This is a genomic window from Luteimonas salinilitoris (assembly GCF_041300785.1).
Lineage (GTDB): Bacteria > Pseudomonadota > Gammaproteobacteria > Xanthomonadales > Xanthomonadaceae > Luteimonas > Luteimonas salinilitoris.
The window spans coordinates 571569-628189 of the sequence record NZ_JBFWIB010000002.1 but is presented as its reverse complement, the minus strand read 5'-3'; the positions used below and the strand labels follow the sequence as shown (position 1 = coordinate 628189).

Here is a 56621-nt window from a genome sequence, read left to right as displayed (position 1 = left end):
GGTGATCCCCGGCTGGACCGAGGGCGTCGCCTTGATGCCGATCGGCGCCAAGTACCGTTTCTGGATTCCGGGCGAGCTCGCCTACGGCGACAAGGGTACGCCGGGCGGGCCGATCGGCCCGAACGCGGCCCTGGTCTTCGACGTCGAACTGCTGGATATCCTCTGATCCGGCGACGTTTCCATCACTGCGTCCGCATCTGCTGCGGGCGCGCCGCCGGCCCTGCCGGCCTTCCCCCATTATCCCCAAGGAGTACCCCATGACCATTTTCCCGCGCGCCACCCTGCCGGCGCTGCTCGCCGTCGCCTTCGCGGCAACGCTGGCCGCCTGCAAACCGCTGGACAAGGAGACCGGCGAGCGGCTCGACGGCGAGGACGCCGCGCAGACGTCCGCCGATGGCGACCCGTCCGCATCTGATCTCGACATTCCGGGGCTGGAGAGCGAGAAGGAGCAGGTCGGTTACGCGATCGGCCTCGAACTGGGGAACACGCTGGTGCCGGTGAAGGAGGAGGTCGACCTCGACGCCATGCTCGAGGGCGTGCGCGACACGCTCGAAGGCAACGAACCCAGGGTCGACCAGCAGCAGCTGGCGCAGATCATGCAGGACCTGGGCCAGCGCATGCAGGCGCGCCAGCAGGCCGAGGCCGAAAGGCTGGCCGCCGAGGGCGAGGCGTTCCTGGCCGAGAACGCCAAGAAGCCGGGCGTGCAGACCACCGAGTCCGGCCTGCAGTACGAAGTGCTGGAGAAGGGCGACGGCGCCCCGCCGAAGCCGGGCGACCGGGTCAGCGTGCACTACGAGGGCAAGCTGCTCGACGGCACCACCTTCGACAGTTCGCTGGAGCGCGGCGAGCCGGCGACGTTCGCGCTCGACCAGGTGGTGCCGGGCTGGCAGGAGGGCCTGCAGCTGATGTCGCCGGGCAGCCGCTACCGCCTGTGGATTCCGAGCGAGCTCGGCTACGGCGAGCAGGGCACGCCGGGCGGCCCGATCGGCCCCAACGCCACCCTGGCGTTCGAGGTCGAGCTGCTCGAAGTGATGCCGGCCGCCGCCGAATAAGACAGCAAGGAGCATCGTCATGCACGTGAGCATCTTCGGAACCGGCTACGTCGGCCTGGTCACCGGCGCCTGCCTGGCCGAGGTCGGCAACGACGTGGTCTGCGTCGATATCGACAGCGACAAGATCGACGCCCTCAACCACGGCCGGGTACCGATCTACGAGCCGGGACTGACACCGATCGTGGCCAGCAACCGCGAGGCCGGGCGCCTGCACTTCACCACCGACGCAGCCGAGGCGGTGGCGCGCGCCGAGATCATCTTCATCGCGGTCGGCACGCCCCCCGACGAGGACGGCAGCGCCGACCTGCAGTACGTGCTCGCGGTGGCCGATACGATCGGCCGCCACCTGCAACGACCGGCGGTGATCGTCGACAAGTCCACGGTGCCGGTGGGCACCGCCGACCGCGTACGCGCGGCCATCGCTTCGGCGCTGGCCGAACGCGGAGTGCAGATCGCGTTCGAGGTGGTCGCCAATCCGGAGTTCCTGAAGGAGGGTGCGGCGGTCGAGGACTGCATGCGCCCGGACCGCATCGTCATCGGCGCCTCCAGCGACGACGCCGTCGAGCGGCTGCGGCGGTTGTATGCGCCGTTCAACCGCAGCCACGACCGCATCGTGACCATGGACGTGCGCTCCGCCGAGCTGACCAAGTACGCCGCGAACGCCATGTTGGCGACCAAGATCAGCTTCATGAACGAGATCGCCAACATCGCCGAGAAGGTCGGTGCCGATGTCGAGTCGGTCCGCCAGGGCATCGGCTCGGATCCGCGCATCGGCCGGCATTTCATCTACCCGGGCGCGGGCTACGGCGGCTCCTGTTTTCCGAAGGACGTACAGGCGCTGGCGCGAACCGCGCTGCATCATGGCCACACGCCCGTCCTGCTGCAGGCCGTGGAGGCGGTCAACGAGCGCCAGAAGAGCCATCTGTTCGACCTGCTCGTGCAACACTACTGCGGTATCGACACGCTGCGTGGCAAGACCTTCGCGGTCTGGGGCCTGGCCTTCAAGCCCGATACCGACGACATGCGCGAGGCTCCGAGCAGGCGCCTGCTGCAGCAGCTGCAGGACGCCGGCGCGCGGGTCCGCGCCTACGACCCGGAAGCGATGGACGAGATGCGGCGGGTGTTCGGCGAACGCGACGACCTGCTGCTGTGCGACAGCGCGGAGCATGCGCTGCAGGGGGCCGATGCGCTGGTGCTGGTGACCGAATGGAAGCAGTTCCGCAGCCCCGACTTCGCCGCGCTGCGCGATGTTCTCGCCGACGCCGCGATCTTCGACGGCCGCAACGTGTACGCGCCGGAGATGGTCGAGGAGGCCGGGCTGGCCTACTATGGCATCGGCCGCGGGCGTTCCGTGCTCGCGGGCTGACCGATGGACGAGACCCTCGAACAGCGCATCGTCGAACTCGAGACCCGCCTGGCCTTCCAGGAGCAGGCGCTGGCCGAGCTCGGCGACGCGTTGGCCGCGCTGCGCATGGAAACGGCGCGCAATACCGAAGTCGTCCGTCGCGGACTGGAAGAGCTGAAACAGGCGCGGGGTACCTTCTACGCCGACCCGGCGGACGAGCCGCCACCGCCGCATTACTGATATTGACGACCGACATGAGCGATTCCCTTCGCGACCAGTTGCTCGGGCTCGGTTTCAAGAGCGCGCCGGCGCCGGAGCGCAAATCCAAGCCGACGCCGAACCCGAACGCCAGGCCCGGGCGGCCCGGCGGGCGCAAGCCCGAAGCCGCCGCGCCGCAGCGTCAGGACAAGCGCGGCGGCGGCCATCGCTCCGGACGCACGCGCGAGGACATCGATCTCGCCAAGGCCTATGCGATCCGCGCGCAACGGGAAAAGGACGAGCGGATCGAGGCCGAGCGCCGCAGGCAGGAGGAGGCGCGGCAACGGCGCGAGGCGCGCGCGAAGCTGGCGCAGCTGCTGCAGGGCAGGGCGCTCAATGCCGACGATGCGGAGATCGCCCGGCACTTCGAGTACGGCGGCAAGATCAAGCGCATCTACGTCACCGCCGCGCAGCTGAAGGCGCTCAATGCCGGTGAACTGGGCGTGGTGCAGCTCAACGGCCGTTATCTGCTGGTGGCCGCGTCGGTGCTGGCCGAGGCCGAGGCGGTGTTCGGGCCGGCCGTGGCATTGAAGGTCGATCCCGATGCGCCGGCCGGGGACGACCCGTACGCGGATCCGAAGTACCAGGTGCCCGACGATCTGGTGTGGTGAGGCGTTGAAAACCCCGGTGCGTGCGTCGTGGGCTGCGTAGAGCCGAGCTTGCTCGGCTGTTCGCGGGCGCCGGAGCCGGGAGCGGCGGAGCAAGCTCCGCTCTACGGGGCGGCCGCAGCGTAGGTCCGCCGTTCTTGATTATTCATTCCGGATCGTAATCGAGGTTGGACGCGAGCCAGCGTTCGGCCTGTGCCCGCGTCACGCCCTTGCGCTTCGCGTAGTCCTCCACCTGTTCCTTCGACACCCGGCCGACCACGAAGTACTGGCTGCCCGGGTGGCTGAAGTAGTAGCCGGAGATCGCGGCCGTCGGCAGCATCGCGAAGCTCTCGGTCAGGGTCATGCCGGCATTGCCGCCGGCGTCGAGCAGCGAGAACAGGGTGGCCTTCTCGCTGTGTTCCGGACAGGCCGGGTAGCCGGGCGCGGGGCGGATGCCGCGATACTTCTCGGCGATCAGGGCGTCGTTGTCGAGGCCTTCGTCCGGCGCATAGCCCCAGAACTCGGTGCGCACGCGCAGGTGCAGGCGCTCGGCCAGGGCCTCGGCCAGGCGATCGGCCAATGCCTTGAGCAGGATCGCGTTGTAGTCGTCGTGGTCTGCCTCGAAGCGGGCGACGTGGGCGTCGATGCCGATGCCGGCGGTGACCGCGAACGCGCCGATCCAGTCCTGCCGGCCCGATGCCTTCGGCGCGATGAAGTCGGCCAGGCAGAAGTCGGGGCGCTCGGGCGGCTTGTCGACCTGCTGGCGCAGGAAGTGCAGGGTGATCGGATCACCTTCGCCCGGGTCGAGCACGACGTCGTCGCCGCGGCTGTGCGCCGGCCACAGGCCGAATACCGCCTTCGCGGTCAGCCATTTCTCGGCGACGATCCGCTTCAGCATCGCGCGCGCGTCGCGGTACAGGTCGCTGGCGTGTTCGCCGACCACCTCGTCGGTGAGGATCGCGGGATACCTGCCGGCGAGTTCCCAGGCCTGGAAGAAGGGCGTCCAGTCGATGCAGTCGACCAGCTCGTCGAGCGGGTAGTCCTCGAGCACGGTGACGCCGGGCGTATTCGGCCGCGGCGGTGCGTAATCGTCCCAGCCGCCGTCGAACTTCTGCGCGCGCGCCTTCGACAGCGAGACCAGGCGCTTGGCGTCGCCGCGGTTGAGGTGGCGCTCGCGGATCTTGGCGTAGTCGGCGTCGTTGGCGGCGACGAACTTCTGCCGCAGCTCGACGCTGATCAGCGACTGCACCACGCCGACCGCGCGCGAGGCGTCCTTGACCCAGACCGTGGGCGCGGCGTAGTGCGGGGCGATCCGCAGCGCGGTGTGGGCGCGCGAGGTGGTGGCGCCGCCGATCAGCAGCGGGGTCTCGAAGCCCTGCCGCTTCATCTCGCGCGCGACGTGGCTCATCTCCTCCAGCGACGGCGTGATCAGGCCGGACAGGCCGATGATGTCGGCGCCGATCTCGCGCGCCTTGTCGAGGATCGCCTGCGCCGGCACCATCACCCCGAGGTCGGTGACCTCGAAGTTGTTGCAGGCCAGCACCACGCCGACGATGTTCTTGCCGATGTCGTGCACGTCGCCCTTCACCGTGGCCATCAGCACGCGCCCGTTGGGCTTGCCGGCGTTGCCGCTGCGTTCCTTCTCGGCCTCGATGTAGGGCAGCAGGTGGGCGACCGCCTTCTTCATCACCCGCGCCGACTTGACCACCTGCGGCAGGAACATCTTGCCGGCGCCGAACAGGTCGCCGACCACGCCCATGCCGGCCATCAGCGGGCCCTCGATGACCTCGAGCGGCTTGTCGAACTGCTGTCTGGCTTCCTCGGTATCGTTGACGACGTACTGGTCGATGCCGTGCACCAGGGCGTGCTTCAGCCGCTCCGCGACCGCGGCGTCGCGCCAGGCCAGGTTCTCGACCCTGGCTTCGCCCTTCTGCCCGCGGTAGCGTTCGGCGATCTCGAGCATGCGTTCGGTCGCGTCGGCGCGGCGGTTGAGCACCACGTCCTCGACCCGTTCGCGTAGCTCCGGGTCGAGGTCGTCGATGATCGGCAGGGCGCCGGCGTTGACGATGCCCATGTCCATGCCGGCCTCGATCGCATGAAACAGGAATACCGCGTGGATCGCCTGGCGCACGGTTTCGTTGCCGCGGAACGAGAACGACACGTTGGAGACGCCGCCCGAGACGTGGCAGTGCGGCAGCGTGCGCTTGATTTCGCGCGTGGCCTCGATGAAGTCGACCGCATAGTTGTCGTGCTCGGGAATGCCGGTGGCGATGGCGAAGACGTTGGGGTCGAAGATGATGTCCTCGGGCGGGAAGCCGACGGTCTCGGTCAGCAGCCGGTAGGCGCGAGTGCAGATTTCGACCTTGCGCTCGCGGGTGTCGGCCTGGCCCTGCTCGTCGAAGGCCATCACCACCACGGCCGCACCGTAGCGTCGTACCTTGCGTGCCTGTTGCAGGAACGTCTCCTCGCCTTCCTTGAGCGAGATCGAGTTGACCACGCCCTTGCCCTGCAGGCACTTCAGCCCGGCCTCGATCACCGACCACTTCGACGAATCGACCATGAACGGGATGCGGGCGATGTCCGGCTCGGCCGCGATCAGGTTGAGGTAGCGGGTCATGGCCCGCTCCGAGTCGATCAGGCCCTCGTCCATGTTGATGTCGAGGATCTGGGCGCCGCTCTCGACCTGCTGCCGCGCGACCTCGACCGCCTCCGGGTAGCGATCCTCCTTGACCAGCTTGCGGAAGCGCGCGCTGCCGGTGACGTTGGTGCGCTCGCCGATGTTGACGAACAGCAGGTCCGGGGTGAGGACCAGCGGCTCGAGGCCGGACAGGCGGGTGTGGCGGGACTGGGTCATCGGTTGGCCGGGAAGAAGGGGGTAGGCCGCGGATTGGCGCGGATGAACGCGGATAAAGCGATCCGGGAGAAATGCTCGCCATCCTGGTATGGGCAAAAACCGGTGCGTTCATTGCTTCGTTGCAGGCATGCCGGCCTGGATCCCGGCATGCGCCGGGATGACGGCGCTGCCCACTTGCGCGTTTGATCCGCGTTCATCCGCGTCGATCCGTGGCTGAAAAGCTTCACGCCGCCGCCTCCAGGTGTGCGGGCAGGCGGCGCGGCGGCAGGTCGGCGACGGCGGTGGCGATCGCGCGGATGTGGTCGGGCGTGGTACCGCAGCAGCCGCCGACGATGTTGAGCAGGCCCGACTGCGCGAATTCGCGCAGGGTTTCGGCCATGTCCTCGGGGGTTTCGTCGTACTCGCCGAACGCGTTCGGCAGTCCCGCGTTCGGGTGCGCGCTGACGTGGCACTCGGCCAGGTCCGACAGCGCCTCGACGTGCGGTCGCAGCTCCTTCGCGCCCAGCGCGCAGTTCAGGCCGATCGACAGCGGCCGTGCGTGCCGCAGCGAATACCAGAACGCCTCGGCGGTCTGCCCGGAGAGGGTGCGGCCGGAGGCGTCGGTGATGGTACCGGAGATCATCACCGGCAGGCGCGCGCCGAGCCCGTCGAACGTCGCCTCGATGGCGAACAGCGCCGCCTTGGCGTTGAGCGTGTCGAACACGGTCTCGACCATCAGCGCGTCGGCGCCGCCCTCGGCCAGGCCCTCGGCGGCCTCGCAATAGATCGCCACCAGTTCGTCGAAATCCACCGCGCGGAAACCGGGGTCGTTGACGTCGGGACTGATCGAGGCGGTGCGGCTGGTCGGGCCGAGCACGCCGACGGCGAAGCGGGGACGTTCCGGCGTGCCCGCCTGCACCGCCGCACAGGCCTCGCGCGCCAGCCGCGCGCCTTCGCGGTTGAGTTCGCGCACCAGGTGCTGCAGGTGGTAGTCGGCGAGCGAGATCGCGGTGGAATTGAAGGTGTTGGTCTCGACCAGGTCGGCGCCGGCCTCGAGGTAGGCGGCGTGGATGTCGCGGATCAGCTCCGGCCGGGTGAGGCTGAGCAGGTCGTTGTTGCCCTTCTGGTCATGCCCGGCAGCGCCGCATTCGGCGCCGTGCGCGTGGCCGTCGTCGCGCCCGAGCCGGTCGTAGCCGTCGGCGAAGCGCTCGCCGCGGTAGTCTACCTCCTGCAGGTCGTGGCGCTGGATCATCGTGCCCATGGCGCCGTCGAGCACCAGGATTCGTCGATCGAGCTGCCGCAGCAGCGATTCGGCGCGGGACGGGTCGAGCCAGGGCAGCGTGTTCATTGCGAGACCTCATTACTTCGGGAGCAGGGCTGTTTTTGGCCACGGCGAAACAATCATTTCGATACCGGCTTGTCCGCGATCAGCGACACCACCTCGAAATGCGGCGGCCGCTTTTCCCGGGTCACGGTTTCCTGGTTGCGCACCGTCAGCCCGGCTTTTTCGACGAAGCGGCGCAGGTCGCGCTCGCCGAAGCCGAGATTGACGTGGCCGTAGGCCGCGACCACGGCGCGATGTTCATGGCGGGCGAGACTGCTCAGCAGCAGGCGTCCGCCGGGGCGCAGCACGCGTGCCGCTTCGGCCACCGCCTGCGCCGGGCGGGCGGCGTAGGTCAGCGCGTGCATCAGCACCACCAGGTCGAACTCGGCGTCGGCATACGGCAGCGCATGCATGTCGCCCTCGTGCACCTCGACGTTGCGGTGCCGGCGCAGGCGCTCGGTGGCGGCGTTGACCACGCGCCGGCTGGTGTCGACGCAGACGTAGCGGTGCGCGTGCGGAGCCACCAGCTCGGCCAGTACGCCGTCGCCGGAGGCGATGTCGAGCACGTCGCCCGCCTCCAGCAGCGGCAGCGCCGAGCGCGCCAGCGCTTCCCAGGTGCGCCCGGGCGAGTAGTGGCGTTCCATGTCGCCGGCCACCGAGTCGGCCCAGTTCTGGTCGGCCGCGCGCATCGCCAGCACCCCGGGCAGGCGCTCGCCGTCCTGGCGCAGCAGGGCGTCGTCGCTGCCGTCGCGCAGGGTGCGCCAGAGCTGCTGCAGGGCCGGGTCCAGCGGTGCGTCGTCGAAGCGGTAGTACGCCGACACGCCGGCGCGGCGGTCGCGCACCAGCCCGGCCTCCTTGAGCCGTGCCAGGTGGGTCGAGACCCGCGGCTGCGCCAGGCGGGTGACCGCGGACAGTTCGGCGACAGTCAGCTCCTCGCGCTCGAGCAGCGCCAGCAGGCGCACCCGGGTGGCATCGGCCAGCACCTTGAGCCGGGTCGACCAGCTTTCCAGATCCACAAATATCTTCCTATCGCGATATAGAGATGATTTTGGGACCGGGCCGGAGAGAGGTCAAGGAGGCAGGGAGCGGTGCCGGGACCAGGAAGAGCCGGCCGCGCCCGCTCGTCATCCCAGCGAAAGCTGGGATCCATGTTGACTTGCCTTCCCGAAACTCGCGGCCAAACGGCAAATCAAATTGGATCCCAGCTTTCGCTGGGATGACGGGGCGGAAGCTCGAGTCCCGAGTCCCGAGTCCCGAGTCCCGAGTCCCGTTACAATTCCATCCCGACCTTCCCGCCGGAGCGCGCAAGTGGATTTTGGCTTCACCGAAGAGCAGTTGATGATCCAGGACGTGGCGCGGCGCATCGCGCAGGAGAAGATCGCACCCAGCGCTGAAGGGTTCGACCGCTCCGGGGAGTTCCCGCTGGAGAACATCCGGCTGCTGGGCGAGAACGGGTTGATGGGGATCGAGGTGCCGGCCGAATACGGCGGCGCCGGGATGGATCCGGTGGCCTACGTGCTGGCGATGGTCGAGATCGCCGCCGGCGACGCCGCGCATTCGACCATCATGTCGGTCAACAACTCGCTGTTCTGCAACGGCATTCTCACCCACGGCAGCGAGGCGCAGAAGCAGACCTACGTGCGCGCGATCGCCGAGGGCGCGGAGATCGGCGCGTTCGCGCTCACCGAGCCGCAGTCCGGCTCCGACGCCACCTCCATGCGCTGCCGCGCGGTGAAGCGCGACGACGGCAGCTTCGTCATCAACGGCAAGAAGAGCTGGATCACCTCCGGCCCGGTGGCGAAGTACTTCGTGCTGTTCGCCATGACCGATCCGGACAAGGGCGCCCGCGGCATCACCGCCTTCCTGGTCGACGGCGAGCGCGAGGGGCTGCACCGCGGCAAGACCGAGCCGAAGCTCGGCATCCGCGCCTCGGCCACCTGCGAGATCGAGTTCCAGGACTACGTGGCCAGTCCCGAGGAGGTGCTCGGCGACGAGGGCCACGGCTTCAAGATCGCGATGGGCGTGCTCGACGCCGGCCGCATCGGCATCGCCTCGCAGGCGATCGGCATCGGCCGCGCCGCCTACGAGGCGACGCTGGCGTACGTGCGCGAGCGCAAGGCCTTCGGCCAGCCGATCGGCGCGTTCCAGATGACCCAGGCCAAGATCGCCGACATGAAGTGCAAGCTCGACGCTTCGCTGCTGCTCACCCTGCGCGCCGCCTGGCTGAAGGGCCAGGGCCGGAAGTTCACCACCGAGGCCTCGGTGGCCAAGCTGACCGCCTCGGAAGCGGCGATGTGGATCGCCCACCAGGCGGTGCAGATCCACGCCGGCATGGGCTACTCCAAGGAGATGCCGATCGAGCGCTACTTCCGCGACGCCAAGATCACTGAGATCTACGAGGGCACCAGCGAGATCCAGCGCCTGGTCATCGCCCGCCACGAAACCGGACTGCGCTGACGCAGCGCCGGAACATCCTCCCGGACCGCCGTCGCCATGCTGCAGGCCATCGCCGGACGACGTTGACGCCCACCACCGGCCCGCGCGCGAGCGCGGGCCTCATTCCATCCGAAACCCGTCGCCATGAGCACACCACGCAAAGCCGACCCACGTCCCAGGTCCGCGAAGTCCGGCAAGAGGCCGGCGGCACCGCCTCGCGCGCAGGCGCGCAGCGCGCTGCTCGACCCGATCTTCGCCGCCATCCGCAACCGCGCCGGCAAGGGCCGCCAGGACGACGCCAGCGCATTCGCCGGCGCCTTCTACCGGCGCATGACCGCCGACGAGCTGCCGTTGCACAGCCCCGACGGCTGGGCCGCGCTGGCCAACGATTTCCTCGATTTCGCCCGGACCCGCAAGCCGGGCAGGGCCAACGTGCGCCTGTTCAACCCCAATCTCGCCGAACACGGCTGGGAGTCGCCGCATACGGTGCTGCAGGTCGTCAACGACGACATGCCGTTCCTGGTCGATTCGGTGACGATGGCCCTGGCCGAGCAGGGCATCGGCGTGCACGTGCTCGGCCACCCGATCATCGCGATCCGGCGCGACCGCGCCGGCCGGCTGGTCTCGGTCGGCGAGGGCGACGCCGAATCGCTGATACACCTGGAGATCGACCGCCAGGCCGCCGACGGCATCGAGCGTGTCGAGCGTGCGGTCAAGGCCGTCCTGCGCGACGTGCGCCTGATCGTCGAGGACTGGCCGACGATGCGCGAGAAGATGCTGCAGGTCGCGGCCGACCTTGCCACCCGCGAGCTGCCGGTGTCCGACGGCGAACGCCGCGAAGCGCAGGAGTTCCTGCGTTGGGCGGCGAGCGACCACTTCACCTTCCTCGGCTACCGCGAGTACAAGGTCAAGAAGCAGCGCGGGGAGGAGGTGCTGTGCGCGGTCGAGAACAGCGGACTCGGACTGCTGCGCGGCAAGGACGCCGGCAAGGCGCGCGCGCTGAGCACGCTGGCGGCGACCACGGCGTCGAAGGGCGGCGCGATCGACCCGTTGATCCTGACCAAGACCAATTCGCGCGCGTCGGTGCACCGCCCCGGCTACATGGACTACATCGGCGTGCTCAGCTTCGACCGCCACGGCAAGCCGATCGCCGAGCAGCGGTTCATCGGCCTCTACACCTCCAGCGCGTACAACCGCAGGCCCTGGGAGATCCCGCTGGTGCGCGACCGCTTCGAGCACGTGATGAGCCAGTCGGGGCTGCGCCAGACCGGGCACAGCGGCAAGGCGCTCAAGCACATCCTGGAGACGCTGCCGCGCGACGAGCTGTTCCAGTCCAGCGCCGAGGAACTGCACGGCCTCGGTACCGGCATCCTGCACCTGCAGGAGCGCATCCGCAGCCGCTTGTTCCTGCGGTGCGACCGCTACGGGCGCTTCTATTCGATCCTGGCCTACATTCCGCGCGACCGCTTCAACACCGACGTGCGGCTGCGCATCGAGGGGATGCTCAAGGAGGCCCTGCAGGCCGACCGCGTCGACACCAGCGTCCAGCTTGGCGAGTCGCCCCTGGCGCAGCTGCATCTGATCGTGCGTCCGCGCTCGGGCGTGACCGACGGGGTCGACGAAGGCGAACTGGACGCGGCGCTGGCGGTGATCGTGCGCAACTGGCAGGACGACCTGCGCGACGAACTGGTCGAACGCCACGGCGAGGCCGAGGGCCTGATGCTGGCCAACCGCTACGGACGCGCGCTGACCGCCAACTACATCGAGCAGGCGACGCCGGCGATCGCCGCCGGCGATGTCGCCCACCTGGCCGCGCTGAGCACGCCGGACGACCTGCGCCTGTGCCTGTACTGCGCACCGCGCCGGAACCAGGGCGAGGGCCCGCTACGGCTCAAGCTGTTCCGCCAGCGGCGCGACATCCCGCTCTCGGACGTGCTGCCGATGATGGAGAACATGGGCCTGCGGGTGATCTCCGAGCATCCCTACCGGATCGAGGTCGACGGCGAGGCGCTCTACATCCAGGACTTCGAGGTCGAGGCCGCCGCGGCCAGGCCCGACATCGAGCAGGTGAGCGACGACTTCGAGGACGCGTTCGCGCAGCTGTGGCGCGGCGGCGCCGAGAACGACGGCTTCAATCGCCTGATTCTGGGGGCGGGCCTGACCTGGCGCCAGGTCTCGATGCTGCGCGCCTACTGCAAGTATCTGCTGCAGACCGCGGCGCCGTTCTCGCAGAGCTACGTCGAGGAAACGCTGACGCGCTATCCGCTGCTGGCGCGGCTGCTGGTGGAGCTGTTCGAGGCGCGCTTCAGCCCGGAGACCGGACGCGAGAGCAGCGAGGAGATCGGGCAGGGCGCGGCGCGTCTGGAGGCGCAGTTCGAGACGCTCGCCGGTGGCGGGACTTCGGTGCTGGCGGCGCTGCGGCCGGTGGTCGAGGCGCGCGGCGGCGACCGCGAGCAGCAGTACCAGGTCACCCGCGAGGCGCTGAAGACGCTGCTCGACGGCGTCGCCAGCCTCGACGAGGACCGCATCCTGCGCAGCTTCATCGGCGCGATCGACGCCACCCTGCGCACCAGCTTCTACCAGCGCGGCGAGGACGGCGACGGCAAGGACTACGTGGCCTACAAGTTCGACAGCGCGCGTGTCCCGGACCTGCCGAAGCCGCGCCCGTACCGCGAGATCTTCGTCTACGGTCCGCACGTGGAAGGCGTGCACCTGCGCTTCGGTCCGGTGGCCCGCGGCGGCCTGCGCTGGTCCGACCGGCGCGAGGACTTCCGCACCGAGGTGCTGGGACTGGTCAAGGCGCAGATGGTGAAGAACACGGTGATCGTGCCGGTCGGCGCGAAGGGCGGCTTCTTCGTCAAGCGCCCGCCGGCCGGCGGCGACCGCGACGCGGTGCTGGCCGAGGGCATCGCCTGCTACCGGCGCTTCATCAACGGCCTGCTCGACATCACCGATAACATTACTATTGGCGGCAGGATCGTGGCGCCGGCGGACGTGGTCCGGCACGACGGCGACGATGCGTACCTGGTCGTGGCCGCCGACAAGGGCACCGCGACCTTCTCCGACATCGCCAACGGCATCGCCGCCGAGCACGGCTTCTGGCTCGGCGACGCGTTCGCGTCCGGCGGTTCTGTCGGCTACGACCACAAGGGCATGGGCATCACCGCCAAGGGCGCCTGGGAGTCGGTGAAGCGGCACTTCCGCGCGCTCGGCCGCGACTGCCAGCGCGAGGACTTCACCGTGGTCGGCATCGGCGACATGTCCGGCGACGTGTTCGGCAACGGCATGCTGCTGTCCAGGCACGTCCGCCTGGTGGCGGCGTTCGACCATCGCCACATCTTCGTCGATCCGGATCCGGACGCGGCCACGAGCTACCGCGAGCGCGAGCGCCTGTTCGCGCTGCCGCGTTCGAGCTGGGAGGACTACGACCGCGACCTGATCGGCGCAGGCGGCGGGGTATGGCCGCGCAGCGCCAAGTCGATCCGGCTCTCGCCGCAGGCGCGCGCCGCGCTCGACATCGACGGGGACGTCGCCGCGATGAGCCCGAACGAACTCATGAACGCGATCCTCAAGGCGCCGGTGGACCTGCTGTGGAACGGCGGCATCGGCACCTACGTCAAGGCCTCGGGCGAGAGCCACGCCGACGTCGGCGACCGCGCCAACAACGCGCTGCGCGTCGACGGCGGAGAACTGCGCTGCAAGGTCGTGGGCGAGGGCGGCAACCTCGGCCTGACCCAGCGCGGGCGCATCGAGGCTGCGATGAACGGGGTGCTGCTCAACACCGACTTCATCGACAACTCGGCCGGCGTCGACACCTCCGACCACGAGGTCAACATCAAGATCCTGCTCAACGCCCAGGTGCAGGCGAAGAAGCTGACCATGGCCGCGCGCAACAAGCTGCTCGCCGACATGACCGGCGAGGTCGAGGGCCTGGTGCTGTTCGACAACGTCCGCCAGAACCAGGCGCTGAGCCTGATGGAGCGGATGAGCGTGTCGCGGCTCGGCTCCAAGCAGCACTTCATCCGCACCCTGGAGGCGCAGGGGCTGCTGGACCGGCAGATCGAATACCTGCCGTCGGACGCCGAGATCTCGGCGCGCAAGGCGCGCGGGCAGGGCCTGACCCGACCGGAGCTGTCGGTGCTGCTGTCGTACGCGAAACTGGTCGCCTACCAGCAGATGCTCGACTCCGACATCCCCGAGGACCCGTACCTGTCCAAGGAGCTGCAGCGGTACTTCCCGGCGCCGCTGCAGAAGAAATACGCCGCGGCGATGGAAAAGCACCGCCTGAAGCGCGAGATCATCGCCACCGCGGTCACCAACACCACCATCAACCGCATGGGCGCGACGTTCCTGATGCGGATGCAGGAGGACACCGGGCGCACCCCGGCCGAGGTGGCCAAGGCCTATACCATCAGCCGCGAGACGCTCAACGCGCGTGCGCTGTGGACGCAGCTCGATGCGCTCGACGGCAAGGTGCCGGAAGCGGCGCAGATCGACGCGCTGCAGGAGATCTGGCACCTGCAGCGCTCGTTCGTGCGCTGGCTGCTGAACCGGCCGGGCGAGATCCCCGGTATCACCCGCGCGGTGGAGCGCTACAGCGACGCCTTCAACGAGATCCGCAGCGCCGAGGGGATCCTGCCCGATTCGCAGCGCCCGGGGTTCGAGGACGCGCGCGCGCAGTGGCGCGAGCGCGGCATGTCGGCGGACCTGGCCGAGGACCTCGCCGAATTGCCGTACCTGGGCCCGGTGTTCGACATCATCGAGCTGGCGCGGGCGCGGCGTCTCAAGCCGGTCGACGTGGCGCGGGTGCACTTCCGCGTCGGCGACGCGCTGCACCTGCCGTGGCTGTTCGCACAGATCGAGGCGCTGGAAGTGCAGGGCCGCTGGCACGCGGTCGCGCGCGGCGTGCTGCGCGACGACCTGGCCGCGCAGCAGACGCTGCTGGCCGGACAGGCGCTGTCGATGCCGGGCCAGGACGCTGACGAGAAGGTGCGCGGCTGGATCGGCCGCGACGATCCGGCGTTGCGTTTCACCCTGGCGATGCTCGACGAGATGTTCGCGCAGAAGGCGATCGACTACCCGACCGCCTCGGTGGCGGTGAGCCGGCTGGCGCAGCTGGCAGCGGGCGGCTGAGGTCGGTCGTATCCGTAGAGCGGAGCTTGCTCCGCTACGAAGGCTCCGGAGCCCGGACCTGTAGAGCCGAGCTTGCTCGGCTGCGCAGGCTCCGGAGCCTGGAGCAGCGGAGCAAGCTCCGCTCTACGTGGCGGGAGCGTCTTCATCGCATCGTCCCGTGTGCGCTATCCTGCGGCCATGAGTTCCGGCCAGCCTCCGCGCATCGCCTTTCTCGCCAGCGCCACGGACGATGCGCGCGGGGCGCTCGAGTCGCTTGTCGCCGAGCACGGCCAGCATGAGCCGGAGGAGGCCGACGTGCTGTGCGCGCTCGGCGGCGACGGCTTCATGCTGCAGACGCTGCACCGGCACGGCGCGCTCGGCAAGCCGGTCTACGGCATGAAGCTCGGCAGCGTCGGCTTCCTGATGAACCACTATCGCCAGGAAGGGCTGCTGGAGCGGCTGCAGGTGGTCGAGCCGGCGGTGCTGCGGCCGCTGGAGATGATCGCGCAGACCGAATCGGGTGCGAGCGTCGGCTCGCTGGCCTACAACGAGGTCTCGCTGCTGCGGCAGACCCGCCAGGCCGCGCACCTGAGCATCGACCTCAACGGCAAGCCGCGCCTGGACGAGCTGATCTGCGACGGCGTGCTGGTCGCGACCCCCGCCGGCAGCACGGCGTACAACTTCTCCGCGCACGGGCCGATCATGCCGCTGGGCGCCAGCGTGATCGCGCTCACGCCGATCGCCGCATTCCGGCCGCGACGCTGGCGTGGGGCGTTGCTCAAGGCGCAGACGGAGGTGCGCTTCCGCGTGCTCGATCCCTACAAGCGCCCGGTCAGCGCCACCGCCGACTCGCACGAGGTGCGCGACGTGATCGAGGTGACCATCCGCGAATCGCAGGACCGGATCGTGACCCTGCTGTTCGATCCCGAGCACAACCTCGAGGAACGCATCCTCAGCGAGCAGTTCGTGGTCTGAGGCGCATCTAAAACCGGGGTCTGAGTCTGAGGGTTCCCCTGTTTTCCTGCAATCAATTCAACGGCTTGGCTACTTCCCCCCTTTGAAAAAGGAGGGTTGGGGGGATTTGCTGGGCCCGGCTAAGTCAAGGCCAAAGCAAATCGCTTCGCGATTCCCGGCCCCCGCGCAGCGCGCGAGGGCACTCAAGCCGCCGCAAGCCTGCGGCTTGCAAGCGGCGGCTTTCGCCCCCTCAATCCCCCTTTTTCAAAGGGGGAAGACAAGCGCCAGGAAATGTGGGGAAACCTCAGGGTGCAGAGTGCACTTTTTCCCAGTTCCCATGGGTAGCAAGCCATCGCCGGAGAAAAGTGCACTCTGACCCCGGTTTTTTACGGCTCGCTGTCGCCGACGGCTTTCGCCAGCGGACGCACCCGGGTGACCAGCGCCATCAGTGTCCGGCCAGGCTCTTCCAGCGGGGCGAAATGCGCCGAGTGCTCAAACCACACGGCCTGCTTGGCGGGCGCCTCGACCTGTTCCAGCCAGTCCGCCGCCGCCCGCGAGGGGGTGCTGTAGTCGTGGCGTCCCATGAACATCAGTACCGGCGCTTCGACCTTGCGGACCTCGCGGAAGTCGACGTCGTTCCACTGTCCCAGGATCCGGTCGAGCGTCAACGCGCTGCCCAGGCCGATGGCCTTGCGGTCGGCCTCGCTGTAGTCGGGCGACAGTCGCTGCGATGCGAAATAGTAGTCGGAGTTGTCGCGATAGGCGCTGTGCCCGCCGTAGTGGATCACCCACTTGCGCTGCCGGTCGATGCGGCCGCCGCGCACGTCGCCGCCGGGGTAGGGCGCCAGCGCCTCGAGTTCGACGATCGCCTCGCGGTTGCCGTCTTTCGTCGCCTGCGCGAGCGCGTACTCGTAGCCGATGCGTTCGCCAAGGCCGGGCTGGATGATCTGGCCGAGGCCGATATAGGCATGCAGCCATTCCGGCTTCTCCACCAGGGTGCGCATGCCGACGATCGAACCCCAGCTGTGGCCGAGGAGAAAGACTTTGCGCTTGCCGTAGGTCTCGCGCAGGTGTGCGATCAGCTCGATGGTGTCGGCGACATAGCGGTCGATCAGGATCGTCGGCGCGACCGCGTCCGGATCGTTCGCCAGGTACGTTTTTCCGGCGGCGCGCTGGTCCCACTGGACGACGGTGAAATAGTCCTCCCACGGGCGCTGGAATGTCCATGCCGCCGGCATCATGGGCGCCGCGGGGCCACCGTGCAGGTACAGCAGGATCGGATTGTCGCGATCGGCGCCGCGGACCGAGATCCACTGGTCGATGCCGCCGAGGGGAACCCGGTACATTTCCTGCACGCCGTCGGGCGTGACGATGCGCTGCACGTCGCCGATGATCCGCTTCGCTTCGGCGTAGGGCGATTCGCCGCCGGCCCCGGTCTCCGGCCCGGCGGCGGCGGGCGTCGTGGCGACGCACCCGATGATGCAAGTCGTGAGCAGGAAGCTGCGCAATGTGCGGGTCATGTCGACTCCAGTCATGAACGGCCGGGTTCGATTCGAGTGTCGCAACCACCGGTTCGCGGGTGCAGTGTCGATCGTCACGGCATCGAACCGGGCCAACGGCGCGCCTCTCGCCTGCCTGCGTATTCATCGCGCATACTCGCGCCATGTCCGCAGATACCCCGCCGCCGCTGATCGTCGCGATCTCCTCACGGGCGCTGTTCGACCTGGAGGACAGCCACGCGCTGTTCGAGCGCGACGGCATCGAGGCCTATGCCGAACACCAGCGCAGGTACGAGGACGAGATCCTGGAGCCGGGCATCGCCTTCTCTCTTGTGCGCAAGCTGCTGGCGCTGAACGAGGGCGCGGCGCCGGACGCGCCGCGGGTCGAGGTGATCCTGCTGTCGCGCAATTCCGCCGATACCGGCTTGCGCATCTTCAATTCGATCCAGCATCACGGCCTGCCGATCTCGCGCGCAACCTTCACCTCGGGCGAGCCGACCTGGCCGTACATCCGACCGTTCGGCGCGCAGCTGTTCCTGTCGGCCAATCCGGAGTCGGTGCGGCGGGCGCTGGCCAACGACGTCGCCGCGGCGACGATCCTGCCGGCCAAGGCGCCGCAGCATCGCCACGACCAGTTGCGCATCGCGTTCGACGGCGACGCGGTGATCTTCGGCGACGAGGGCGAGCGGGTCTCGCAGGAAGGCGGGATCGAGGCGTTCCACCGGCACGAGCGCGAGCGTGCGCGCGAGCCGTTGTCGGGCGGCCCGTTCCGCGCGTTCCTGTCGGCATTGCACGATCTGCAGGCGGCCTATCCACCGGGGGAGGGCTCGCCGATCCGCACCGCTCTGGTCACCGCGCGCTCGGCCCCGGCGCACGAGCGGGTGATCCGCACGCTGCGCGAGTGGGGCGTGCGGCTGGACGAGGCGCTGTTTCTCGGCGGCCGCGCCAAGGGCCCGTTCCTGGAGGCGTTCGGCGCCGACATCTTCTTCGACGACTCCCAGCACAATATCGACTCGGCGCGCCTGCACGTGGCCACCGGCCACGTGCCGCACGGCGTCTCCAACCCGTAGAGCGGAGCTTGCTCCGCTACGTAGGCTCCGGAGCCTGGACCTGTAGAGCCGAGCTTGCTCGGCTGTGCGGGCTCCGGAGCCCGAAGCAGCGGAGCAAGCTCCGCTCTACAACGGCAGGCGGATGTCGGACAGGCGCCAGCGCAGGCCATCGCGGGTGAGCACGAACACCACCGGGCGGCCGGCGTCGTCATGGACGGTCGCGGTGAAGCGCGACGGTGACTCATAGCGGCGTTCGGCATCCTGGAGCGGCTTCGCCGCCGGTTCGCCGGCGGGTTGTTGTGGCAGAGCGCGGACGTCGACGCGCCGCCAGACACGGCGGCCCTCCATCATCGCCGCGAGCCCCACCGGGGTCACCATCGCATCGACCGCGCCGCCGGCCACGCCGCTGGCGATCCGGAGGCCGATCTGGCCGAGGGCGCTGCCCTGCGCATCGGCGCCGGCGCTGCGGACCAGGTAATCGTCGAGCTGCAGCTTGAGGCTGCTGCGCAGCGCCGGGAAATCGACCTGCCGCGCGAGCGCCCGGGTGTCGTCCTCCTGTACCGCCTGCTGGATGGCACGGATGGTCAGGTACGGACCGGCGGCAACATAGGCGCAGAGCGCCAGCAGCAGCGCTGCGGCGAGCCAGATCCATTTCTTCATGCGTCGCTCCATGGCGGCCGGGTTCGGCCCAGTGTGCCGCGCATCGCTGAACCTCTGCAAAGCCGGTTCGTCATGTTCGCTTGGAAACAATGGAAGAGCGCCTTCGGCGGTCCGCGCGGGGCGGGAGCCGCACCGCGGGGATTGCTCCGCCCTTCGGTCCGGCCATCCATGGCCGGACTCAGGGCCGCTGCACATCCCTGTGCAGCTCTCCGCAATCCCCGCGGCACGCCTCCCGCTCCAACGCTCGTCGACTTCGGTGGGAGGGCCTCCGAGCATCCGAAAGCGAATCACCGATGCGGCGTCCGGGCCGGGGTATGCGGATAGCAGGCCATGGATGGCCTGCGGCGGCGAGTCCGCCATGGATGGCGGACCGAGCCGGGGAGCATGCCCCGGCTCGGGCGCCGCTGGCTCCGAGGCCCGCGAATCGCCGTTTTTGTGGCACCACACGGCGCCTTCGGTTTGCCGCGCGGGGCGTGAGCCGAGAATCTAGAACTCCAGGTCCAGCGCCGCGCACAGGTAGTCCATGAACGGTGCGGTGGCACGCAGGTCGCGGGCCAGGACCTGGCGCAGGCGCGGGCCGGCCATGGTGGCGTCGTCGATGCTGCGCAGGGCGATGAAGTTGCGCCGGCGCAGGTCCTCGATGAACTCGAAGTCGGCGGGAAAGCCGCGCGGCGGCCGCACCAGCATCTCCTGGCTGCCGAGCCGGTAGCGTCGCCGGAAGGCCGGTGCGTGCGCGGCGGTCTTCCAGCCGGCGGGATTGTCGACCACGAACTGGCGGATGCGACGCAGCACCGGCGACTCCGGATGCCAGATGCCGGCGGCCACGAAGCAGTCGCCCGGCTCGAGGTGCAGGTACCAGGACGGTGCCGCGGTTTCACGGCTGCGCTCGTGGAACAGGCGCGCGCCCTGCCAGGTCTTGTACGGCGACTTGTCGTTGGCGAAACGGGTGTCGCGGTGGATCCGGAACAGGGAGCCGCCGACCGGCTTCGGGTCGGCGCGGAAGTGCGGGCTGACCGCGAGGACATCGGGATGCAGGTCCGACAGCAGGCGCCGGAACGGCTCGCGCACGTGCGCTTCGTAGTCCGCCTTGTGGGCGTGGAACCAGGCGCGTTCGTTGCGGCGGGCGAGGGCGCGCAGGAAGCGGAAGGAGCGATCGCTGAAGTAGGTCGTCATGCGTGGGGTGCGGTGGCGATGGGGACGAAGCTTGGGTTTACGTGGCCGGCTCCCGGCTCCGAAAGATCGATTGGCGCCGGAATCGCGGAGCGTTCGCGGGGCGGCCTTGCGGGCGCGTTTCGAGTCGCTCCCCGATACTCGCTTGGTCGAAACCCGCCCGCAAGGCCGCTGGAGATCGCGTTGGCGCCCAAGGAGACAGAAAAGGCGGGGACCGGCGTCAGCCCAGTTCCACCTCGCGCTCGCGGCTCCATGCCTCCAGCCGGTCGAGCAACGCGAGCTTGGCGCCGTCGCCGGCATGAACGAGCCGGAGCGCGGCGATCTCGGCGAAGAAGCCGGGCAGCGACAGTTCCGACAGCTCGCTGCCCTCGGCCAGGCGCCGGCGCCGGTAGTCGTCCCAGCGCTGCCGCTCGGCGGCGTCGAGCGTGTGCGGCCAGTTGCGGGCGCGGTAGCGGAACAGCAGCTCCGGCAGGCGCGGATCCTGGAAGCCGAACGTGCGCGTGCCCAGCGCTTCCGCCGGCGTCGCGCGCACCTCGGGAAAGCGGCGGCGGTCGGCATCGGCGATGAAGCCGTCGTAGAGCGCGGCGTCGACGTCCGATGGCGCCCGTGCGGCCTCCGTCGCATAGACGCGGCGCACCTTCTCGGCCAGCGCCGGACCTGCTTCGCGCAGGCGCGCGGCGCGGGCCGAGACTGCGGCGGGGTCGATGCCCAGGCGGTCGATGTCGGCGCGGGTGAGGTGGTGCCAGGCGACCAGCGCCGGGCAGCGGTTGAGATGCACTTCCTTCAACGCAATGCGGCTCTCGCCGGGCGGCAGGTCGGCGGTCGGGGTATAGAGGCGGTCGGCGATCGCCTCCGGTTCCAGCGCCAGCAGCGCGTCGGGATCGCTGTCCAGGTCGAACACGATCACGCGGCTGTCGATGCGCGGGTGCACGGCCAGCGGCAGCACCGGCGCGGCGCACATGCGCGTGGCCGGGTAGCGTTGCGAGACGTGCAGCGCCGGCTGCATGGCGACGGTGTCGAGCAGGCCGGCGGCGTGGCGTTTGTCGCGCAGGCGCAGCGCGTAGTCCCACAGCCGCGGGTGCGCTGCGCGCAGGCGGCGCGCCATGCCGATCAGCGCACGCACGTCCGACAGCGCCTCGTGCGCGTCGCCGGTGCGCACGCCGTTGGCCGCGGCCAGATGCTCGAGCCGGAACGAGCAGGCGCCGTCGTCGCGCTTCGGCCAGACGATCCCCTGCGGACGTAGCGCATAGGCCAGCCGCAACACGTCGAGCAGGTCCCAGCGCGAGTTGCCGCTGCGCCACTCGCGCTCATAGGGATCGTAGAAGTTGCGGAACAGGCCGTGGCGCACGAACTCGTCGTCGAAGCGCAGCGAGTTGTAGCCCACGCTGCAGGTGCGCGGCTGCGACATCGCCTCGAAGATGCGGGCGAACGCGTCGGCCTCGCCGACGCCGTCGCGCAGCGCGTCCTGCGGCGCGATGCCGGTGACCAGGCTGGCGGCCGGCGTGGGCAGCAGGTCGTCGGCGGGACGCACCATGAAGTCGATCGGGGCGTCGATCTCGTTCAGCGCCTCGTCGGTGCGGATCGCCGCGAACTGCGCGATGCGGGTGCGGCGCGGATCGCTGCCGAAGGTTTCGAGATCGTAGAAGAGGAAGCTGGTAGGCATAAGAAGTGCGGTGCTATTGGCTAGTCACTTTCGCAAGCCGTGGCGACGGCATCGTTCGCTGCTTGGGCGGAGGGTTTGTGGGGGCGCGGGCGCGGCTATTCATTGTCGTAAGCCGTGGCGACGGCATCGTTTCCTGCTTGGGCGGAGGAGTCGTGGGGGCGCGGTTCACGGAGGCGCGCCCTCCTGCAGCGGCGGAAGCTGGCGTCGTACGTCGGCGTCGAGCGCGGCCCGGTCGACATCGGCGGGATCGCGGATGCCGCGCGTGGCGCGCTCGAGGATGTCGTGCTGGAGATTGCTGCGCTCGAGTGCGACGGCGTACGGGATGTGCATGAAGCTGACCATGGCGTAGTGCGGCACGAAACGATCGGGGTGGCGCTGCTGCAGTTCCAGTTCCAGCTGCCGCTGCAGCAGATAGTCGGCGTCGTCGACGCGATCGCGCATCTCGCGGTAGTTTTCAAGCGCCATGTGCTGGATCGCCGCGGCGTTCGGCCGCCGCTCCGCCGCGAATGCGGCGAAGGCCTCCGCCGGCGACGCCTCCGCCTCCAGCCGGTCGGCGAGCGCCACGCAGTCCTCGAAGGCGCAGTTCATGCCCTGGCCGTGGAACGGGACCATCGCATGCGCGGCATCGCCGATCAGCACCGCGCGGTCGTCCAGGTGCCAGCGGTCCAGGTACAGCGTCGCCAGCGTGCCGGCGGGGTTGCGGGCCCAGTCGGCCTCGAGGTCCGGGATCAGCGGCAGCGCATCGGCGAAATCGCGGGCGAACAGCGCGCGCGCATCGGCCGGGGTGCGCACGGTGTCGAATCCCGGACTGCCGTGGTTGGGCATGAACAGCGTGACCGTGAACGTGCGCTCGTCGTTGGGCAGGGCGATGCACATGTAGTCGCCGCGCGGCCAGATGTGCAGGGCGTTGGGTTCGATGCGGAAACCGCCGTCGGGTGTGGGCGGGATCTCCAGCTCCTTGTACGAATGGTCCAGGGTCTCGACGCGCTCGCCCAGGTCGGTCTCGCGCTGCATCGCCGCGCGCAACGCCGAGCCGGCGCCGTCAGCGCCGACCAGCGTCCGGAACGTCACCTCGCATGCGGAATCGTCGCGGTCGTCGACGAAGCGGGCGCGGCGGGCGTCGAAGTCGATGCTGTCGAGCCGGCGGTCGAAATGCACCGCCGCGCCGGCGCGCTCGGCCAGGTCGAGCAGGGTGATGTTGAGGTCGCCGCGGTGCACCGACCAGATCACCTCGGAGTCGTCGCGGCCGTAGCGCTGCAGCTGCTGGCTGCCGTCGGTGAAGTGCACCATGCGTCCGCGCATCATCACCGCGTGCGCCATCACCGCGGCTTCGGCGCCGGCCTGCTGCAGGGCGTGGCGGCCGCGTTCGGCCAGGGCCAGGTTGATCGAGCGCCCGCCGGCGTAGCCCCGCACCCGCGGATCGCCGCGTTTTTCGTACACGTCGACGCGCCAACCCTTGCGTGCCAGCAGGATCGCGAGCAGCGCGCCGGCCAGGCCGGCGCCGACGATGGCGATGTGGTTGCGTTCCGGCGTCATCGTACCTCCATTGCGAAAGCTTTCAGCCACGGATTAGCGCGGATGAACGCGGATGAAGATGAATCGAGTCGGCACGGACCACTTTGCGCCTTATCCGCGTTCATCCGCGTCGATCCGCGGCTGAAAATGCGTTCATCCGCCACGCCATGCTTCCACCGCGCGCGCAAAGCGCAACACGTCGGCGTGGGTGTTGTACAGCGGGGCGGGGGAGATGCGGATCACGTCCGGTTCGCGCCAGTCGCCGAGCACGCCGCGCGACGCCAGGAATTCGAACAGTGCCCGGCCGCGTTCGCGTCCGCCGGCCACGCGCAGCGACAGCTGGCAGCCGCGCCGCTGCGGCTCGCCCGGGGTGACGATCCGCAGCGTGTCGGACAGCGATTCGCGGATCAGCGCTTCCAGATACCCGGTAAGGTGCTCGGACCGCCTGCGCAGCGCGTCCATGCCGGCGCGCGAGAACAGTTCCAGCGAGGCGCGCAGCGGCGCCAGTCCCAGGATCGGCGGGTTGCTCAGCTGCCAGCCGTCGGCGCCGGGCGTGGGCACGAACTCGGGCCCCATGCGGAAACGGCTTTCCCGCTCGTGCCCCCACCAGCCGGCGAAGCGTGGTCGGTCGGTGCGCGCGTGGCGCGCATGCACGAAGCAGCCGGCGACCGCGCCGGGACCGGCGTTCATGTACTTGTAGTGGCACCAGACCGCGAAATCGGCGCCGCTGTCGTGCAGCCGCAGCGACAGGTTGCCGACGGCATGGGCCAGGTCGAAGCCGACCACGGCGCCGGCCGCATGCCCCAGGCGGGCGATTTCCGCCAGGTCGAAGGCCTGCCCGGTGCGGTACTGCACGCCCGGCCACAGCACCAGCGCCAGGCGCGGACCGTGCTCGGCGATCGCGCGTTCGATCGCCTGCATCGAGATCGTGCCGTCGGCCTCGTCCGCCTGCAGCTCGATCAGGTCGGTCGCCGGGTCGAAACCGTGGAAGCGGACCTGCGACTCCAGCGCGTAGCGGTCGGAGGGAAACGCGCCTGCCTCCATCAGGATCGCCGGCCGCGCGCGGGTGGGGCGATAGAAGCTGACCAGCATCAGGTGCAGGTTGGCGGTGAGCGAGTTCATCGCCACCACCTCCGCCGGCTGGGCGCCGACCACGTCGGCCAGCGGCTCGCGCACCAGTTCGTGGTAGGGCATCCACTGCGCCTGGCCGGTGAAATGTCCCTCCACCGCCTCCATCGCCCATTTGTCGAGCACCTCCTCGACATGCGCCCGCGCGGCTCTCGGCTGCAATCCGAGCGAATTGCCGCAGAAATACGCCTGGTCGTCGCCATCGTGCTTCGGGATCAGGAATTCCCGCCGCAGGCCGGCCAGCGGATCGTCGGCGTCCTGCCGCCGCGCGTAATCTACGGAAAAGATATCGGTCATTCCTGTCTTCTGTTTGCCGCGGATTTGCGCGGATGAACGCGGACAGAGCCGATCCGAGGGGCTATCGCGTACATCATCCATCGTCGCGTATGCCTACTGCTTGCTCGGTTGCTACGGATTCCACCGGTCCGCATCTGCCGCCTTTGGCCCTTGTCCGTGCTGATCCGCGCAAATCCGTGGCCAATCATCATCTGAAACGAGACATCGACAGGTCCAGCCATTCCAGCGCCGTGCCGTGATAGAGCCGGGCCTGTTCGGCCTCCGCCAGGTCCAACTCGGCGATGCCGGCACCGGGGGTCTGCTCGCCGAGCGGGAACGGATAGTCGGTGCCGAGCATCACCCGCTCGACGCCGCAGGTGTCGATCAGGTAGCGCAGCGCGCGTGGATCGGCGACCCAGGAGTCGAAGTACAGCCGCTGCAGGTAGTCGCGCGGGTTGTTGGGGTTGTCGGTGGCGACCAGGTCCGGGCGCATGTTGTAGCCGTGTTCGATGCGGCCGATGGTGTACGGAAAACTGCCGCCGCCGTGCGCCATGCACACCTTCAGCTTCGGCAGTCGCTCGAGCACGCCGCCGAAGACCAGGCAGCAGGCCGCGCGCGACTGCTCGGCCGGCATCCCGACCAGCCACGGTAGCCAGTACTTGGGCATGCTGTCGGTCCCCATCATGTCCCAGGGGTGCACCAGGATCGCGGCGCCGAGATCGGCGGCGGCCTCGAAGAACGGGAACAGTTCCGGCGCGTCCAGGTTCCACTCGCCGATATGCGAGCCGATCTGCACGCCCTGCAGGCCCAGCTGGTCCATGCAACGCTCGAGTTCCTGGATCGCCAGTCGCGGGGATTGCAGCGGCACGGTGCCGATGCCGGCGTAGTGGCGCGGGTGCGCCGCCACGGTCTTCGCCATGTGATCGTTGAGTGCCTGGTGCAGTTCCAGCGCCTGGTGCGGTTTCGCCCAGTAGCTGAACATCACCGGCACGGTGCTGATCACCTGCACCTGCACGCCGAAGCGGGCGTAGTCGTCGATCCGCTCCTGCGCGTCCCAGGTCTTGGACCAGATCTCGCGGAAGAAGCGCCCGTCCTTGTAGATGCGGTGGCGGCCGTCGGCGGTGTGGTGGATCACCGGAAAGCGCGCGTCGTCGTACTTGGCGGCCAGGTCGGGCCAGCTGCGCGGCAGGTAATGGGCGTGGATGTCGATCTTCAGCACGACGGCATTCTAGCGGTCCCCGCGGCGCGCTTGCGAATCGCCCGGTGTGCGCGCCTGCCGGCGCCGCGCCGGAGCCCCGCGTAGAGCCGAGCTTGCTCGGCTGCTCTTGATCCGGAGCCGGAGCAGCCGAGCAAGTTCGGCTCTACGGGATGGGCCTGGAGTCGGCGCAGCGGAGCAAGCTCCGCTCTACGCGGCATACTTCACCGGTGCAGGGTTGAGGTGCCCGCAGTTGCCGCAGGTCCGGTGTTCCTTCGACGCGTAGAAGCGCTCGAACACCGGCGGGAAGTCCTTTTCGATGTCCCCGAGGTGGAAATACTCCTCGTACAGCTTGTGGTTGCAGCGCTCGCAGTACCACAGCAGCCCGTCCTTCTCGTGCGGCAGGCGCTTGCGCTCGATCACCAGCCCGATCGAGTCCGGGCCGCGCTGCGGCGAATGCGGGATGCGCGGCGGCAGCAGGAAGGTCTCGCCGGCGCGGATCGGAATGTCGCGCGGGCGGCCCTCGTCCTGCACGCGCAGGGTCATCTCGCCCTCGATCTGGTAGAACCACTCCGGGCCCTCGTCCCAGTGGTAATCGGTGCGCTGGTTCGGGCCGCCGACCACCATCACGATGAAGTCGCCGTCGTAGATGCACTTGTTGCCGACCGGCGGCTTCAGCAGGTGGCGGTTCTCTTCGATCCAGGCCTGGAAATTCAGCGGTTCGGGCAGCATGCGGGCTCTCCTTCTGACGTCAGGAGCGGCCGGGCAGCGCCGCGACGCACTTCAACTCTATCGCGATCGGCGTGGGCAGGGCGTCGATGCCGAGCGTGGTGCGGCAGGGCGCGGCGCCGGCATCGGGGAAGTATTCGGCCCAGATCGCGTTGTAGGCGGCGAAATCACGCGCCATGTCGGTGAGGTAGACGGTCACGTCCACCAGATCCTGCCAGCGCGCGCCGCTGGCCTCGAGCACCGCGCGGACGTTCGCGAACACGGCATGGGTCTGGGCGGCGATGTCGTAGCCAAGCAGGCGGCCGTCGGCGTCGACCTCGTTGCCGGGGATCGCGTTCGTGGCCGGGTTGCGCGGGCCGATGCCCGACAGGAACAGCAGCCCGCCGACCCGGCGCGCGTGCGGATAGGCGCCGACCGGCGGCGGTGCGGCGTCGGTGCGGACGATATCGCTCATCGATCGGCTCCTATCCGTCGCGCGGGGTGGTGGTGGGCATGCCGGCAATGGCGGCGGTGTAGGCCGGCTCGACCTCGTCGGGGCCGGAGATGTCGATCGCCAGCGGCCGCACGCGGCCGTCGGCTAGGCTGTAGACCCAGCCGTGCACGTCGATCGCCTGGCCGCGTGCCCACGCGTCCTGGACCACGGTGGTGCGGCAGACGTTGACCACCTGTTCGACCACGTTGAGTTCGCACAGGCGCGCGTGCCGTAGCTGGTCCGTCGGCACCTGCGCGAGCAATGCCGCGTGCTTCTGGGCGACATCGCCGACGTGACGCAGCCAGTTGTCGGCGATCCCGACGCGGGTGCCGGTCAGGCTGGCGTGCACGCCGCTGCAGCCGTAGTGGCCGACCACCAGGATGTGCTCGATCTTCAGCAGGTCGACCGCGAACTGGATCGCGCTGAGCGCGTTGAGGTCGGTGTGCACCACCAGGTTGGCGACGTTGCGGTGCACGAACACCTCGCCCGGATCCAGCCCGAGGATCTGATTGGCAGGCACCCGCGAGTCGGAGCAGCCGATCCACAGGTATTTCGGCGCCTGCTGTTGCGAGAGGCGGTCGAAGAAACCGGGATCCTCGCGGCGGATGCGTTCTGCCCATTCGCGATTGCGGTTCAGGAGGTCGTCGAGTTCGGTCATCGTGTGCCAATCAGGCGAAGAGCGCCCGCATCAGGAAAATGGAAGCCATCAGGAGGGAGAACGCGGCGACCGCGAAGCCCGCCGCGGCGACCAACGACAGCAGTTGGACGACGGCGCCTTTCACCGCATTTCGATCCGGATGCCGACGTTCTTCGGCTCGGTGAAGAAGCGCATCGCCTCCAGGCCGCCCTCGCGGCCCATGCCGGACTGGCCCATGCCGCCGAACGGGGTGCGCAGGTCGCGCATCAGCCAGGTGTTGATCCAGACGATGCCGGCGCGCAGCCCGGCGGCGAGGCGGTGCGCGCGGTCGAGGTCGCGGGTCCAGACCGAGGCCGCCAGGCCGTAGTCGCCGGCATTGGCCAGCGCCAGTGCTTGGGCGTCGTCGTCGAACGGCTGCAGGGTGGCGACCGGGCCGAAGATCTCCTCGCGATTGGTGGCGCAGTCGGGCCCGAGGCCCTCGATCACGGTGGGCGCCACGAACCAGCCGGGCCGCTGCAGCGCCTCGCCGCCGCACAGCACGGTGGCGCCTTCGTCGCGCGCGCGCGCGATCGCCGCCAGCACCTTGTCGAAGTGCGCCTGCGAGACCAGCGGGCCGAGCCGCGCATCCGAATCCATCGGGTCGCCGACGCGCAGCGCCAGCGCCGCCTCGACGAAGGCCTCGCGGAAGGCGTTGTAGATGCGCCGCTCGACCAGGACGCGCGAGCCGCACAGGCAGATCTGTCCGGAGTTCTGGAACGCCGAACGGACCAGCGTGTCCAGGTGCGCCCGCCAGTCGCCATCGGCGAATACCAGGGTCGGGTTCTTGCCGCCGAGCTCGAGCGAGAGCTTCTTCAGCAACGGCCCGGCGATCCCGGCGATGCGGCGGCCGACCGCGGTGCTGCCGGTGAAGGAAATCGCTCGGATGCCCGGATGCGCGACGATGGCCTCGCCGACCTCCGCCCCGCGGCCGTGCACGATGTTGAGTGCGCCGGCGGGAAAACCGATCTCGGCCGCCAACTCGCCCAGCAGCGTGGCGGTCGCCGGTGTGACCTCGGACGGTTTGGCCACCACGGTGTTGCCGGCGGCCAGCGCCGGCGCGATCTTCCAGGTGAACAGGTACAGCGGCAGGTTCCAGGGCGAAATCGTGCCGACCACGCCCAGTGGCGTGCGCAGGGTGTAGTTGAGCCCGGCCTGGCCGTGGTGCGATTCGCTGGAGAACTGGGTGGCGGCATGGGCGAAGAAGCGCAGGTTGGCGACCGCGCGCGGGATCTCCACGTCGCGTGCGAGCGCGAACGGCTTGCCGCCATCGCGCGCCTCGGCATGGGCGAAGTCGTCGGTGCGGGCCTCGAGCGCGTCGGCCAGGCGTTCCAGCCAGCGCGCACGCTGGTCGTTGGGCTGCGCCGCCCAGTCGGGGAACGCCCCGGCGGCGGCATCGACGGCGGCACCGACGTCGGCGGCGTCGCCGTCGTCGACGGTCGCATAGGTCCGCGCAGTGGCAGGATCGAAAACGTCGAGCCGGCGGCTGCTGCCCGCGTTCCGCGTCTTGCCGCCGATGAAATGTGCGAAATGCCGCATCCGTGCATCTTACCGCGGCGGCGGTGGATTCCAGGCGGGCAGCGTCGCCGCGACATCAGGCTGCCCGCCTGTCCCCGCGATTCCGGGAGCGGTGAACCACGGGGCGACGGAGGTCGGCGGCGCCACATCGTCACCGCGACTGTGGGAGCGACGGAAGTCGCGACTCCCCGGCGGCGGCATGCCACCGCCACTCCCACATGGGGTGAAGTCATGCGCCCGCCGACTTCACGACAGGCGGAAGTCCGGCGTCCGGATACACGCCGCAGGAAAGTCCGGGCATTTGCCAACAGCGCGCGATCCCGCTCACCGTTGGCAGCGCGGGCAGAAGTACAGGCGGCGGCCGCCGGCCTCGCTGCGGCGGATGGGGGTGCCGCAGTGCTCGCAGGGAAGTCCCTCGCGGTCGAACACGCGGAAGCGGAACGCGTCGGGCGTGTCGGTCAGGTAGTCGGCGCGCATGCCCGCGGCCGGTTCGATGCCGCGCGCGCGGTAGCTGCGCGCCGGCACCGCCAGCAGCGCATGCGCCAGTCGCTGCCGTTCGCCGGCATCGAGGTCTGCCGGCCTGCGCGAGGCATCGATGCCGGCCTCGAACAGCACTTCCGAGCGCAGGTAATTGCCCATGCCGGCCAGGAACCGCTGGTCGAGCAGCAGCGCCGCCAGCCGGCGGCCGGCGAAGCGCGGGTCCTGCAGGCGGCTTTCCACCTCGCCTGCGTCGAGCTTCGGGTCGAGCACGTCCGGGCCGAGCCGGGCCAGGAACAGATGCTCGGCGAGCGCATCGGTCCTCCACATCGCCACGTCCGACGCCGAGTACAGCAGGATCGCGCGTTCCGCGGTCTCCAGCGCCACCCGCAGCGAGCGAGAGGTGTCCGGGCGCTCCCCGGCTGCGGCCACGCGCCACACGCCGTACAGCTGGTTGTGCGAGTACAGCGTCCAGCCATGGTCGAAATGGATCAACAGCGCCTTGCCGCGCGGCGCGACCGCCTCGACGGTGCGTCCGCGCAGGGTGCGTTCGTGACGCTTGAGCGCCGGAAAGGCGAACCAGGCCGAGGCCAGCACGCGTCCCGCAATCGCCTTGGCGAGGCGGTCGGCGGTGCGGCGGATTTCCGGGCCTTCAGGCATGGAGAGCCGGGAATGGGGAATCGGGAATCGGGAATGGGAAGCCGGGACGGCGAGCGCCCTGGCAGGCGCTCCTACTGCTTTTCAATGCCCGGATGGCGCAAGTCATCCCGCCACATTCGCCGCGAGCCGTTGCCTTTTCGATTCCCCATTCCCGATTCCCCATTCCCGGCCCTTCAAATCGACTGCATCCGCCCGCCGTCGACCGCCAGGCTGACGCCGTTGACGTAGGCGGCCGCGGGCGAGCAGAGGAAGGCGATCACGCCGCCGGTCTCCTCGGGGCGGGCGAAGCGCCCGGCGGGCACCGCGGTGCGCATCGCTGCGCGCACGGCTTCCTCGTCGCGGTCCTCCCTGCCGGCGCGGTCGCGCACGATCTGCTCGATGCGGCCGGTCTCGGTGAAGCCGGGCAGCACGTTGTTGACGGTGATGCCCTCGGCCGCCAGTTCGCGCGACAGCGTCTTGGCCCAGCTCGCCACCGCGCCGCGCACGGTGTTGGACACGCCGAGCCCGGGGATCGGTTCGCGCACCGAGGTCGAGATCACGTTGACGATGCGGCCCCAGTGCGCCGCGCGCATGCCCGGCAGCAGCGCCTGCACCAGGACCTGGTTGGCGATCAGGTGGCGGCGGAAGGCATCGAGGTAGGCCTCGGCATCGGCGGCATGCGCCGAACCGCCGGCCGGACCGCCGCTGTTGTTGACCAGGATCTGCACCGGCCGTTCGACGGCGAGCGCCTCGACCCGTTCCCGCAGCGCCTGCGTCTGCGACACGTCCGCCGCGATCCAGTCGTGGCGCTGGGCATCCTTGCGGGGCAGGGCGGCGGCCACCGCCTGCAGCGCCTCGGGGCGCCTGGACAGCACGGTGACGTCGGCGCCGAGCAGGGCGAGCTCGTGCGCGGCGGCGCGGCCGATGCCTTCGGAGGCGCCGCAGACGAGGGCGTGCTTGCCGCTGAGGTCGAGGTCCATTGGCCGGCTCCGTGCGTGTGGGTCAGGATTCGTTGGCGCGCATCAGCGCGGCGACCGCCTGCGCGCCGTCCTCGTCGCGCGCCTCGAGCGTCGCCGCGACGGCGTTCCGGTTCTCTGCAGGATGATTCTGGCTGAGCTTGAACTTCAGTTCGACCCGCTCGGGAACGAAGCGGAAGCCGACGATGCCGCGCAGTTGGCTGCGAAAGCGCGGTTCCTGCGGATCGAAGCGCCAGTCGCCGCCGGTCCGCGCCTCGTGGTGGTCGCTGAGGCGCAGGACCAGGTCGGCCAGCGCATCGCCGTCGTCGTAGCGCTCCAGGCTGCCGTGGAGGTGGGCGGTCGCGTAGTTCCAGGTCGGCACCCGCGCCGCGGGCTCCTTGTCCGGATACGAGCCCGCCGACACGTACGCGTGCGGCCCGTGCACGATCAACAGCGCATGCGCGCCATGGCCGGCCTGCGGGTTGGGCCGGGCCCAGTGCCCCTCGATCAGGATGTCGTCGCCGCTGCGCCGGTACAGCACCGGCAGCTGTGAGGCGAACGGCGCGCCCTGCGCGTCGCTGGTGACCAGGGTGACGAAGGGATCCTCGGCGACCAGCCGGTCCAGCCGGGTCAGGTCGTTTTCGGCGAAGGCGCGTGGCGTGTACATGCCCCGGCGCCTCAGGTGCGGCCGCCGAGCTTGCGCACCATCTGTGCGCGCAGCGCCTCGTCCGACTCCGCGCGCGGCGGCGACAGCTCTTCCAGCGAGAATCCGCGCGCCAGGGCATCGTCCTCGTCGAGGCCGTCGTAGCCGGCGAACTCGGCGTCCAGCAACGCGGCGCGGGCGCTGTCCTCGGTGTCGTAGGCGAGGGTGTTGCCGTCGCTGTCGAAGACCTCGGCGGTGCCACCCGCGCATACGCGCAGGCGCGCCCAGATCACGGTGCGGCCGAGCGTGGCCAGCCACCATTCCTCGTAGGCCATGGGTGATGCCGGGTCGCGGGTCCCGTTCATGCCAGCGACCACAGCCACAGCAGCCCGGCCATCCCGAGCGCCGCCAGCACCGTCATCAATGCGATCCGCGCCGGCGTCGCCAGCCCGGTGAACTGGCGGTCGCGCGATTCGCGATAGCCACCGGAGAGCAGCCAGCCCAGGGCGGAGGGTTTGAGGAAGGCGCCTTCGCCCAGCCGCGCGCGCAACTGTGGATCGCGCTCGCGCAGGTGTACCAGCGACAGCGGCCAGAAGATCACGAAGGCGCAGGCGCCGCCGATGGCGATGCCGACGAAGCACAGGGCGAGGAACAGGGTCATGGGAATACGAGGAACGAGTGGAGAGGAACGAGGAACGAGTGTGAAGCCACGAGCCACGCGCCGCGACGGCGCCGTCGGCGCCCTCCGCTTTTCTCTCGTTTCTCGTTCCTCTCCACTCGTTCCTCGCTTCTAGAATTCGGCATGGCCCGGCGCCCGCGGATAGGGAATGGCATCGCGGATGTTGGACAGCCCGCACACGTACACCACCAGGCGCTCGAAGCCGAGTCCGAAGCCGGCGTGCGGCACCGTGCCGTAGCGGCGGAAGTCGCGGTACCAGCCATAGTGCTCGGGATCGAGCCCGAACTGCGCCATGCGCGTATCGAGCACCTCCAGCCGCTCCTCGCGCTGGGCACCGCCGATGATCTCGCCGATGCCCGGCGCCAGCACGTCCATCGCGGCGACGGTGCGGCCGTCGTCGTTCAGGCGCATGTAGAAGGCCTTGATGTGTTCGGGGTAGTCGGTCACCACCACCGGGCGGCCGACGTGCTGCTCGGTCAGCCAGCGCTCGTGCTCGGTCTGCAGGTCCAGGCCCCATTCGACCGGGAACTCGAACTTGTGCCCGGACCTGCGCAACAGGTCGACCGCATCGCCGTAGTCGATGCGCTCGAACGGCGCGTTGACGAACGCCTCCAGCCGGGTGATGGCGTCCTTCTGCACGCGCTCGGCGATGAACGCCATGTCGTCGCCGCGCTCGTCCAGCACCGCGCGGAACAGGTACTTGAGGAAGTCCTCGGCGACGCGCGCGTTCTCGGCCAGGTCGGCGAAGGCGATCTCCGGCTCCACCATCCAGAACTCGGCCAGGTGGCGGGTGGTGTTGCTGTTCTCGGCGCGGAAGGTCGGGCCGAAGGTGTAGACCTTGCTCAGCGCCAGGCAGTAGCCCTCGACGTTGAGCTGGCCGGACACCGTGAGGAACGCCTCGCGGCCGAAGAAGTCGCGGGAGAAGTCGACCGCGCCGTCCTCGCCGCGCGGCAGGTTGGCCAGGTCCAGCGTGGAGACGCGGAACATCTGCCCGGCGCCTTCGGCGTCGGAAGTGGTGATGATCGGGGTGCCGATCCAGTAGTAGCCCTGCGCGTGGAAATAGCGGTGCACCGCCTGCGCCAGGCAATGGCGGATGCGGGTGACCGCGCCGAACAGGTTGGTGCGCGGGCGCAGGTGCGCGACCTCGCGCAGGAACTCCAGCGAATGCGCCTTGGGCTGGATCGGATAGGTCTCGGGATCGTCGACCCAGCCCACCACCTCGACCGCCTCGGCCTGGATCTCGAAGCTCTGGCCCTTGCCCTGCGAGCGCACCAGGGTGCCGCGGGCGATCACCGCGCAGCCTGCGGTCAGGCGCTTGATCTCGGACTCGTAGTTGTCCAGGGCATCGGCGGCGACCACCTGAATCGGCGCGAAGCAGGAGCCGTCGCTGACGTTCACGAAGCTCAGCCCCGCCTTGGAGTCGCGCCGGGTGCGGACCCACCCGCGGACCGTTACCTCGCCGCCCTCGGGGATCTTGCCTGCGAGCGCCTGTGCCACGCTGACCGTCGTCATGCCTTGAATTCCGGGTTCGATGAACAGATCTGTGAGCCGTGCAGTCTACCGAAGTCACGGCTGACTGCCTGCGGCACGCAGCGTTCATGCGGCGTGACCGTGCGCCGGCACGACGGAGTAGAATCGACACATGGCCATCCATCTCGCCCCCGCCGCACTGGAACGCGTGAAGAGCTTCCTCGCCGCCTCGCCCCAGGCCCTGGGCCTGCGCTTCGGCGTCGAGCGCACCGGCTGCTCCGGCTGGGGCTACGTGGTCGACCTGGCGCACGAGGAGCGCCCCGGCGACCAGGTCAGCGAACAGGACGGCGTGCGCATCTACGTCGACGCCGACAGCCTGCCCCTGGTCGACGGCACCGAGATCGACTTCGCCCGCCAGGGCCTGAACCAGCAGTTCCAGTTCCGCAATCCCAACATGGCCGCCGAGTGCGGCTGCGGCGAGAGCTTCACCACCGCCGCCGCCTGAGCCCACGCCCCGCGTCGGCATTCGCCGCCGATCCCGCAGGGTAAGGCTGGCCGGCAGCCGGGCGGCTTGTCCGCAAGTCCTTGATCCTTCATAATACGCGGCTCGCTGCGGCCCAGCTGTCGCGAGCCCTTGCTCCACCGCGCCCGTTCTTGGTCGTCGGGGAGCTGTCCGATCCGGCCGGGCGACGCCCGGCGATCGATAACCGAAAGGAAAACCACATGCGTCATTACGAAATCGTGTTCGTGGTCCATCCGGACCAGAGCGAGCAGGTGTCGGCGATGATCGAGCGCTATACCGCGCTGGTCGAAGGCGGCAACGGCAAGATCCACCGCCTCGAGGACTGGGGCCGCCGCCAGCTCGCCTATCCGATCAACAACCTGGTCAAGGCCCACTACGTGATGCTCAACATCGAGGCCGGCCAGGCCGTGCTCGATGAGCTCGTCGGCACCTTCCGCTTCAACGACGCGATCCTGCGCCACCTGGTGATCCGCCGCGACGAGCCGATCACCGAGCAGTCGCTGATCATGAAGAACAAGGACGAGAAGAGCGACAAGCCGGAGCGCGGGGAGCGTGGCGAACGCCGCCGTCGCGACGACGACGACGCCGGCAGCGACAAAGAGAAGCCCGACCAGGCCGAGAAGGCCGACGACACCGCCGAAGCCGCCTGACCACGCCTTTTAGGAGCAGCGCCCCTATGTCCAAGTTCTTTCGCCGCCGCAAGTTCTGCAAGTTCACCGCCGAGGGCGTCAAGGAGATCGACTACAAGGATCTCAACACCCTGCGCCAGAACCTGACCGAGAACGGCAAGATCGTTCCCAGCCGGATCACCGGCACCAAGTCGCGCTACCAGCGCCAGCTCGCCACCGCGGTCAAGCGCGCGCGCTTCCTGGCCCTGATCCCGTATACCGACAACCACAACGTCTAGGAACGAGTGGCGCTTGCGCGCCTTGGAGGAACGAGAAACGAGTAGTAGAGCGCTTTTTCTCTCGTTGCTCGTTCCTCTTCACTCGTTCCTCGGCTCTTCCCGTCCGTTCGGACAGCTGAAAGTTGCGGCGCCTCGGCGCGTCGCTAACGAACAAGGAGCACACCCATGGAACTGATCCTGCTGCAGAAAGTCACCAATCTCGGCAATCTCGGCGACAAGGTCACCGTGAAGCCGGGCTACGGCCGCAACTACCTCGTGCCGCAGGGCAAGGCGGTGCGGGCGACCGACGCCAACCTGGCCGAGTTCGAGGCCAAGCGCGCCGAGTACGAAGCCAAGGCCAAGATCGCCCATGACGATGCCAGCGGCCGCCTGGCCAAGCTGGAAGGCGCCAGCATTGCGGTCAAGGTCAACGCCTCGAGCGAGGGCAAGCTGTACGGCTCGGTCGGGCCGCGCGACATCGCCGAGGCGCTGACGGCGCAGACCGGCGTCGAGGTCGGCAAGTCGGAAGTGGTGATGAGCGAGGGCCCGTTCCGCCACGTCGGCGAGTACGAGGTCGTCGTGCATCTGTACGCCGACGTCGAGACCACGGTCAAGGTCGCGATCGAGCCGGAAGCCGCGGTCGTCTGACCTTTCGGACTCTCGATCCCGGGTCGATCCGGCGATCGATCCGAGAAGGGGCGCCGCGAGGCGCCTCTTTTCGTTGGTGCCGATGTTGCGTCGCAGCGTATGCGACCGGTTGCGGGGAAAGTTATGCACAACATTTCCCAAGACTTGTCTGCAACCTCCGCGGTGCGAGCGCGCGTACGATGGCCGACCCGATCCGACAATCGAACCGGACGCTGATCGCGTTCGGCGCCTACGCAAGCCAGGAGCCGCAACCCGCCATGTCAGCACGCCCCCGCTTCGGCCCGGAACCGCGCAGCAGCGACAGCCGCATCGAGCAATTGCGCGTCCCGCCGCAGTCGGTGGAGGCCGAACAGGCGGTGCTCGGCGGGCTGATGCTCTCGCCCGAGGCCTTCGACCGCATCGCCGACATGCTGGTCGACAACGATTTCTACCGTCGCGACCACCAGCTGATCTATCGCGCGATCCGCGAACTGGCGGAGAAGAACAAGCCCTACGACGCGGTGACCCTGGGCGAGTGGTTCGAGTCGCAGGGCCTCGCCGGGGAGGTCGCCGGCGGCGCCTATCTGGTCGAACTCGCCAGCACCACGGCCTCGGCGGCCAACATCAAGGCCTATGCCGAGATCGTGCGCGACAAGGCGGTGCTGCGGCAGCTGATCGACGTCGGCACCGACATCGTCAACGACGGGTTCCAGCCCGAGGGCCGCGACAGCCAGGAACTGCTCGCCAGCGCCGAGCAGGCGGTGTTCGCCATCGCCGAGGCCGGCGCCCGCGGCCGCACCGACTTCACCCCGGTCAACAGGGCGATGGCCGAGGCGTTCGACGTACTGCAGACGCGCTACGCCAACGGCGGCGGCATCACCGGGCTGCCGACCGGCTACGACGAGTTCGACCAGATGACCGCCGGCCTGCAGCCGACCGACCTGCTGATCCTGGCCGCGCGCCCGGCGATGGGCAAGACCACGTTCGCGCTCAACATCGCCGAATACGCCGCGCTCAAGACCAAGAAGGCGGTGGCGGTGTTCTCGATGGAAATGTCGGCCAGCCAGCTGGCGCTGCGCCTGATCTCGTCCAATGGCCGCATCAATGCCACCCGGCTGCGCACCGGCCAGCTCGAGGACGAGGACTGGAGCCGGGTGACCAGCGCGATCCGCATGATCAAGGACACCCGGATCTTCATCGACGACACCCCGGCCTTGTCGCCGGAGGTGCTGCGCGCCAAGGCGCGACGGCTCAAGCGCGAGCACGACCTCGGCCTGATCGTGATCGACTACCTGCAGCTGATGGCGGTGCCGGGCAACAGCGAGAACCGCGCCACCGAGATCTCCGAGATCTCGCGTTCGCTCAAGGGCCTGGCCAAGGAACTCAACGTACCGGTGATGGCGCTGTCGCAGCTCAACCGCTCGCTGGAATCGCGGACCGACAAGCGTCCGGTGATGGCCGACCTGCGCGAATCGGGCGCCATCGAGCAGGACGCCGACGTGATCATCTTCATCTACCGCGACGAGTACTACAACAAGGAAAGCTCGCCGGACAAGGGCCTGGCCGAGATCATCATCGGCAAGCAGCGCAACGGCCCGACCGGCTCGTTCAAGCTCAAGTTCTTCGGCGAATACACCCGCTTCGACAACTTGGCGCACGATTCGGTCGGCAGTTTCGAATGATCGCGGCCGAAGCGCTTTTGGCCACGGATCAACGCGGATGAACGCGGATAAGGCTGCTTAGCCAAGCCCTTCCATGACCGCTGCCGCAGCGTCGAGTCGCATCGGCGCAGGAATTCCACGGCCCGGTCATCCGCACCCTACAATCCCGCGAATGGCCCGAGCCACGACCGCCACCATCCACCTCGACGCGCTGCGCCATAACCTCGGCGTGATCCGACGCTTGGCACCGCACAGCCGGGTGATGGCGGTGGTCAAGGCCGACGGCTACGGCCATGGGCTGGAGCGGGCGGCACGTGCGTTGCGCGACGCGGATGCATTCGGCGTCGCGGCCCTGTCCGACGTGGAGCGGATCCGCGCACTCGGCCTGTCGCAGCCGGTGCTGCTGCTGTCCGGATTCGATGCACCGGAGGATCTGGCGCAACTGCGGCGGCTGCCGGCCGAGGCGGTGATCCACCACTTTGACCAGATCGAGATGCTCGCGCAGGCGGAGCCCGGCCCGCCGATCCGCTGTTGGCTCAAGGTCGACACCGGCATGCACCGGCTCGGCTTCGCGCCGAGTTCGGTGCGCGCGGTGCACGCCCGCCTGTGCGAGTTGCCGAACGTTGCCGACGGCATCGCGCTGATGAGCCATTTCGCCAGCTCCGACGAGTTCGCCGACGGCGGCGCGGTCGACGGCGCGCAGACCCGGACGCAGCTGCGGGTGTTTGCCGAGGCGACCGCAGGGCTGCCGGGGCCGCGCTCGCTGGCCAACTCCGCCGGCGTGCTCGGATGGCCCGATGCCCATGCGGACTGGGTGCGCCCGGGCGGCGCGCTGTACGGGATCTCCGTGGTGGCCGGCCGGCCGGGCCGGGATTTCGGCCTGCGTCCGGCGATGACCCTGTCGACGCGGCTGATCGCCGTCAATCGCATCGCACGGGGCGAACGCATCGGCTATTCCGGCACCTGGGAATGCCCGGAGGACATGCCGGTCGGCGTGGCCGCGATCGGCTACGGCGACGGCTATCCACGCCACGCCCCCTCGGGGACGCCGGTCCTGGTCAACGGCCGTCCGGCGCAGACCGTGGGCCGGGTGTCGATGGACCTGACGGCGATCGACCTGCGCGGACAGCCCGACGCACGGCCCGGCGATCCGGTGCTGCTCTGGGGCGATGGCCTGCCGGTGGAAACGGTGGCCGAGGCGGCCGGCACCATCGGCTACCAGCCGGTCTGCTCGATCACCGGCCGGGTCCGCTTCGTCGAGGACTAGGGCCGTGCCCGCTCGCCGCGGCCGCGGCGTGCCGCTAATCTGGCGCTTCCACCCGGGAGCCCGCCATGGACGTCCATGCGATCCGCGCTTGCCGTTTCGCCGGAACCGGCCGGAGGGCGGGTCCGCGTCGCGGCGGGAAGATGCCCGTGCACGGCCGCCGGCATCGGGAACGCCGCTGATGCGCATCGCCCTGGTGTGGTTTCGCGACGACCTGCGCCTGGACGATCACCCGGCGCTGCGCGCTGCGACCGAGGCCGGCTACCTGCCGCTCCCGGTCTACATCCACGCGCCGGAAGAGGAGGGAGGCTGGGCGCCGGGCGCCGCCTCGGAGGCCTGGCGGCACCGCTCGCTGCGCGCGCTCGACGCCATGCTGCGCGCGCGCCGGTCGCGGCTGCGGATCTTTCGCGGCCCGAGCCTGCAGACCCTGCAGTCGCTGCTCGCCGCCACCGATGCCGAGGCGGTGTTCTGGAACCGCCGCTACGAGCCCGCCATCGAACAGCGCGACGCCGCGATCAAGCGCGCGCTGCGCCGGCAGGGCGCGCGTGCCGAGAGCTTCAACGGGGCGCTGCTGTTCGAGCCGTGGCAGCTGGCGACGCGCCGGGGCGATCCCTACCGGGCGTTCGCCCCGTTCTGGACGTCGGCGCGGGCGGCTTGGCGCGAACCGGCGCCGTGGGACGCGCCGGGCGGGTTCGACGCGTTGCCGGACGAGGACGCGATCCCGCACGGCCTGGCGCTGGATGCGCTGCGCCTGGCGCCGGCGCGCGGCTGGGACGACGGGTTCTGGGAGCGCTTCGTCCCCGGCGAACGCGGCGCCCGCGACGCGCTGTCGGCCTTCGTCGAGGGCGCGCTGCACGGCTACCGCGACACCCGCGACGTTCCCGCCGCGCGCGGCACCTCGCGGCTGTCGCCGCACCTGCACTTCGGCGAGGTCTCGGTGGCGCGCGTGGCCGCGACGGTGCGCGCGAGCGTCGATGCGCCGCCGGCCGATGTCGAGCGCTTCCTCGGCGAACTGGGCTGGCGCGAGTTCTCCTATCACCTGCTGCACCATTTCCCGCAGACCGTCGACACCAGCCTCGATCCGCGCTTCGACGACTTTCCCTGGGCGCCGCCCGCGCCGGCCAGGCTGCGGGCCTGGCGGCGCGGCGCCACCGGCGTGCCGATCGTCGACGCCGGCATGCGCCAGCTCCGCAGCACCGGCTGGATGCACAACCGCGTCCGCATGATCGTCGCCAGCTATCTCACCAAGCACCTGCGGATGCACTGGCTGCACGGCGCGCGCTGGTTCTGGGCGGCCCTGGTGGACGCCGACCTGGCCAGCAACACCCTGGGCTGGCAATGGATCGCCGGCACCGGCGCCGACGCGGCGCCGTACTTCCGCATCTTCAATCCGGTGGTCCAGGCGCGCAGGTTCGATCCCGATGGCGCCTACGTCGCGCGCTGGCTGCCCGAGCTGGCGGCATTGCCGCCGCCGCTGCGGTTCGCGCCGTGGGAGGATCCCGCCGCGCTCCGACGTGCGGCGCCGGCGTACCCGCGCAGGCCGCTGGTCGACCCGGCGGCGGGACGCGCGGCCGCGCTCGAGGCGTATGCGAAGGTGCGAGGGCCGCGCCGGGCGCGCGCTTCCGGGTTCGATTGACGCTCTTCTCGGCCGCGTGCTTCACTCGCCGCCAGTCCGAGGGAGGAGCGGATGGCCGCCCAGCAACCGCGCAGACGCCCGCGCCGGGAACCGATGTCGCGGGTCGACACCGCCTGGCTGCGGATGGAGAAGCCGACCAACCCGATGATGATCACCGGGGTGCTGATGTTCGCCGAGCCGATGTCGCTGGAGCGGCTGCGGGACCTGGTGGAGCAGCGTTTCCTCGCCTACACGCGCTTCCGGCAGAAGCCGGTGGACGCGCCTACCGGCGCCGCCTGGCAGGATGATACGGGCTTCGACATCGACCGGCACGTGCAGCCGGCGGCATTGCCCGGGCGCGGCGACAAGCGCGCGCTCGAGCGCTTCGTCAGCCGGCTGGGATCATCGCCGCTCGACAAGGATCGGCCGCTCTGGCAGTTCCATCTGGTCGAACGCTACCGCGGCGGCTCGGCGCTGGTCGCGCGCGTGCACCACTGCTACGCCGACGGCATGGCGCTGGTGCAGGTGCTGCTGTCGCTCACCGACACGGTGCGCGATCCCGACGCCGGTCGCGACCTGGCGCGCGACTGGCTCAAGCAGGACGGCGCCGAGGTCGCGCGCCGCGTCGGTGCGGTGGCGCGCTACCGCAAGCTCGGCGGCAGGGTGATCGAGAAGGGCATGGAGATGTACCGCGATCCCGGCCTCGCCGCGATGCTGGCGAAGGAGGGCGGCGAGATCGCGCGCGAGCTGCTGGTCGCCCTGGCGCTGCCCGACGATCCGCCCTCGCTGCTGCGTGGACCGCTGGGCGTCAGCAAGCGCGTGGCCTGGGCCGAGCCGTTGGACCTGGAGGAGGTGAAGGCGGTCGGCCGTGCCTGCGAGTGCACCGTCAACGACGTGCTGATGGCCGCGGCTGCGGGCGCGCTGCGCGACTACATGCGCGAGCGCGGCGAGCCGGTCGACGGCATGACCCTGCGCGCCACGGTGCCGGTCAACCTGCGCCCCCTGGAGCACGCGAAGAAGCTCGGCAACCACTTCGGGCTGGTCTTCCTCGATCTGCCGGTCGGCGAGCCGAACCCGGTGCGGCGGCTGGAGCGAGTGGCGCAGTGCATGAATCAGTTGAAGAGTTCAAGGCAAGCCATTGTTGCATATGGACTACTCGCGGCCTTGGGCATGACACCTCAAGCAGTACAGGAGGTCGCGCTGGCGCTGCTCAGCCGCAAGGCCACCGCCGTCGCGACCAATGTGCCCGGCCCGCAGCAGCCGCTTTACCTGGCCGGCTGCACCCTGCGCGAGATGATGTTCTGGGTGCCGCAGACCGGTTCCATCGGCATCGGCATCTCGATCCTCAGTTACAACGGCCGGGTGCATTTCGGGCTGATCGCCGATGCGCGGCTGATCCCGGATCCGGATGCGGTGATCCGCCGTTTTGGCCCGGAGTTCGAGAAGCTGCTGTACCTGGCGCTGATGGGCGACTGGAGCGCCGCGCTCGACGCGGCTGCGGCCGAGGGGCTGGTGGTCGACGAGCCCCGGGCCCCGCAAGCAGGCGCATCCCCGGGAATTGCCGGCTGAATGGGGACTATCCGATGGCGGCCGTTGCGGCTCCCGTCACCCTGCTGAGACCCCCGGCGTGGTTAGCATGGTGGCCTGTTCACCCAGCCGGACCGTCCGGCGTCATTCTAAGGAGAGCCACCATGCGCAAGTTCGCCAATCCCGGTCTCGCCGCCGCAATCGCCGGTGCGCTGCTGATGAGCGGTTGCGCCAGCTATACCGGCCAGACCGGCGATCCCAACGATCCCAACCGCACCCGGACCGGCGCGCTGGTCGGCGCAGGCATCGGTGCGGTGGCCGGATTGCTCAGCGGTGGCGATGCCACCGAGCGTCGCCAGCGTGCCCTGGTCGGTGCCGGTGCGGGAGCGCTCGCGGGAGGCGCCGTCGGTGCCTACCAGGACCGTCAGGAAGCCGATCTGCGCCGGCAGATGGCCGGCACCGGCGTCGATGTCGTCCGCCAGGGCGACAACATCACCCTGAACATGCCGGGCAGCATCACCTTCGGCTTCGACCAGTCCAACATCCAGTCGCAGTTCTATCCGGTGCTGGACAACGTCGCCAACACGCTGCGCCAGTACGACCAGACGATCATCGAGATCGCCGGCCATACCGACAGCGTCGGCAGCGACAGCTACAACCAGCAGCTGTCGGAGCGCCGCGCGCAGGCGGTGGCCGGGTACCTGGGAACCAAGGGCATCGCGCAGCAGCGCATGATCACCGTCGGCGCCGGCAAGACGCGTCCGATCGCCGACAACAGCACCGAGGCCGGCCGCGCGCAGAACCGCCGCGTCGAGATCACCCTGGTGCCGATCCAGGCCTGACCGCGCCAGGTAGCCCCTACCGTGGCGACGAAGTAGCACCGTCGCCACGGGCGGCATCCATTGAATAGCCGCGCCAGGCAGCTCCTACCGTGGCGACGAAGTAGCCCCGTCGCCACGGGCGGCATCTAGTGAATAGCCGGGCCTAGCAGCCGTTGCAACAAGGCCCGTTGTCATGTTGGTTTCGGAACAGATCTTCGGCTTCGGAACGAGCGGCGCCCGGGCCGGGGCATGCTCCCCGGCTCGGTCCGCCATCCATGGCGGACTCGCCGCCGCAGGCCCGTGCGGCTTCGCCGCCCGGTCCGGCCCGACGCAGCGCGCCGGGCGTTCGCACAGGCCGCGCGGCAGTGCCGCGCAAGCGGCCCGTGCTCACCCATGGCCTGCTATCCGCATACCCCGGCCCGGGCGCCGCACCGGTCATTCACTCCCGGATGCCCGGAGGCTCTCACACCGAAGCCATCGAACGTTGGAGCGGGAGACGTGCCGCGGGAATTGCGGAGAGCTGCACATGGGTGAGCCAGGACTGCTTGCGCGGACTGCCGCGCAGTCCTGGCGAACGCCCGGCGCGCTGCGCCGGGCCGGACCGGGCCGCGTAGCGGCACGGTGCAGCGGCCCTGAGTCCGGCCATGGATGGCCGGACCGAAGGGCGGAGTAGTTCCCGCGGCGCGGCTCACGCCCCGACGCGGCAGACCGGAGGCGTTCTTTGCGCCACGAAAGCCTGGATTCGCGGGCTTCGAACCAACAGCGCCCCCGGCCGGGACATGCTCCCCAACTTGCACGCCACACCGGCGATTCACGTCCGGATGCTCGGAGCTATTCCCGCTGGCTGGGATCTCAGTCCACCGCCTCCGCCACCGGCTGCGGATGCCCCGCCTTCGCGCGGCTGAGCAGGGCGTGCAGCATCTCGGTGGACAGGCCGTGCAGCACCAGGCGGAAGCCTGCGCGCAGCGTGGTCAGCGGTACCAGCGGGTGCTTGTTGTTGAGGAACACCAGGTAGTCCTGGCGCTGCAGCAGCGTCGCCGAATAGATGCCGATGATCTCGTCGAGCTGCAGCGAGTTGGTCGCGCGCCAGAAATCGTTGTCGGTCAGGAATAGCTGGTAGACCGGGGTGTAGACCTCGATCGCGGTCTGCAGGTCGATGAAGTTGCTCCAGCGGTCGGGCATGTCCTCCATGCGCAGGTCCGGCGGCTCGATCATCGAGAAGTCGAGCGATGCCGGCGGCTGGATCGGGTGCCCGCCGAGTTCGCGGTTGAGATGGATGATGAAGTTGAACAGGTTGAGGTCGTGCTGCAGGAATACGTCGTCGCGCAATGCGTCGATATCGGCCGGTTTCAACGGATGCGAGGGCAGCTCGCGGCCGGGCAGGGCGTTGCGGCCGATGAACGCCAGTATCTGCGAGCCGAGATGGAAGTGGCGCAGGATCAGCCAGTTCGCCTCCGGCCGCACGAACGTCTTCATGCCCCAGACGATCGTGCGGTGCAGCCACTTCGACGAGGTGAAGCCGCGCGGCAGCACGATCTTCAGCAGTTGGATCAGCACGATCGACAGCCGCGCCAGCGGCCGTACCACCGGCAGCACGAACTGGCGCGAGCGCGATGCGGCATCGGCCAGCCAGGCGCGCTTGACCTCGTCGGCCAGCGGGCCGCTGGCGTCGAGATACAACGCCAGCCACGGGTTCGGATCGCGCGGATCGTGCGGGGAGTCGAGCCAGTCTTCGGTCCTGCTCACGCGCGATCTCCTTCGACCCTTCGTCCCCGTAGAGCGGAGCTTGCTCCGCTGCGCGAGGCTCCGGAAGCCCGAGCAACGGAACAGGAGCAGCGGAGCAAGCTCCGCTCTACAAGGGGGCGCCGCGTCATCGGATCATCTCCAGCTGTCGCGCATACAGTACCGCGACATGGCGCGCGTCATCGAGGATCTCCTCGGCGACCGCGCGGCCGCCGATCTCCAGCACCGTTTCCAGCGTCCGCAGCCAGCGCTCGAGGTGCGCGACGTCGTTCTCGCCGTGGTAGGCGAGGAAGGTGAAGCTCTTGCCGAGCCAGCCGAGGCGTCGGCGCAGCAGCGGCAGCAGCGCCGGCACGATGCGCTGCCCGGTGCCCTCGATGATGTACATCGCGCCGAGCAGGCCCAGCGCGTCCGGCTGCGTCGCGCGTGCGTGCAGGTAGGCGTTGAGCGCCTCGCCGCCGGGGTTGCGCTGCAGCGCGTCGAGCGACACGACCCGGCCACCGGCGTTGCGATAGTCCTCGAACAGTACGTCGTAGTCGTACTGCTCGTCGTCGGCGTGGTGGTGCACGGTGCCGCGCAGTCCGGCGTACTTCGGCGTGAGGTGGTCCGCCGCCTTGCGCATCCACAGGCTGCCCTGGCGCACCTGCGGCACCCACTGCTCCATCCAGCCGACGTAGTCGGCCCTGGCGACGCTGCCGTCGAGGATCTTGCGCACCAGCGGAGTGCGCCAGACGCGGCTGCGGTACTCGTGCCAGACCAGCGCCAGCTCGCGCAGCAGGCGCGCGACCTCGGGCAACTGAGTGGACGGATCCGGATTGTGCGGCGGCTCGGGCAGCGCGACCGGCGGGGGCGTCTCGATCGCCTCCGGCATCGGCAGCGAACGCCCGGCGGGCGCGGCGACGTCGATGACCTCCAGCAGCGCGAACGCCACGGTGAAGCGTCCGGACTCGGGCACGAACAGCAGGACCTTCTCGCCGGCCTGCGGCTGCTTCTCGCGCAGGAAGTCGTCGAGCATAGTGAAGATCGAGGCCGAGCCGAGATTGCCGCGCACGGCGAGGTTGCTGTACCAGCGCGATTCCGGGATCTCCAGCTGCGCCAGTTCGAGGCACTGCTTCACCACAGGCGCGAAGCGCTGGGAGGAATAGTGGCAGAGGAAGTGATCGACCGTCGAAGGATCGATCGCGCCGCTCTGCGCCAGCTTTACGTACTCGTGCGTGGCCACGTCGAACAGCTGCGGCAGCAGGCGGATGTCCTGGCGCAGCAGCATCGCGCCGGCGGCGTCGGCTTCGCTGAAGGTCGGGTAGTCGCCCCAGTGGCGCCCGTCCGCCGACTGCCCGGCCTGCATGCACAGCGGCAGCTCGCCGGAGAAGGACTTCAGGTGCAGGTGCTGCAGTTTCAGCGCGAGGCCGGCGGCCGGCCGGGTGTTCGACAGCCGCCAGGCGCCGGCGCCGTCGGAGAGCATCCAGCGCAGGAAGTGCGCGTCGAAGTCGGCGTTGTAGCCCACCGGAGCGAAGCGCGAGCGCTTGAACAGCCGCGACGGGAATTCTGCGGTCGCCACCAGCGCGTCGCCGTACTGCCCGTGCTGCAGCGCCAGCGCGGCATGCTGCAGCGCCGAGACGCCCGAGGCGCAGACGCCGTGATGGCTGGCGGTGGCCATGGCCGGAGCGCCGAGTTCGGCCTGCACCATGTTGGCAAAGCCGGGCAGCAGCAGGTCGCCCGACGAGGTCGCCGCCGCCAGCAGCCCGATGCCGCGCAATGCGGCTTCCCGGTCCTCGCCCAGGCAGGCGCGCACCGCCGCTGCCGCCAGTCCGGCGCAGGAATGGGTGCTGTTGCCGTCCTCGTCGATGGCGTAGTGGCGGGTGAGGATGCCGTTCTCGCCGAGGATGCGCCGCTTCAGCCGCGGCGACAGCGCATTGATCGGCTCGATGTAGCGGTCGATCGCCTCGTTGTCGATCGCAGGACCCGGGTAATAGGCGCCGGTGGCGGTGATGTACACGTCGTCGAATCGCATGCGCCTGTCCCTGGTGAGTGCCGGTCTTTATACCGGTTCTCCAAGCCTCCCGCTGCGTTCGGAACGGCGATGAAGAGGCGTGCGGGGTCGTCGCGGCGGATGCTCAGGCCGCCGTCGTCGTCGCTAGCACGAAACTGACGCGCGTGCCCTGGCCTGCGTCGCTGGCGGCCTGGATGCGGCTGCCATGGAGGTCGAGGATCCGGTTGGCGATCAACAGGCCGAGTCCGCCGCCGCGCTGGATGGCCATCTGCCGCAGCGGCGAGCCGCGCACCAGCAGGCCGGGCAGGTGTTCGGCGGGAATGCCCTGGCCGGTGTCGCTGACGCAGATTTCCACGCCTTGCGCCCGCGCACCGGCTTCCAGGCGGATCTCGCCGTGCTCGGGCGTGTGGCGGATGGCGTTGTCCATCAGGTTGCTGACCACGCGCTCGATCATGCCGATGTCGGCACGCACCAGCAGCGATCCAGTCTCGACGTGCGTGTGCAGCTGCAGTGCCTTTTCCTGCGCGGTCAGGGCGTATTTCTGCGCGATGTCCTGCACCAGCTCGCCGATCGAGAACAGCTCGGGCTGGGGCAGGGTCTCCTCGCATTCCAGCCGCGCCAACTCGAACAGCTGCTGCGCCAGACGCGAGACCTTGTGGCTCTGGCGGACCGCGATGTCGAGGTACTGACGCTGCTCCTCGCGGCTGAGCGCGGGATCCATGCGCACCAGCGTTTCGAGATAGCCCTGCATCGAGGTCAACGGCGTGCGCAAGTCGTGGGAGACGTTGGCCACCAGTTCGCGGCGCAGTTCGTCCTGGCGCTGCAGCTCGTGCATCTGCGTCTGCAGGCGCGCCCGCATCGCCGCGAATGCGATGGACAGGCGGTCGATCTCGTCTCCGCCCGCCTTAGGGTCGGCGACCGGCATGGCGCCCTCGCCGGGCGTGCCGGCGAAGGCCTCGACTTCGCGGGTGACGCGTCGCAGGCGCCGCGTGATCAGCGCAAACGCGGTCAGGCCGGCAGCCAGGGCCACCAGCACGGCGAAGGCTGCGATCCACGCCGCGCTGCGCAACACGTAATCCCGCCACGCCGCGCCCACCATGTCGCGGTACATGTCGTTGAGCAGCACGATGTAGACGTAGCCGGTGATCGTGCCGCCGGCATCGCGGATGGGCGCTGCGCTGAAGATCTCGCGGCCCCGGTCGTGGCGCGGGTTGTCGCCGAGGACGGGCAGGGGCGCACCGGCCAGCAGCCTGCGCACCGGCGTCAGGTCGATGCGGTCGCGTTCCGGCGTGCCGATCTCCGGCGATGCGCGCAGCACGGCGCCGTCGGCGTCCAGCAGGTAGACCTCGATGTTGGGATTGACCGCCATCAGGTGGCTGAACAGCGCATCCGTGCGCGCGTGGCCGGCATCGCCACTGTCGAAGAGCGGCGGCTGCGCGGCGATATGTCCGGCCAGCGCCAGGTTGACCTGCTGCAGGATCTGGTGCTGGTGCCGCTTGGCCGCTCCGTAGCCGAACCAGCTGAGCAGCGCCCCGAGAACCAGCAGGATGGCCGCGAACGTCAGCGCCGCACGGGCATAGAGCGAACGTGGCATCAGCCTGCGCTTCCGTTCGCGTCGTCCGGCGACAGGAACTTGTAGCCCACGCCCCAGATGGTGCGGATGTAGCCGGGATTGGCAGGATCGTCCTCGATCTTGTTGCGCAGGCGGTTGATATGCGAGTTCACTGTGTGCTCGTAGCCGTCATGGGCATGCCCCCACACCTGGTCGAGCAGCTCATTGCGCTTGAACACGCGGCCGGCATTGCGAGCGAAGAAGGCGAGCAGGTCGAACTCCTTGCTGGTCAGCGTGACGGCCCGCCCGCCCAGGTGCACCTCGCGGGCGATCGGATCGATGCGCAGCCGCCCGTGGTGCAGCACGCCGGCGCGCGTGGCGGCCAGGTGCTCGGCCGCCTGCATGCGCCGCATCACCGCGTGCACGCGGGCGACGAGTTCGGCCATGGAGAAGGGCTTGGTCAAGTAGTCGTCGGCCCCCAGCTCCAGTCCGAGCACACGCTGGGTTTCGCTCGACTTAGCGCTGAGCACGATGATCGGCAGGTAGTCGGCGCCCTCGCGCAGCCGTCGGCAGACATCGAGGCCGTCCATGCCCGGCAGCATCAGGTCCAGCACCAGCAGCTGCGGACGCGCCTGCCGAACCTGGGCCAGGCCGTCCTCGCCGTTGTGGGCGACGTGTACGTCGAAGCCTTCCGCGCGCAGGTTGAGCACCAGCATCTGTGCGATGTCGTGGTCGTCCTCGATCACCAGGATGTGTCTCGGATCCTGCACCGGGCCTCCGTTGGGCGCTTTCGAGCGTCCTTGATCGTCCGATCCGGGCGCACTGTCAAGTCACATTTATTTGAACTTTCCGTGAGGACTTGGTGACCGGCCACGCCGGATCCTCGAACGACCCGTCCCCGGACGGGCATCCCCCCGTTTCCCCGTGGAGATCCCCGCATGAAACGCAGACAGTCCAATCCCGCCCGCCGCGCGCCCCGGTTCGCCGCGCTCGGCCTCACCGCTATCGCGCTCGCCGTACCGCTGGCGGTCGGCGCCACCTACTTCGGCCGCGCGGAAGGCGCGGTGTACTCGCTCAGCAATGCGCCGTCCGGAAACCGCGTGCTGATCTTCGATCGCATGTCCGACGGCAGCCTCGATCCGCGACGCAGCTTTCCCACCGGTGGCAACGGCACCGGCGGCGGCCTCGGCAACCAGGGCGCGCTGGCACTCAGCGATTCCGGCAACTGGCTGCTGGCCGTGAACCCGGGCAGCGACAGCATTTCGGTGTTTCTGGTGTTCGGCAACCACCTGCTGCGCACCGACGTCGAGTCCTCGCGCGGCATGCAGCCGGTCAGCGTGGCCATCGAGGACGATATCGTCTACGTGCTCAATGCCGGCAGCGACAACGTCCAGGGTTTCAGGTTGGCCGTCCACGGCAAACTGATACCGATTCCGGGTTCCCGCCGCACGCTGAGCGCCCGTGGCGCAGGCGCGGCCCAGGTGTCGTTCAACCGTGCCGGTGACCTGCTGGCCGTCACCGAGAAGGCGACCAACCGAGTGCTGACGTTCGCCGTGGACGGCGACGGCAAGCTCGGCGAAACCAACGTGCAGGATTCTCCGGCACCGACGCCGTTCGGCTTCGCCTTCGGCCGCCGCGACCAGATGCTGGTGTCCGAGGCCGCAGGGGGCGCGGCGGCCGCCAGCACGTTGACGTCCTGGCAGCTCCGCGCCGACGGCAGCGCCAGCCCGATCACCGCGGCGGTGCCCAGCCAGCAGACCGCGGCATGCTGGGTGGCGGTGACCCGCGACGGCCGTTACGCGTATGTCGCCAACACGGGCAGCAACAACCTGTCGACCTATGTGGTCGACGAAGATGGCGCGGCCAGCCTCGCCGACGCGATCGCGGCGCAGACGGGTGCCGGCAGCGCGCCGGCCGACCTGGCGCTCGATCGCGGCAGCCGTTTCCTGTACGCGCTCAACCCGGGCACCGGCAGCATCAGCGCGTTCCGCGTCGGGACCGACGGCGCATTGCAGCTGATCGAACACCAGGCGACCGGCGCTGCGGTCGGCGGCGCCACCGGCCTGGTGGCGCGCTGAAGCGGGAACGCGCCGGAGAGCATTTTTTGCCCGTCATCTCCGCCGGCGCCGGGGTGACGGGCGGCCTTTTCCGCTTCGGGCAACGGCGCGTGGCGTGTCGCTGGCACGGCGTCGCCACCGCGAACCGGCAGTTCTTGAACAATGCGGGTGTTACGTTGCCGGCTTCGAGCCTTTCGCGTATACGCAGCTCTCAGGCACGGACTTGACGTAATAGCGCTTGTAGTTGCTCGCGCTGCGGTCCATGCAGCCAGCAAGGTTGAGCAGCTCCACCTTGCGGAAGTCGATCGGATGCGATTCGCTCTGCAATGAGATGTAGCCGCCTTCGATCAGCTGCCCTTCGGGCTTGGCAGCCGGATCGAAATTCGACACGGCGCCGCCGCCGAACTGGGGCAATGCATACTCGAGCACTTCCTCGCCGTTGACGAAATGGGTGATCTGCCCGCTGCCCAGCACGAGCATCTCGGCGCGCACCCATTGATCGCCGTCGAATGTCTTCGAAGCGGAGCTCAGGCAATGTTCGGGATAGATCGAACCCTGATGGACGACCTCCGTTCCTGGGGTGCACAGGTTCATCGTCGAGCGCGCCTCGCCGTCGCCCAGGCCTCCGAGGAACTGCGCCTCGATGGAAATGGGAAAGTCCTGATCGCGTCCCATCGTGCGCGGATGCGGTGAATGCAGCATCGCGCCGCTGTTGCGCAAGGCCCAGTTCCCGGGGCCATGCGGCGCCTGCTCGCCGACGAAGCGGTATTCCACCACCAGGCGATAGTAGGAAAACGGATCCTGGTAGAAGAGGTGCCCGAACTTCCTGTCGAAGGACTCGTACCGGTCATAGCGCACCTTGAGCAGCCCGTCTTCGACACGAAACGTATCTCCGAAGTTGTCGCCGAGCGCGTGACCGGTGATCTTCGGCGTCCACCCGTCGAGATCACGGCCGTTGAACAGCGCGATCCATTCCTCCTTCTCGGCAGACTCATCGGCAGAGGTCTCCGCCGCGGTGCCGCCCGCGAACAGTGCGGCGAAAAGAATAACGCAGCAGCCGGATCGCGCGATGCGTGTGGAATTCGGAGTCATGCGTCAGTCCTCTTGTCACATACCGGCAATGTCCAAGAAGGGGAATGCGTTGAAACTGCAGTGCTTTCCCCGCGTCCTTTGCGGACTAATGGAGCTCGTTCAGACCTTACTGCCTTCCCCACATGATGGAGCGGCCACCGACGTGATAGCCGCGCACCCAGCCGAAAGGTTTCTTCTCGATGTAGGGATGATCGATATCGTTGACGAACCAGTGTTTGGTGGCTTGCGTGACCGCGTAGCCGGTGCGTGCCGCGACCGCCTGCTTCCTGAGATCCGCCTGCGTGGGGCGGCCGGCATAGGGCAGCTCCCAGAGCTTCTTGGTCGCCGTGGGGTATTCGCCATGCTTCACCATGCGCCCGCGATCCAGCACCAGGGTTTTCAATCCCTTCTCGGTCAGCTCTTTGGCGGCCCATCCACCGCTGATGCCGGTGCCGACCACGATTGCGTCAAAGGAACGATTGCCGACGGCCATGCCTACCCTTCCTCGAGCCCGATTGGATCGGGACTCTACAGCGAAAAGTCGGCCCTCGAGCCCGATTAGATCGAGACTCTACCGCGAAAAGCCGGTAACATCTGAAACGCTTGTCAAGGCGGACCTCGAACGATTCACGACGCGAATGCGTTGTTGCGCTGCAACAGCGTTCGTTGGTTCCAGTCCGGATATTTCCTGAGGGAGCGAAGGAACACCATGCTGACTCGACGTGCCTTTCTCCAATACGGCTCCCTTGCGCTCGCCGCAATGACCTCCCTGGGTGCCTTTGCCGCGAGACCGCGCCTCGGCCCCCTGGGCAAGCCGGTCGGGCTGCAGCTGTGGACGATCCGGGACGATGTCGCAAAGGACCTCCCGGCTGCCTTGAAGGCGGTCAGCGCGATCGGATACGGAGAAGTCGAGTTCGCAGGCGTGCCGAAGCGGCCCGCCGCCGAAGTGCGGGCCATGCTTCAGGACAACGGCCTGACCGCTCCCAGCATGCACTGCGGCATGGCCGATGCGCAGAAGGACCTGCAGCAGCGCATCGACTACGCAAGAGCGATCGGCGCGCGGTACATCGTGATCCCGTTTCCGTCGACGGCGGATTCGCGTTTCGAGGACGGCGGTGCGCTCGCGGCCGGCATGACCCTGGACGACTGGAAATGGAATGCCGAGCAGCTCAACCGGATAGGCGAGCTCACGCGCGAGGCGGGCATCACGTGTGGGTACCACAACCACAACATGGAGTTCCGCTCCTACGATGGCGTGGTGGCGTACGACGAACTGTTGCGGCTGACGGATGCGAAGCTGGTGACGATGCAGCTCGACATCGGCTGGGTCGTCGCCGCCGGCGCCGATCCGCTGCGGCTTCTCGCCCGCCACGCGGACCGGATTTCGTCCCTGCACGTCAAGGACGTGCGCAAGGACGCCAGGACGACAGTCGATCGCGTCGATACGCAGACCACCGAAGTCGGCAATGGCCGGGTGGACTGGCCGAAGCTGTTCGCCGCCATGGATCCGGAGCGGATCCGCCATTATTTCGTGGAGCAGGAGAATTTCGAGCGGCCGCCGCTGGAAAGCGCGAAGCTGAGTTTCGACTACCTGAATCGCCTGAAAGCGTGACGCGCCCATGCCTTTTCTGACCGCAGGCGCCATCAAACAGGCGTATGACGTGATCGTGGTGGGCTCCGGCGCGGCCGGGGGGCAGACCGCCTACACGCTGTGCATGGAAGGCGCCAGGGTGTTGATGCTCGAAGCCGGGCGCAACTACACGCCGGCCACCGAAACCCCGATGTTCCAGACCCCGGACCAGGCGCCGCTGCGCGGTACGAGTACCCCGGACAAGGCGTTCGGTTTCTACGACGCCACCGTCGACGGCGGCTGGCAGGTGCCCGGCGAACCCTACGTCAACGCAAGCCAGGACGATGCCGGCCGGTTCGACTGGTGGCGCGCACGCATGCTCGGCGGCCGCACCAATCACTGGGGCCGGATCTCGCTGCGCAACGGCCCCTACGATTTCAAGCCCTACAGCCGCGACGGCCTGGGCTTCGACTGGCCGATCGACTACGCCGATGTGGCGCCGTACTACGACAAGGTCGAGATGCTGGTCGGCGTCTACGGCGACAACGACGGCCTGGAGAACACGCCCGATTCCCCGCCCGGCGTCCTGCTGCCGCCGCCCAAGCCCAGGGTCAGCGACCTGCTGGTCCGGCAGCGCGCCGGGCGCCTGGGTGTTCCGGTGGTGGCCGGCCACCGCGCGGTGCTGACCCGGCGCCTGGATGCGGACAACCTGCCGGCCAGGCTGCATCCGGGCAACGCCGAGGCGCAGCGGATCCTGCGCGAGGCGATGCTGCGCCGCGCCGCCTGCTTCTGGGCGACGCCCTGCGGCCGCGGCTGCTCGACCGGCGCCAACTACCAGTCGACCACGGTGCACCTGCCGCCGGCGCTGGCGACCGGCCGGCTGGACATCGTCTGCGATGCCATGGTGCGCGAGGTGGTGTTGGGCGCGAATGGCAAGGCCGACGGCGTGCGTTTCATCGACAGGACCAGCGGCAAGGAATTCGCAGCCTCGGCGCGCGTGGTGGTGCTGGCTGCCAGCGCCTGCGAATCGGCGCGGATCCTCCTCAACTCCAGGTCCACCTCGTTTCCCGACGGCCTGGCCAATTCCAGCGGCAAGGTCGGCCGTTATCTGATGGACACCGTCGGTACCAGCCTGAGCGGGCAGGTTCCGCTGCTGGAGAACCTGCCGCTGCACAACGAGGACGGCGCCGACGGCGGCCACATGTATTCGCCGTGGTGGCTTTACAAGGAGCAGCTGGCCGGCCAGCTCGGTTTCGCGCGCGGCTACCACATCGAGTTCGGCGGCGGCCGGCGCATGCCCAGCCTGCACACCGCCGCCGGGCTCGAATGGCTCACCGGCGGCAGCTACGGCCAGAAGTTCAAGGAAGACGTGCGTCGCTACTACGGCTCCTTCGTCGGCTTCGCCGGCCGCGGCGAGATGATTCCGAACGAGCATTCCTACTGCGAGATCGACCCGCAGATGAAGGACAAGTGGGGCATCCCGGTGCTGCGCTTCCACTGGCAGTGGTCCGAACACGAAACCCGCCAGGCCGCGCACATGCAACGCACCTTCGCCGACATCATCGAGGCGATGGGCGGGCGCGTGTGGGGCAAGGTCGAGACCGACGGCGCCAAGGCCATCGAGCCCGGCGGCTCGATCATCCACGAGCTGGGCGGCGCGATCATGGGCGCCGATCCGGAGACTTCGGTCACGGATCGGTGGTGCCGGACCTGGGACGTGGATAATCTCTACATCACCGATGGCGCAGTCTTCGCGTCCAATGCCGACAAGAACCCGACGCTGACGATCATGGCGCTGGCCTGGCGTGCCTCCGACCACATCCTGGCGCGCATGCGCCGCAAGGAGCTTTGATGGACCGCCGCACCTCGCTGAAGTGGATGTTGAGCGCGGCCAGCGCGCTGCCGCTGATGCAACTGACCGGCTGCAGTTCCGAGCCGCCGCCCAAGCTGCCTTCGGGCGTGGGCTACGGCACCGACCCGGACCTGCTCAAGGTCTACGGACCCGGTTCGATCTGGCCGCTGACGCTGAGCGCACCGCAGCGGCGCATCGCCACCGCCCTGTGCGACCTGATCGTGCCGGCCGACGTGGACGGACCGGGCGCGGTCGCGGTCGGCGTGGTCGGCTTCATCAACGAATGGGTCAGTGCGCCGTATCCGCAACAGGCCGCCGATCGCAAGCTGATCCTGGCCGGATTCGACTGGCTGGATGCGCAGGCGGAGCAGCGCTTTTCGCGCAGCTTCGGCGAATCGAGCGTGAGCCAGCGTCGCGCGATCTGCGACGACATCTGCTATCTGCCCAAGGCGCGCGGCGAGTTCAAGCAGGCCGCGGAATTCTTCGCCCGCTACCGCGACCTGACCATCGGCGGGTTCTGCACGTCGCCGCAGGGCCGGCAGTACCTGGGCTATGTCGGCAACGTGCCATTGGCCAGCTTCGACGGGCCGCCACCGGAAGTGCTCAAACTCGTGGGGGTGGGCTGATGCCGCCGATCACGCGCCGCGATCTGCTGGGAGCCGCGGCTGCGGCCGGCGTGCTGGCGATGCCCGTGGCCGCCATGTCGGCGCCGCGCCGATCCGTGCCGGTCATGCGCCGGTCTGACTGGAGGACGTATCTCATGCAAATTGGTTTCCTAGGCGCCTGCCTGCTGGCACTGGCTGGTTGCGTGAGCGCGCAGCCTGCGGAGCAGGCACGGGACGACTGGCAGACGCTATTCGACGGCAAGACGCTCGCCGGTTGGCGTGCCAGTGAAGCGCCGGGCTCGTTCAGCGTGCACGACGGCGCGATCGTGGTGCGCGGTCCGCGCTCGCACCTGTACTACGTCGGCCCGGTGGAGCGTCACGATTTCCGCAACTTTGAGTTGCAGCTCGAGGTCATGACGCGGCCCGGCGCCAATTCCGGCGTCTACTTCCATACCGCCTGGCAGGACGAGGGTTGGCCGGCCAAAGGCTACGAAGTGCAGGTCAACAACAGCCAGAGCGATCCCAAGCGCACCGGCGGCCTGTACGGGGTCAAGGACAACTATCAGGCGCCGGCCAAGGACGACGTCTGGTTCACGCTGCGCATCCGCGTCGAGGATCGCCGCATCCGCACCTTCGTCGACGACAAGCCGATCGTCGACTACACGCAACCGGCGCGACCAGAGCGACCGGCCGACATGCGAGGCCGGGTGCTGTCCTCTGGTACCTTCGCGCTGCAGGCACACGATCCGGACAGCGAAGTGCACTATCGCAACATCAAGGTGCGAGCGCTGCCGTAAAACCATTCGTCCCTGTCCCACGGAGAAACTGTATGAACCCGCAGCGCCTGTTCGTCGCCAGTTGCATCGCCCTGTTGGCCACTGCGATGTCCTTCGCCATTCGCGGCGACATCATGGGCGAGCTGGAGCTCGCGTTCGGGCTCGACAAGGT

General features: G+C 69.0%; 50 protein-coding genes (2 of these 50 cut by a window edge). 24 read left to right on the top strand and 26 right to left on the bottom strand.

Features of this window, described 5'->3' with window-relative positions:
- The 5 genes from AB5T46_RS06070 to AB5T46_RS06050 form a co-directional block, all read left to right on the top strand.
- Nucleotides 1-166 carry the 3' end of an FKBP-type peptidyl-prolyl cis-trans isomerase N-terminal domain-containing protein gene (locus AB5T46_RS06070; RefSeq protein WP_370562960.1) on the top strand. 779 nt of this gene lie to the left of the window's left edge, so 166 of the gene's 945 nt are visible here — the last part of the coding sequence; the start codon falls outside the window, past its left edge; its stop codon occupies nt 164-166.
- 91 nt (nt 167-257) lie between these two features.
- Nucleotides 258-1052, top strand: a complete 795-nt coding sequence (locus AB5T46_RS06065; RefSeq protein WP_370562959.1) for an FKBP-type peptidyl-prolyl cis-trans isomerase — start codon at nt 258-260, stop codon at nt 1050-1052.
- A gap of 19 nt (nt 1053-1071) precedes the next feature.
- Entirely contained in the window at nt 1072-2418 is a 1347-nt protein-coding gene (locus tag AB5T46_RS06060; RefSeq protein ID WP_370562958.1) for a UDP-glucose dehydrogenase family protein, read from the top strand.
- Between the two features lie 3 nt (nt 2419-2421).
- On the top strand, nt 2422-2637 hold the full coding sequence (locus tag AB5T46_RS06055) for a SlyX family protein (RefSeq protein ID WP_370562957.1): 216 nt from the start codon (nt 2422-2424) through the stop codon (nt 2635-2637).
- A gap of 14 nt (nt 2638-2651) precedes the next feature.
- The gene (locus AB5T46_RS06050; protein WP_370562956.1) at nt 2652-3266 is read left to right on the top strand and encodes a DUF2058 domain-containing protein; all 615 of its coding nucleotides are present in this window, start codon (nt 2652-2654) and stop codon (nt 3264-3266) included.
- Between the two features lie 142 nt (nt 3267-3408).
- On the opposite strand, the gene metH is transcribed toward AB5T46_RS06050, so the two are convergent.
- The 3 genes from metH to AB5T46_RS06035 form a co-directional block, all read right to left on the bottom strand.
- The gene (gene metH / locus AB5T46_RS06045; RefSeq protein WP_370563111.1) at nt 3409-6150 is read right to left on the bottom strand and encodes a methionine synthase; all 2742 of its coding nucleotides are present in this window, start codon (nt 6148-6150) and stop codon (nt 3409-3411) included.
- A 169-nt stretch (nt 6151-6319) separates the two neighbouring features.
- Nucleotides 6320-7423, bottom strand: a complete 1104-nt coding sequence (locus AB5T46_RS06040) for a homocysteine S-methyltransferase family protein (RefSeq protein ID WP_370562955.1) — start codon at nt 7421-7423, stop codon at nt 6320-6322.
- A gap of 53 nt (nt 7424-7476) precedes the next feature.
- Nucleotides 7477-8415: an ArsR/SmtB family transcription factor gene (locus AB5T46_RS06035; protein WP_370562954.1), complete on the bottom strand. Its 939-nt coding sequence runs from the start codon at nt 8413-8415 to the stop codon at nt 7477-7479.
- A gap of 259 nt (nt 8416-8674) precedes the next feature.
- On the opposite strand from AB5T46_RS06035, the gene AB5T46_RS06030 reads away from it, so the two are divergent.
- From AB5T46_RS06030 to AB5T46_RS06020, 3 genes are all read left to right on the top strand, one after another.
- Complete coding sequence (locus AB5T46_RS06030; RefSeq protein ID WP_370563110.1) at nt 8675-9856, top strand: acyl-CoA dehydrogenase family protein; 1182 nt, start codon at nt 8675-8677, stop codon at nt 9854-9856.
- Between the two features lie 123 nt (nt 9857-9979).
- A complete protein-coding gene (locus AB5T46_RS06025; protein WP_370562953.1) occupies nt 9980-14968 on the top strand; it encodes an NAD-glutamate dehydrogenase in 4989 nt (1662 codons plus the stop codon).
- 177 nt (nt 14969-15145) lie between these two features.
- Complete coding sequence (locus AB5T46_RS06020; RefSeq protein WP_370562952.1) at nt 15146-15922, top strand: NAD kinase; 777 nt, start codon at nt 15146-15148, stop codon at nt 15920-15922.
- A gap of 365 nt (nt 15923-16287) precedes the next feature.
- On the opposite strand, the gene AB5T46_RS06015 is transcribed toward AB5T46_RS06020, so the two are convergent.
- Nucleotides 16288-17421 carry an alpha/beta fold hydrolase gene (locus tag AB5T46_RS06015; RefSeq protein ID WP_370562951.1) on the bottom strand — a complete coding sequence of 378 codons (1134 nt, stop codon included), beginning with the start codon at nt 17419-17421 and terminating at the stop codon, nt 16288-16290.
- Nucleotides 17422-17564: 143 nt separating this feature from the next.
- On the opposite strand from AB5T46_RS06015, the gene AB5T46_RS06010 reads away from it, so the two are divergent.
- Complete coding sequence (locus AB5T46_RS06010; RefSeq protein ID WP_370562950.1) at nt 17565-18470, top strand: 5'-nucleotidase; 906 nt, start codon at nt 17565-17567, stop codon at nt 18468-18470.
- Nucleotides 18471-18575: 105 nt separating this feature from the next.
- Here AB5T46_RS06010 and AB5T46_RS06005 read toward each other — a convergent pair whose 3' ends face one another.
- The 16 genes from AB5T46_RS06005 to asnS all read right to left on the bottom strand — a co-directional run bounded on the left by AB5T46_RS06005 (nt 18576) and on the right by asnS (nt 34354).
- The gene (locus tag AB5T46_RS06005) at nt 18576-19109 is read right to left on the bottom strand and encodes a DUF2939 domain-containing protein (protein ID WP_370562949.1); all 534 of its coding nucleotides are present in this window, start codon (nt 19107-19109) and stop codon (nt 18576-18578) included.
- A gap of 486 nt (nt 19110-19595) precedes the next feature.
- Nucleotides 19596-20282, bottom strand: a complete 687-nt coding sequence (locus tag AB5T46_RS06000; RefSeq protein WP_370562948.1) for a DUF2461 domain-containing protein — start codon at nt 20280-20282, stop codon at nt 19596-19598.
- A 217-nt stretch (nt 20283-20499) separates the two neighbouring features.
- Nucleotides 20500-21942 (bottom strand): exodeoxyribonuclease I, encoded by a 1443-nt coding sequence (gene sbcB / locus AB5T46_RS05995; RefSeq protein WP_370562947.1) that lies wholly within the window; start codon nt 21940-21942, stop codon nt 20500-20502.
- Between the two features lie 165 nt (nt 21943-22107).
- A complete protein-coding gene (locus AB5T46_RS05990) occupies nt 22108-23478 on the bottom strand; it encodes an FAD-dependent oxidoreductase (RefSeq protein ID WP_370562946.1) in 1371 nt (456 codons plus the stop codon).
- Between the two features lie 132 nt (nt 23479-23610).
- The gene (gene kynU / locus AB5T46_RS05985; protein WP_370562945.1) at nt 23611-24882 is read right to left on the bottom strand and encodes a kynureninase; all 1272 of its coding nucleotides are present in this window, start codon (nt 24880-24882) and stop codon (nt 23611-23613) included.
- A 187-nt stretch (nt 24883-25069) separates the two neighbouring features.
- Nucleotides 25070-26080, bottom strand: coding sequence for an amidohydrolase family protein (locus AB5T46_RS05980; RefSeq protein WP_370562944.1), 1011 nt, complete (start codon nt 26078-26080; stop codon nt 25070-25072).
- A 186-nt stretch (nt 26081-26266) separates the two neighbouring features.
- Nucleotides 26267-26788, bottom strand: a complete 522-nt coding sequence (locus AB5T46_RS05975; protein ID WP_370562943.1) for a 3-hydroxyanthranilate 3,4-dioxygenase — start codon at nt 26786-26788, stop codon at nt 26267-26269.
- Between the two features lie 19 nt (nt 26789-26807).
- The gene (locus AB5T46_RS05970; RefSeq protein WP_370562942.1) at nt 26808-27239 is read right to left on the bottom strand and encodes a RidA family protein; all 432 of its coding nucleotides are present in this window, start codon (nt 27237-27239) and stop codon (nt 26808-26810) included.
- A 10-nt stretch (nt 27240-27249) separates the two neighbouring features.
- The gene (gene can / locus AB5T46_RS05965) at nt 27250-27915 is read right to left on the bottom strand and encodes a carbonate dehydratase (protein ID WP_370562941.1); all 666 of its coding nucleotides are present in this window, start codon (nt 27913-27915) and stop codon (nt 27250-27252) included.
- 120 nt (nt 27916-28035) lie between these two features.
- Complete coding sequence (locus AB5T46_RS05960; protein WP_370562940.1) at nt 28036-29469, bottom strand: aldehyde dehydrogenase; 1434 nt, start codon at nt 29467-29469, stop codon at nt 28036-28038.
- Between the two features lie 303 nt (nt 29470-29772).
- Nucleotides 29773-30585 (bottom strand): endonuclease VIII, encoded by an 813-nt coding sequence (nei, locus tag AB5T46_RS05955; RefSeq protein WP_370562939.1) that lies wholly within the window; start codon nt 30583-30585, stop codon nt 29773-29775.
- 173 nt (nt 30586-30758) lie between these two features.
- Nucleotides 30759-31544 carry an SDR family oxidoreductase gene (locus AB5T46_RS05950; protein ID WP_370562938.1) on the bottom strand — a complete coding sequence of 262 codons (786 nt, stop codon included), beginning with the start codon at nt 31542-31544 and terminating at the stop codon, nt 30759-30761.
- A 22-nt stretch (nt 31545-31566) separates the two neighbouring features.
- Nucleotides 31567-32187, bottom strand: a complete 621-nt coding sequence (locus AB5T46_RS05945; RefSeq protein WP_370562936.1) for an FMN-binding negative transcriptional regulator — start codon at nt 32185-32187, stop codon at nt 31567-31569.
- 11 nt (nt 32188-32198) lie between these two features.
- Nucleotides 32199-32528 (bottom strand): hypothetical protein, encoded by a 330-nt coding sequence (locus AB5T46_RS05940; protein ID WP_370562935.1) that lies wholly within the window; start codon nt 32526-32528, stop codon nt 32199-32201.
- Nucleotides 32525-32824: a hypothetical protein gene (locus AB5T46_RS05935; RefSeq protein ID WP_370562934.1), complete on the bottom strand. Its 300-nt coding sequence runs from the start codon at nt 32822-32824 to the stop codon at nt 32525-32527. The genes AB5T46_RS05940 and AB5T46_RS05935 overlap by 4 nt, the downstream gene beginning before the upstream one ends.
- 129 nt (nt 32825-32953) lie before the next feature.
- Entirely contained in the window at nt 32954-34354 is a 1401-nt protein-coding gene (asnS, locus tag AB5T46_RS05930; RefSeq protein ID WP_370562933.1) for an asparagine--tRNA ligase, read from the bottom strand.
- Between the two features lie 130 nt (nt 34355-34484).
- Here asnS and AB5T46_RS05925 point away from each other — a divergent pair, with 130 nt between their 5' ends.
- From AB5T46_RS05925 to AB5T46_RS05885, 9 genes are all read left to right on the top strand, one after another.
- Nucleotides 34485-34817, top strand: a complete 333-nt coding sequence (locus AB5T46_RS05925; RefSeq protein ID WP_370562931.1) for a HesB/IscA family protein — start codon at nt 34485-34487, stop codon at nt 34815-34817.
- A 218-nt stretch (nt 34818-35035) separates the two neighbouring features.
- Nucleotides 35036-35485, top strand: coding sequence for a 30S ribosomal protein S6 (gene rpsF / locus AB5T46_RS05920; protein ID WP_370562930.1), 450 nt, complete (start codon nt 35036-35038; stop codon nt 35483-35485).
- Between the two features lie 26 nt (nt 35486-35511).
- The gene (rpsR, locus tag AB5T46_RS05915; protein WP_096208774.1) at nt 35512-35742 is read left to right on the top strand and encodes a 30S ribosomal protein S18; all 231 of its coding nucleotides are present in this window, start codon (nt 35512-35514) and stop codon (nt 35740-35742) included.
- Nucleotides 35743-35907: 165 nt separating this feature from the next.
- Nucleotides 35908-36369 carry a 50S ribosomal protein L9 gene (rplI, locus tag AB5T46_RS05910; RefSeq protein WP_370562929.1) on the top strand — a complete coding sequence of 154 codons (462 nt, stop codon included), beginning with the start codon at nt 35908-35910 and terminating at the stop codon, nt 36367-36369.
- Between the two features lie 257 nt (nt 36370-36626).
- Nucleotides 36627-38030 (top strand): replicative DNA helicase, encoded by a 1404-nt coding sequence (locus AB5T46_RS05905; RefSeq protein ID WP_370562928.1) that lies wholly within the window; start codon nt 36627-36629, stop codon nt 38028-38030.
- Nucleotides 38031-38181: 151 nt separating this feature from the next.
- Nucleotides 38182-39276 (top strand): alanine racemase, encoded by a 1095-nt coding sequence (gene alr, locus AB5T46_RS05900; RefSeq protein WP_370562927.1) that lies wholly within the window; start codon nt 38182-38184, stop codon nt 39274-39276.
- A gap of 178 nt (nt 39277-39454) precedes the next feature.
- A complete protein-coding gene (locus tag AB5T46_RS05895) occupies nt 39455-40909 on the top strand; it encodes a cryptochrome/photolyase family protein (protein ID WP_370562926.1) in 1455 nt (484 codons plus the stop codon).
- A 51-nt stretch (nt 40910-40960) separates the two neighbouring features.
- A complete protein-coding gene (locus AB5T46_RS05890) occupies nt 40961-42457 on the top strand; it encodes a WS/DGAT/MGAT family O-acyltransferase (RefSeq protein WP_370562925.1) in 1497 nt (498 codons plus the stop codon).
- A 122-nt stretch (nt 42458-42579) separates the two neighbouring features.
- Nucleotides 42580-43257, top strand: a complete 678-nt coding sequence (locus tag AB5T46_RS05885) for an OmpA family protein (protein ID WP_370562924.1) — start codon at nt 42580-42582, stop codon at nt 43255-43257.
- Nucleotides 43258-44088: 831 nt separating this feature from the next.
- Here AB5T46_RS05885 and AB5T46_RS05880 read toward each other — a convergent pair.
- The 4 genes from AB5T46_RS05880 to AB5T46_RS05865 form a co-directional block, all read right to left on the bottom strand.
- The gene (locus tag AB5T46_RS05880; protein WP_370562923.1) at nt 44089-44982 is read right to left on the bottom strand and encodes a DUF6999 family protein; all 894 of its coding nucleotides are present in this window, start codon (nt 44980-44982) and stop codon (nt 44089-44091) included.
- 124 nt (nt 44983-45106) lie between these two features.
- Nucleotides 45107-46987 (bottom strand): iron-containing redox enzyme family protein, encoded by a 1881-nt coding sequence (locus tag AB5T46_RS05875; RefSeq protein ID WP_370562921.1) that lies wholly within the window; start codon nt 46985-46987, stop codon nt 45107-45109.
- A gap of 103 nt (nt 46988-47090) precedes the next feature.
- Nucleotides 47091-48560 carry a sensor histidine kinase gene (locus AB5T46_RS05870; protein ID WP_370562920.1) on the bottom strand — a complete coding sequence of 490 codons (1470 nt, stop codon included), beginning with the start codon at nt 48558-48560 and terminating at the stop codon, nt 47091-47093.
- Nucleotides 48560-49288, bottom strand: a complete 729-nt coding sequence (locus AB5T46_RS05865; RefSeq protein WP_370562919.1) for a response regulator transcription factor — start codon at nt 49286-49288, stop codon at nt 48560-48562. Before AB5T46_RS05865 ends, AB5T46_RS05870 begins: the two co-directional genes overlap by 1 nt.
- A 168-nt stretch (nt 49289-49456) precedes the next feature.
- Between AB5T46_RS05865 and AB5T46_RS05860 the strand changes: the two genes are divergently transcribed.
- Nucleotides 49457-50596 (top strand): lactonase family protein, encoded by a 1140-nt coding sequence (locus AB5T46_RS05860; protein WP_370562918.1) that lies wholly within the window; start codon nt 49457-49459, stop codon nt 50594-50596.
- Nucleotides 50597-50746: 150 nt separating this feature from the next.
- Here the strand turns inward: AB5T46_RS05860 and AB5T46_RS05855 are convergent, their stop codons facing one another.
- Nucleotides 50747-51667: a 3-keto-disaccharide hydrolase gene (locus AB5T46_RS05855; protein WP_370562917.1), complete on the bottom strand. Its 921-nt coding sequence runs from the start codon at nt 51665-51667 to the stop codon at nt 50747-50749.
- 106 nt (nt 51668-51773) lie between these two features.
- On the bottom strand, nt 51774-52139 hold the full coding sequence (locus tag AB5T46_RS05850; protein ID WP_370562916.1) for a hypothetical protein: 366 nt from the start codon (nt 52137-52139) through the stop codon (nt 51774-51776).
- Between the two features lie 216 nt (nt 52140-52355).
- Between AB5T46_RS05850 and AB5T46_RS05845 the strand changes: the two genes are divergently transcribed.
- The 5 genes in view from AB5T46_RS05845 to AB5T46_RS05825 are tightly spaced (at most 32 nt apart) and all read left to right on the top strand, a layout consistent with a single transcriptional unit that may run on beyond the window.
- Nucleotides 52356-53258 (top strand): sugar phosphate isomerase/epimerase family protein, encoded by a 903-nt coding sequence (locus AB5T46_RS05845; protein WP_370562915.1) that lies wholly within the window; start codon nt 52356-52358, stop codon nt 53256-53258.
- A 7-nt stretch (nt 53259-53265) separates the two neighbouring features.
- Nucleotides 53266-55068: a GMC family oxidoreductase gene (locus AB5T46_RS05840; protein ID WP_370562913.1), complete on the top strand. Its 1803-nt coding sequence runs from the start codon at nt 53266-53268 to the stop codon at nt 55066-55068.
- The gene (locus AB5T46_RS05835; protein WP_370562912.1) at nt 55068-55694 is read left to right on the top strand and encodes a gluconate 2-dehydrogenase subunit 3 family protein; all 627 of its coding nucleotides are present in this window, start codon (nt 55068-55070) and stop codon (nt 55692-55694) included. The genes AB5T46_RS05840 and AB5T46_RS05835 overlap by 1 nt, the downstream gene beginning before the upstream one ends.
- Complete coding sequence (locus AB5T46_RS05830) at nt 55694-56470, top strand: 3-keto-disaccharide hydrolase (RefSeq protein ID WP_370562910.1); 777 nt, start codon at nt 55694-55696, stop codon at nt 56468-56470. The genes AB5T46_RS05835 and AB5T46_RS05830 overlap by 1 nt, the downstream gene beginning before the upstream one ends.
- Before the next feature lie 32 nt (nt 56471-56502).
- Nucleotides 56503-56621: the 5' portion of an MFS transporter gene (locus AB5T46_RS05825; protein WP_370562909.1), read on the top strand. 1066 nt of this gene lie beyond the right edge of the window; only the first 119 of its 1185 coding nucleotides appear in the window; its start codon is at nt 56503-56505; its stop codon lies off the right edge, out of view.

What these genes read in the sequence shown, in the direction of transcription:
- sbcB (WP_370562947.1), bottom strand. Translation starts at nt 21,942, where the DNA reads ATGCCTACCAGCTTCCTCTTCTACGATCTCGAAACCTTCGGCAGCGAT.
- alr (WP_370562927.1), top strand. Translation starts at nt 38,182, where the DNA reads ATGGCCCGAGCCACGACCGCCACCATCCACCTCGACGCGCTGCGCCAT.
- rplI (WP_370562929.1), top strand. Translation starts at nt 35,908, where the DNA reads ATGGAACTGATCCTGCTGCAGAAAGTCACCAATCTCGGCAATCTCGGC.
- AB5T46_RS06040 (WP_370562955.1), bottom strand. Translation starts at nt 7,423, where the DNA reads ATGAACACGCTGCCCTGGCTCGACCCGTCCCGCGCCGAATCGCTGCTG.
- AB5T46_RS06020 (WP_370562952.1), top strand. Translation starts at nt 15,146, where the DNA reads ATGAGTTCCGGCCAGCCTCCGCGCATCGCCTTTCTCGCCAGCGCCACG.
- AB5T46_RS05835 (WP_370562912.1), top strand. Translation starts at nt 55,068, where the DNA reads ATGGACCGCCGCACCTCGCTGAAGTGGATGTTGAGCGCGGCCAGCGCG.
- AB5T46_RS05970 (WP_370562942.1), bottom strand. Translation starts at nt 27,239, where the DNA reads ATGAGCGATATCGTCCGCACCGACGCCGCACCGCCGCCGGTCGGCGCC.
- AB5T46_RS05840 (WP_370562913.1), top strand. Translation starts at nt 53,266, where the DNA reads ATGCCTTTTCTGACCGCAGGCGCCATCAAACAGGCGTATGACGTGATC.
- asnS (WP_370562933.1), bottom strand. Translation starts at nt 34,354, where the DNA reads ATGACGACGGTCAGCGTGGCACAGGCGCTCGCAGGCAAGATCCCCGAG.
- can (WP_370562941.1), bottom strand. Translation starts at nt 27,915, where the DNA reads ATGACCGAACTCGACGACCTCCTGAACCGCAATCGCGAATGGGCAGAA.
- AB5T46_RS06000 (WP_370562948.1), bottom strand. Translation starts at nt 20,282, where the DNA reads ATGACGACCTACTTCAGCGATCGCTCCTTCCGCTTCCTGCGCGCCCTC.
- AB5T46_RS06005 (WP_370562949.1), bottom strand. Translation starts at nt 19,109, where the DNA reads ATGAAGAAATGGATCTGGCTCGCCGCAGCGCTGCTGCTGGCGCTCTGC.
- kynU (WP_370562945.1), bottom strand. Translation starts at nt 24,882, where the DNA reads ATGACCGATATCTTTTCCGTAGATTACGCGCGGCGGCAGGACGCCGAC.
- nei (WP_370562939.1), bottom strand. Translation starts at nt 30,585, where the DNA reads ATGCCTGAAGGCCCGGAAATCCGCCGCACCGCCGACCGCCTCGCCAAG.
- AB5T46_RS06050 (WP_370562956.1), top strand. Translation starts at nt 2,652, where the DNA reads ATGAGCGATTCCCTTCGCGACCAGTTGCTCGGGCTCGGTTTCAAGAGC.
- AB5T46_RS05945 (WP_370562936.1), bottom strand. Translation starts at nt 32,187, where the DNA reads ATGTACACGCCACGCGCCTTCGCCGAAAACGACCTGACCCGGCTGGAC.
- AB5T46_RS05895 (WP_370562926.1), top strand. Translation starts at nt 39,455, where the DNA reads ATGCGCATCGCCCTGGTGTGGTTTCGCGACGACCTGCGCCTGGACGAT.
- AB5T46_RS05850 (WP_370562916.1), bottom strand. Translation starts at nt 52,139, where the DNA reads ATGGCCGTCGGCAATCGTTCCTTTGACGCAATCGTGGTCGGCACCGGC.
- AB5T46_RS06060 (WP_370562958.1), top strand. Translation starts at nt 1,072, where the DNA reads ATGCACGTGAGCATCTTCGGAACCGGCTACGTCGGCCTGGTCACCGGC.
- AB5T46_RS05870 (WP_370562920.1), bottom strand. Translation starts at nt 48,560, where the DNA reads ATGCCACGTTCGCTCTATGCCCGTGCGGCGCTGACGTTCGCGGCCATC.
- AB5T46_RS05990 (WP_370562946.1), bottom strand. Translation starts at nt 23,478, where the DNA reads ATGACGCCGGAACGCAACCACATCGCCATCGTCGGCGCCGGCCTGGCC.
- AB5T46_RS06015 (WP_370562951.1), bottom strand. Translation starts at nt 17,421, where the DNA reads ATGACCCGCACATTGCGCAGCTTCCTGCTCACGACTTGCATCATCGGG.
- AB5T46_RS05940 (WP_370562935.1), bottom strand. Translation starts at nt 32,528, where the DNA reads ATGAACGGGACCCGCGACCCGGCATCACCCATGGCCTACGAGGAATGG.
- AB5T46_RS05875 (WP_370562921.1), bottom strand. Translation starts at nt 46,987, where the DNA reads ATGCGATTCGACGACGTGTACATCACCGCCACCGGCGCCTATTACCCG.
- AB5T46_RS06065 (WP_370562959.1), top strand. Translation starts at nt 258, where the DNA reads ATGACCATTTTCCCGCGCGCCACCCTGCCGGCGCTGCTCGCCGTCGCC.
- AB5T46_RS05845 (WP_370562915.1), top strand. Translation starts at nt 52,356, where the DNA reads ATGCTGACTCGACGTGCCTTTCTCCAATACGGCTCCCTTGCGCTCGCC.
- AB5T46_RS05860 (WP_370562918.1), top strand. Translation starts at nt 49,457, where the DNA reads ATGAAACGCAGACAGTCCAATCCCGCCCGCCGCGCGCCCCGGTTCGCC.
- AB5T46_RS06055 (WP_370562957.1), top strand. Translation starts at nt 2,422, where the DNA reads ATGGACGAGACCCTCGAACAGCGCATCGTCGAACTCGAGACCCGCCTG.
- AB5T46_RS06025 (WP_370562953.1), top strand. Translation starts at nt 9,980, where the DNA reads ATGAGCACACCACGCAAAGCCGACCCACGTCCCAGGTCCGCGAAGTCC.
- AB5T46_RS05905 (WP_370562928.1), top strand. Translation starts at nt 36,627, where the DNA reads ATGTCAGCACGCCCCCGCTTCGGCCCGGAACCGCGCAGCAGCGACAGC.
- rpsR (WP_096208774.1), top strand. Translation starts at nt 35,512, where the DNA reads ATGTCCAAGTTCTTTCGCCGCCGCAAGTTCTGCAAGTTCACCGCCGAG.
- rpsF (WP_370562930.1), top strand. Translation starts at nt 35,036, where the DNA reads ATGCGTCATTACGAAATCGTGTTCGTGGTCCATCCGGACCAGAGCGAG.
- AB5T46_RS05885 (WP_370562924.1), top strand. Translation starts at nt 42,580, where the DNA reads ATGCGCAAGTTCGCCAATCCCGGTCTCGCCGCCGCAATCGCCGGTGCG.
- AB5T46_RS05960 (WP_370562940.1), bottom strand. Translation starts at nt 29,469, where the DNA reads ATGCGGCATTTCGCACATTTCATCGGCGGCAAGACGCGGAACGCGGGC.
- AB5T46_RS05925 (WP_370562931.1), top strand. Translation starts at nt 34,485, where the DNA reads ATGGCCATCCATCTCGCCCCCGCCGCACTGGAACGCGTGAAGAGCTTC.
- AB5T46_RS05830 (WP_370562910.1), top strand. Translation starts at nt 55,694, where the DNA reads ATGCCGCCGATCACGCGCCGCGATCTGCTGGGAGCCGCGGCTGCGGCC.
- AB5T46_RS05950 (WP_370562938.1), bottom strand. Translation starts at nt 31,544, where the DNA reads ATGGACCTCGACCTCAGCGGCAAGCACGCCCTCGTCTGCGGCGCCTCC.
- AB5T46_RS05890 (WP_370562925.1), top strand. Translation starts at nt 40,961, where the DNA reads ATGGCCGCCCAGCAACCGCGCAGACGCCCGCGCCGGGAACCGATGTCG.
- AB5T46_RS05855 (WP_370562917.1), bottom strand. Translation starts at nt 51,667, where the DNA reads ATGACTCCGAATTCCACACGCATCGCGCGATCCGGCTGCTGCGTTATT.
- AB5T46_RS05935 (WP_370562934.1), bottom strand. Translation starts at nt 32,824, where the DNA reads ATGACCCTGTTCCTCGCCCTGTGCTTCGTCGGCATCGCCATCGGCGGC.
- AB5T46_RS06010 (WP_370562950.1), top strand. Translation starts at nt 17,565, where the DNA reads ATGTCCGCAGATACCCCGCCGCCGCTGATCGTCGCGATCTCCTCACGG.
- AB5T46_RS05975 (WP_370562943.1), bottom strand. Translation starts at nt 26,788, where the DNA reads ATGCTGCCCGAACCGCTGAATTTCCAGGCCTGGATCGAAGAGAACCGC.